52 protein-coding genes and 4 tRNA genes (1 of these 56 running past the window's edge) are annotated in these 56327 nt (G+C 74.3%); 22 read left to right on the forward strand and 34 right to left on the reverse strand.

Annotated features, from left to right (window positions below):
* Positions 1–159: 159 nt before the first annotated feature.
* From ACI79S_RS10145 to ACI79S_RS10165, 5 genes are all read right to left on the reverse strand, one after another.
* Positions 160–810 (reverse strand): hypothetical protein, encoded by a 651-nt coding sequence (locus ACI79S_RS10145; protein ID WP_456593305.1) that lies wholly within the window; start codon positions 808–810, stop codon positions 160–162.
* Complete coding sequence (locus tag ACI79S_RS10150; protein WP_456593306.1) at positions 807–1322, reverse strand: SigE family RNA polymerase sigma factor; 516 nt, start codon at positions 1320–1322, stop codon at positions 807–809. The genes ACI79S_RS10145 and ACI79S_RS10150 overlap by 4 nt, the downstream gene beginning before the upstream one ends.
* Before the next feature lie 186 nt (positions 1323–1508).
* A complete protein-coding gene (locus ACI79S_RS10155) occupies positions 1509–2858 on the reverse strand; it encodes a cytochrome P450 (protein ID WP_456593307.1) in 1350 nt (449 codons plus the stop codon).
* A gap of 91 nt (positions 2859–2949) precedes the next feature.
* Complete coding sequence (locus ACI79S_RS10160) at positions 2950–3114, reverse strand: hypothetical protein (protein ID WP_456589971.1); 165 nt, start codon at positions 3112–3114, stop codon at positions 2950–2952.
* Positions 3115–3189: 75 nt separating this feature from the next.
* The gene (locus ACI79S_RS10165) at positions 3190–3579 is read right to left on the reverse strand and encodes an ATP-binding protein (protein WP_456593308.1); all 390 of its coding nucleotides are present in this window, start codon (positions 3577–3579) and stop codon (positions 3190–3192) included.
* A gap of 211 nt (positions 3580–3790) precedes the next feature.
* Between ACI79S_RS10165 and ACI79S_RS10170 the strand changes: the two genes are divergently transcribed.
* Positions 3791–4159 (forward strand): hypothetical protein, encoded by a 369-nt coding sequence (locus tag ACI79S_RS10170; protein WP_456593309.1) that lies wholly within the window; start codon positions 3791–3793, stop codon positions 4157–4159.
* Between the two features lie 10 nt (positions 4160–4169).
* On the opposite strand, the gene hrpA is transcribed toward ACI79S_RS10170, so the two are convergent.
* Positions 4170–8141: an ATP-dependent RNA helicase HrpA gene (gene hrpA / locus ACI79S_RS10175; RefSeq protein WP_456593310.1), complete on the reverse strand. Its 3972-nt coding sequence runs from the start codon at positions 8139–8141 to the stop codon at positions 4170–4172.
* 199 nt (positions 8142–8340) lie between these two features.
* Here hrpA and ACI79S_RS10180 point away from each other — a divergent pair, with 199 nt between their 5' ends.
* Both ACI79S_RS10180 and ACI79S_RS10185 read left to right on the forward strand, forming a co-directional pair.
* Positions 8341–8886, forward strand: coding sequence for a MarR family winged helix-turn-helix transcriptional regulator (locus tag ACI79S_RS10180; RefSeq protein WP_456593311.1), 546 nt, complete (start codon positions 8341–8343; stop codon positions 8884–8886).
* Positions 8883–10655: an MDR family MFS transporter gene (locus ACI79S_RS10185; RefSeq protein ID WP_456593312.1), complete on the forward strand. Its 1773-nt coding sequence runs from the start codon at positions 8883–8885 to the stop codon at positions 10653–10655. The genes ACI79S_RS10180 and ACI79S_RS10185 overlap by 4 nt, the downstream gene beginning before the upstream one ends.
* 61 nt (positions 10656–10716) lie before the next feature.
* Here ACI79S_RS10185 and ACI79S_RS10190 read toward each other — a convergent pair whose 3' ends face one another.
* Both ACI79S_RS10190 and ACI79S_RS10195 read right to left on the reverse strand, forming a co-directional pair.
* A complete protein-coding gene (locus ACI79S_RS10190) occupies positions 10717–11886 on the reverse strand; it encodes a zinc-dependent alcohol dehydrogenase (RefSeq protein WP_456593313.1) in 1170 nt (389 codons plus the stop codon).
* On the reverse strand, positions 11883–12329 hold the full coding sequence (locus ACI79S_RS10195; RefSeq protein ID WP_456593314.1) for a hypothetical protein: 447 nt from the start codon (positions 12327–12329) through the stop codon (positions 11883–11885). Before ACI79S_RS10195 ends, ACI79S_RS10190 begins: the two co-directional genes overlap by 4 nt.
* Before the next feature lie 117 nt (positions 12330–12446).
* Here ACI79S_RS10195 and ACI79S_RS10200 point away from each other — a divergent pair, with 117 nt between their 5' ends.
* A complete protein-coding gene (locus ACI79S_RS10200; protein ID WP_456593315.1) occupies positions 12447–14240 on the forward strand; it encodes an acyl-CoA dehydrogenase in 1794 nt (597 codons plus the stop codon).
* A 69-nt stretch (positions 14241–14309) separates the two neighbouring features.
* Here ACI79S_RS10200 and ACI79S_RS10205 read toward each other — a convergent pair whose 3' ends face one another.
* Positions 14310–14480 carry a hypothetical protein gene (locus tag ACI79S_RS10205; protein WP_456593316.1) on the reverse strand — a complete coding sequence of 57 codons (171 nt, stop codon included), beginning with the start codon at positions 14478–14480 and terminating at the stop codon, positions 14310–14312.
* Positions 14481–14672: 192 nt separating this feature from the next.
* Between ACI79S_RS10205 and ACI79S_RS10210 the strand changes: the two genes are divergently transcribed.
* Both ACI79S_RS10210 and ACI79S_RS10215 read left to right on the forward strand, forming a co-directional pair.
* Positions 14673–16181: an MFS transporter gene (locus tag ACI79S_RS10210; protein WP_456593317.1), complete on the forward strand. Its 1509-nt coding sequence runs from the start codon at positions 14673–14675 to the stop codon at positions 16179–16181.
* 118 nt (positions 16182–16299) lie between these two features.
* Complete coding sequence (locus ACI79S_RS10215) at positions 16300–17340, forward strand: YihY/virulence factor BrkB family protein (protein WP_456593318.1); 1041 nt, start codon at positions 16300–16302, stop codon at positions 17338–17340.
* 165 nt (positions 17341–17505) lie between these two features.
* Here ACI79S_RS10215 and ACI79S_RS10220 read toward each other — a convergent pair whose 3' ends face one another.
* Positions 17506–18210 (reverse strand): hemerythrin domain-containing protein, encoded by a 705-nt coding sequence (locus ACI79S_RS10220; protein WP_456593319.1) that lies wholly within the window; start codon positions 18208–18210, stop codon positions 17506–17508.
* A 129-nt stretch (positions 18211–18339) separates the two neighbouring features.
* On the opposite strand from ACI79S_RS10220, the gene ACI79S_RS10225 reads away from it, so the two are divergent.
* The 3 genes from ACI79S_RS10225 to phaZ all read left to right on the forward strand — a co-directional run bounded on the left by ACI79S_RS10225 (position 18340) and on the right by phaZ (position 22215).
* Positions 18340–19524, forward strand: a complete 1185-nt coding sequence (locus ACI79S_RS10225; protein ID WP_456593320.1) for an acyl-CoA dehydrogenase family protein — start codon at positions 18340–18342, stop codon at positions 19522–19524.
* Positions 19525–19643: 119 nt separating this feature from the next.
* Positions 19644–21407, forward strand: coding sequence for a PHA/PHB synthase family protein (locus tag ACI79S_RS10230; RefSeq protein WP_456593321.1), 1764 nt, complete (start codon positions 19644–19646; stop codon positions 21405–21407).
* A complete protein-coding gene (gene phaZ, locus ACI79S_RS10235) occupies positions 21391–22215 on the forward strand; it encodes a poly(3-hydroxyalkanoate) depolymerase (protein WP_456593322.1) in 825 nt (274 codons plus the stop codon). Before ACI79S_RS10230 ends, phaZ begins: the two co-directional genes overlap by 17 nt.
* A 9-nt stretch (positions 22216–22224) precedes the next feature.
* Here phaZ and betT read toward each other — a convergent pair whose 3' ends face one another.
* Positions 22225–24222 (reverse strand): choline BCCT transporter BetT, encoded by a 1998-nt coding sequence (gene betT / locus ACI79S_RS10240; protein WP_456593323.1) that lies wholly within the window; start codon positions 24220–24222, stop codon positions 22225–22227.
* Positions 24223–24343: 121 nt separating this feature from the next.
* Positions 24344–27022, reverse strand: a complete 2679-nt coding sequence (locus ACI79S_RS10245) for a putative bifunctional diguanylate cyclase/phosphodiesterase (protein WP_456593324.1) — start codon at positions 27020–27022, stop codon at positions 24344–24346.
* A 163-nt stretch (positions 27023–27185) separates the two neighbouring features.
* Here ACI79S_RS10245 and ACI79S_RS10250 point away from each other — a divergent pair, with 163 nt between their 5' ends.
* The gene (locus tag ACI79S_RS10250; protein ID WP_456593325.1) at positions 27186–27323 is read left to right on the forward strand and encodes a hypothetical protein; all 138 of its coding nucleotides are present in this window, start codon (positions 27186–27188) and stop codon (positions 27321–27323) included.
* 15 nt (positions 27324–27338) lie between these two features.
* Here the strand turns inward: ACI79S_RS10250 and ACI79S_RS10255 are convergent, their stop codons facing one another.
* The 8 genes from ACI79S_RS10255 to ACI79S_RS10290 form a co-directional block, all read right to left on the reverse strand.
* Positions 27339–28217 carry a hypothetical protein gene (locus ACI79S_RS10255; RefSeq protein ID WP_456593326.1) on the reverse strand — a complete coding sequence of 293 codons (879 nt, stop codon included), beginning with the start codon at positions 28215–28217 and terminating at the stop codon, positions 27339–27341.
* Positions 28207–28431, reverse strand: a complete 225-nt coding sequence (locus ACI79S_RS10260) for a hypothetical protein (RefSeq protein ID WP_456593327.1) — start codon at positions 28429–28431, stop codon at positions 28207–28209. Before ACI79S_RS10260 ends, ACI79S_RS10255 begins: the two co-directional genes overlap by 11 nt.
* Positions 28432–28697: 266 nt before the next feature.
* Positions 28698–29264 (reverse strand): dienelactone hydrolase family protein, encoded by a 567-nt coding sequence (locus ACI79S_RS10265; RefSeq protein WP_456593328.1) that lies wholly within the window; start codon positions 29262–29264, stop codon positions 28698–28700.
* A gap of 99 nt (positions 29265–29363) precedes the next feature.
* Positions 29364–29436, reverse strand: a tRNA-Lys gene (locus ACI79S_RS10270).
* A 126-nt stretch (positions 29437–29562) separates the two neighbouring features.
* A complete protein-coding gene (locus tag ACI79S_RS10275) occupies positions 29563–29790 on the reverse strand; it encodes a hypothetical protein (RefSeq protein WP_456593329.1) in 228 nt (75 codons plus the stop codon).
* A gap of 125 nt (positions 29791–29915) precedes the next feature.
* Positions 29916–30989 (reverse strand): DMT family transporter, encoded by a 1074-nt coding sequence (locus ACI79S_RS10280; protein WP_456593330.1) that lies wholly within the window; start codon positions 30987–30989, stop codon positions 29916–29918.
* Positions 30990–31044: 55 nt separating this feature from the next.
* Complete coding sequence (locus ACI79S_RS10285; RefSeq protein WP_456593331.1) at positions 31045–31776, reverse strand: B3/B4 domain-containing protein; 732 nt, start codon at positions 31774–31776, stop codon at positions 31045–31047.
* Positions 31773–32366 (reverse strand): helix-turn-helix domain-containing protein, encoded by a 594-nt coding sequence (locus tag ACI79S_RS10290; RefSeq protein ID WP_456593332.1) that lies wholly within the window; start codon positions 32364–32366, stop codon positions 31773–31775. Before ACI79S_RS10290 ends, ACI79S_RS10285 begins: the two co-directional genes overlap by 4 nt.
* Before the next feature lie 457 nt (positions 32367–32823).
* Between ACI79S_RS10290 and ACI79S_RS10295 the strand changes: the two genes are divergently transcribed.
* A complete protein-coding gene (locus tag ACI79S_RS10295; protein WP_456593333.1) occupies positions 32824–34323 on the forward strand; it encodes a malate:quinone oxidoreductase in 1500 nt (499 codons plus the stop codon).
* A gap of 437 nt (positions 34324–34760) precedes the next feature.
* On the opposite strand, the gene ACI79S_RS10300 is transcribed toward ACI79S_RS10295, so the two are convergent.
* Entirely contained in the window at positions 34761–35609 is an 849-nt protein-coding gene (locus tag ACI79S_RS10300; protein WP_456593334.1) for a hypothetical protein, read from the reverse strand.
* Positions 35610–35642: 33 nt separating this feature from the next.
* Positions 35643–36518 carry a Rieske 2Fe-2S domain-containing protein gene (locus tag ACI79S_RS10305; RefSeq protein ID WP_456593335.1) on the reverse strand — a complete coding sequence of 292 codons (876 nt, stop codon included), beginning with the start codon at positions 36516–36518 and terminating at the stop codon, positions 35643–35645.
* A gap of 191 nt (positions 36519–36709) precedes the next feature.
* Between ACI79S_RS10305 and ACI79S_RS10310 the strand changes: the two genes are divergently transcribed.
* The 6 genes from ACI79S_RS10310 to ACI79S_RS10335 all read left to right on the forward strand — a co-directional run bounded on the left by ACI79S_RS10310 (position 36710) and on the right by ACI79S_RS10335 (position 39575).
* Positions 36710–37195: a GtrA family protein gene (locus tag ACI79S_RS10310; protein WP_456593336.1), complete on the forward strand. Its 486-nt coding sequence runs from the start codon at positions 36710–36712 to the stop codon at positions 37193–37195.
* A gap of 54 nt (positions 37196–37249) precedes the next feature.
* A complete protein-coding gene (locus tag ACI79S_RS10315) occupies positions 37250–38857 on the forward strand; it encodes a metallophosphoesterase family protein (RefSeq protein ID WP_456593337.1) in 1608 nt (535 codons plus the stop codon).
* 23 nt (positions 38858–38880) lie between these two features.
* Positions 38881–39213, forward strand: coding sequence for a hypothetical protein (locus ACI79S_RS10320; protein WP_456593338.1), 333 nt, complete (start codon positions 38881–38883; stop codon positions 39211–39213).
* A 95-nt stretch (positions 39214–39308) separates the two neighbouring features.
* A tRNA-Glu gene (locus tag ACI79S_RS10325) sits at positions 39309–39381 on the forward strand.
* 23 nt (positions 39382–39404) lie between these two features.
* Positions 39405–39478 (forward strand) — tRNA-Asp (locus tag ACI79S_RS10330).
* 23 nt (positions 39479–39501) lie between these two features.
* Positions 39502–39575: transfer RNA gene (locus ACI79S_RS10335), tRNA-Phe, on the forward strand.
* A 48-nt stretch (positions 39576–39623) separates the two neighbouring features.
* Here ACI79S_RS10335 and ACI79S_RS10340 read toward each other — a convergent pair.
* Both ACI79S_RS10340 and ACI79S_RS10345 read right to left on the reverse strand, forming a co-directional pair.
* Entirely contained in the window at positions 39624–40661 is a 1038-nt protein-coding gene (locus tag ACI79S_RS10340; protein ID WP_456593339.1) for a glycosyltransferase, read from the reverse strand.
* A 169-nt stretch (positions 40662–40830) separates the two neighbouring features.
* On the reverse strand, positions 40831–41520 hold the full coding sequence (locus tag ACI79S_RS10345; protein WP_456593340.1) for a phosphodiesterase: 690 nt from the start codon (positions 41518–41520) through the stop codon (positions 40831–40833).
* 219 nt (positions 41521–41739) lie between these two features.
* Between ACI79S_RS10345 and ACI79S_RS10350 the strand changes: the two genes are divergently transcribed.
* Complete coding sequence (locus ACI79S_RS10350; protein ID WP_456593341.1) at positions 41740–41952, forward strand: hypothetical protein; 213 nt, start codon at positions 41740–41742, stop codon at positions 41950–41952.
* Positions 41953–42018: 66 nt separating this feature from the next.
* Here the strand turns inward: ACI79S_RS10350 and mftG are convergent, their stop codons facing one another.
* From mftG to ACI79S_RS10385, 7 genes are all read right to left on the reverse strand, one after another.
* Positions 42019–43548, reverse strand: a complete 1530-nt coding sequence (gene mftG / locus ACI79S_RS10355; protein WP_456593342.1) for a mycofactocin dehydrogenase MftG — start codon at positions 43546–43548, stop codon at positions 42019–42021.
* Positions 43541–44860 (reverse strand): class I adenylate-forming enzyme family protein, encoded by a 1320-nt coding sequence (locus tag ACI79S_RS10360; RefSeq protein WP_456593343.1) that lies wholly within the window; start codon positions 44858–44860, stop codon positions 43541–43543. The genes mftG and ACI79S_RS10360 overlap by 8 nt, the downstream gene beginning before the upstream one ends.
* Positions 44857–45726, reverse strand: coding sequence for an MBL fold metallo-hydrolase (locus ACI79S_RS10365; RefSeq protein ID WP_456593344.1), 870 nt, complete (start codon positions 45724–45726; stop codon positions 44857–44859). The genes ACI79S_RS10360 and ACI79S_RS10365 overlap by 4 nt, the downstream gene beginning before the upstream one ends.
* Positions 45727–45834: 108 nt before the next feature.
* Positions 45835–47217, reverse strand: a complete 1383-nt coding sequence (locus ACI79S_RS10370) for a M23 family metallopeptidase (protein ID WP_456593345.1) — start codon at positions 47215–47217, stop codon at positions 45835–45837.
* A gap of 194 nt (positions 47218–47411) precedes the next feature.
* Positions 47412–48212 (reverse strand): ATP-binding cassette domain-containing protein, encoded by an 801-nt coding sequence (locus tag ACI79S_RS10375; RefSeq protein WP_456593346.1) that lies wholly within the window; start codon positions 48210–48212, stop codon positions 47412–47414.
* On the reverse strand, positions 48209–49159 hold the full coding sequence (locus ACI79S_RS10380; RefSeq protein ID WP_456593347.1) for an ABC transporter permease: 951 nt from the start codon (positions 49157–49159) through the stop codon (positions 48209–48211). The genes ACI79S_RS10375 and ACI79S_RS10380 overlap by 4 nt, the downstream gene beginning before the upstream one ends.
* A gap of 104 nt (positions 49160–49263) precedes the next feature.
* On the reverse strand, positions 49264–50256 hold the full coding sequence (locus ACI79S_RS10385; protein ID WP_456593348.1) for a sugar ABC transporter substrate-binding protein: 993 nt from the start codon (positions 50254–50256) through the stop codon (positions 49264–49266).
* A 150-nt stretch (positions 50257–50406) separates the two neighbouring features.
* On the opposite strand from ACI79S_RS10385, the gene ACI79S_RS10390 reads away from it, so the two are divergent.
* Both ACI79S_RS10390 and ACI79S_RS10395 read left to right on the forward strand, forming a co-directional pair.
* Positions 50407–51471: a Glu/Leu/Phe/Val family dehydrogenase gene (locus ACI79S_RS10390; RefSeq protein ID WP_456593349.1), complete on the forward strand. Its 1065-nt coding sequence runs from the start codon at positions 50407–50409 to the stop codon at positions 51469–51471.
* Positions 51472–51633: 162 nt separating this feature from the next.
* Positions 51634–51858, forward strand: a complete 225-nt coding sequence (locus tag ACI79S_RS10395; protein ID WP_456593350.1) for a DUF3073 domain-containing protein — start codon at positions 51634–51636, stop codon at positions 51856–51858.
* A 153-nt stretch (positions 51859–52011) separates the two neighbouring features.
* Here ACI79S_RS10395 and purM read toward each other — a convergent pair whose 3' ends face one another.
* Both purM and purF read right to left on the reverse strand, forming a co-directional pair.
* Positions 52012–53085, reverse strand: a complete 1074-nt coding sequence (purM, locus tag ACI79S_RS10400; protein ID WP_456593351.1) for a phosphoribosylformylglycinamidine cyclo-ligase — start codon at positions 53083–53085, stop codon at positions 52012–52014.
* A complete protein-coding gene (gene purF / locus ACI79S_RS10405; protein WP_456593352.1) occupies positions 53082–54620 on the reverse strand; it encodes an amidophosphoribosyltransferase in 1539 nt (512 codons plus the stop codon). The genes purM and purF overlap by 4 nt, the downstream gene beginning before the upstream one ends.
* 211 nt (positions 54621–54831) lie before the next feature.
* Here purF and ACI79S_RS10410 point away from each other — a divergent pair, with 211 nt between their 5' ends.
* Positions 54832–55419 (forward strand): DUF5701 family protein, encoded by a 588-nt coding sequence (locus tag ACI79S_RS10410; RefSeq protein WP_456593353.1) that lies wholly within the window; start codon positions 54832–54834, stop codon positions 55417–55419.
* A gap of 69 nt (positions 55420–55488) precedes the next feature.
* Complete coding sequence (locus ACI79S_RS10415; RefSeq protein WP_456593354.1) at positions 55489–55974, forward strand: hypothetical protein; 486 nt, start codon at positions 55489–55491, stop codon at positions 55972–55974.
* 36 nt (positions 55975–56010) lie between these two features.
* On the opposite strand, the gene ACI79S_RS10420 is transcribed toward ACI79S_RS10415, so the two are convergent.
* Positions 56011–56327: the 3' portion of an MBL fold metallo-hydrolase gene (locus ACI79S_RS10420; RefSeq protein WP_456593355.1), read on the reverse strand. It continues 295 nt past the right edge of the window; 317 of the gene's 612 nt are visible here — the last part of the coding sequence; its start codon lies off the right edge, out of view; its stop codon occupies positions 56011–56013.

Here is a 56327-nt window from a genome sequence, read left to right on the forward strand (position 1 = left end):
CCCCCCCCCCCCCCCCCCCCCCCCCCCCCCCCCCCCCCCCCCCCCCCCCCCCCCCCCCCCCCCCCCACCCCGCCCCGCCCCCCCCCCGCCCCCCCCCCCCCCCCCCCCCCCCCCCCCCCCCCCCCCCCCCCCCCCCCCCCCCCCCCCACCACGGATCCCCTAGCTCACGTTGCAGGCGCGCTCCCAGATGGCGTCCGGGATGCCTGAGTCGTCACAGTGGAACTCCCGGTCGAGGTAGGTCCACTGCCCGTCGACGTGGTGGAAGAGGCCGGCCCGTCCGTGGCCGTACTCCTCACCGTCGAAGATCTCGCGGTAGCTGAAGCCGGCCGCTGCCCACGGCCCCGAGCACAGCTCGCCGTCGCCGAGGTGCAGCCGGTACGTCACCTCGCCCGTGTCCGCAGGGAGCGCATCCGCGATCGCGGCCCAGTCGCACACCGGATCGGCATCCGGCGCCGGGGGGACGACGACCTGCTCCGGCGCTGCGGCCGGCTCCGGCGTCTCGGGTGCGGACGGCGTCTCGGGTGCGGACGACGAGGTAGCCGGCGACGGCGGGGCGGGCTCGGGGGTGCCCGACGTGGCGGGCGCGCTCGGCAGGGTGGCCGTCGTACCGCTGGAACTCGTGAGGAACGCCGCGCCGACCGGGATGCCGGCGACGAGGACGGCCACGGCGGCGACGGCGCCCAGCACTCCGGCGCGCTGACGCCGCAGGTGCTGCCGCCGGGAGGCCAGCTGGTCGAGCAGGTCCGCGGGCGGCTCGCCGACCAGGTCGGCGTCGCGGTGGAGGGCGGCGCGCAGGTCCAGGTCGTTCATCGTGCTCCCTCCGGGGTGAGGATGCTGGTGGTGGGCTGGGCGAGCAGGACGCGCAGTCGGGCGAGTCCGCGGCTGGTCTGGCTCTTGACCGAGCCCACCGAGCAGCCCAGGGCCTCGGCCGTCTCGGCCTCGGACAGGCCCTCGTAGCAGCGCAGGACCACGACCGCGCGCATCCGCGGGGACAGCTCCTCGAGCGCCTGCAGCGCCCGGCCTGCTCCGCTCGGGTTCGACGCGCTGGGCCCGGGCTCGGGGAACTGGTCGATGAGCACCTCGTGCACCCTGCGCCGGCGCCGCCAGCTGGTGTGCGTGGTCACGAGAACCCGCCGCACGTAGGCGTAGGCCGCCTCACGGTCGGCCAGCCGGCCCCAGTGTCGCGACGTCTTCAGCAGCGCCGTCTGCAGCAGGTCCTCGGCCTCACCCCGGTCGGACGTCAGCAGGAACGCCACCCGCAGCAGCGCCGGTGACCAGTGCGTGACGAAGTGGGCGAACTCCTCGTCGAACTCCTTGCCCACAGGGGCTCCCCTCTCCGGCTGCCCCCAGCGGGCGCGCGGTCCACCCATAGACACGCCGTCGACGGCCGTGAAGGTTGAGTGGCAGGGCCGAATTCTCGGAGTTCCCCCGTCCGGGGCAGCGGAGGACGCGCGGACGCGGAGGCTCACCGACACCACCGCCGGCGCCGGGATGCTCGTCCCCGGCAGCTAGCGCAGGGTCACCGGGAGGACCTCGAAACCGCGCAGCGTCCGCAGGTCGCGGCGTCGCGGGCGGCCGGCCACCCGCAGCCGCGGGAAGCGCTCGTCGAGGGCCTGCAACCCGATGGCGCCCTCCAGCCGCGCCAGCCCCGCACCCAGGCAGTAGTGGATGCCACCGGAGAAGGCCAGGTGCTCGCGCGCGTTGGCCCGGGTGACGTCGAAGCGCGCCGGATCGGGGAAGACGTCCGGGTCGCGGTTGGCGGCCCCGAGCAGGAGCGTCACCCGGGTGCCGGCGGCCACCCGCCGCCCGGCGAGCTCGACGTCCGCACGCGCCGTCCGGCCGGTCAGCTGCACGGGGCTGTCCAGCCGGAGCACCTCCTCGACGGCGTCGTCCCAGCCCGCGGCGCCGCCGCGGAGGAGCTCCCGCTCGCCGGGGTGCGCGTCGAGGAGCACGACGGCGTTGCCCAGCAGGTTCATCGTGGTCTCGAAGCCGGCGCCGAGCAGGAGCAGCACCGTGGCGTGCAGCTCCCGGTCGGTGAGCGCCTCCTCCGCCGGCAGGGTGACCAGCCGGCTGACCAGGTCGTCGGCCGGGTCGCGGCGCAGCCGCGCGAAGTGCTCCCCGAGGAATCGGTGCATGGCCCGCAGCGCCTTCTCGGCGGCGAGGTACCGGCGCAGCGGCAGGCCGGGGTCCAGGGTCGCGGCGGCCGCTGCACCCCACCGCAGGAAGTCCTCCCGGCGCTCGAGGGGCACGCCCAGCAGGTCCGCGATCACCAGCACCGGCAGCTGCGCGGCGTAGGCCCCGACGAGGTCGACCGTGCCGTCGCGGTGCGCCAGGTCGTCCAGGAGGCGTTCGGCGGTGCGCCGGATGGCCGGCTCGAACGCCGTCGTCGCCCGCGGCGTGAAGGCCCGGCTCACCAGCCGGCGGAACCGGGTGTGGTCGGGCGGGTCGACCACCAGCATGGACGGCGGCTCGGCGACGCCGGCCGCCATGGGATCGTCGCCGAACTCCAGCGCCCAGCGGATCACCCCGGGGGCGGCCGACCGGTCCCAGCCGACGCCGAACCGCTCGCTGCGCAGGACCTCCTGGGCGACGGGGTGCGACGACGTCACCAGACCCAGGCTGCTGCCCGAGAGCGGGCCGCGGGCGCGCAGCTGCTCGTAGAGGTCGTAGGGGTGCTCGCGCAGCGCCGGATCGCGCATCAGCCGGCCGACCAGGTCGCCGCGGCGGGCGCTGCGGGACAGGTAGGCCGCCGGCAGGCCGTGCCGGACGGCCCAGCGCACCGCGGTGCGCACGGGACGGGTCAGCGGCCCGGGCGCCGCGCCCGAGGGTGCCGACCGCGTCTCCGTCGTGGCGCTCATCACCGCAGTCTGTCAGCGCGGACCCGACGGCGGAACGCGGCACCGCCCCCGTCCCGGGAGCGGGACGGGGGCGGTGCGGGACGTCGGGAGGTCAGGCCTCGTCGGTCGGCGCGGGTGCCGCGCCCGGGTCGCCGTCCCAGTCCTTGCCCGCGACGTCGGCGTTCTCCGATGCGCTGTCGGTCTGGCCGGCGACGGTCTCGATCATCTCCTCGTCGGAGACTCCCTCACCGGCGGCGTGGGTGTTCGGCTCGCTCATCGCGCAGTCCCTTCCTTCGGCTGGCTTCCCCTTCGCCGGTCCCCGCTCGGCGAGGGCGGCAAACCAGCGAGTGGCTCACAGCCCGGGCGGACGCAGCTCGAACCACACCCGCTTGCCGTCGGGGTGGTCCTCGCACCCCCACCGGTCGGCGAGGACCTCCACCATCAGCATGCCCCGGCCCCGGGGACGGTCCCGGGAGAGCTGCTGGACCGCCGGACGGACCGGGGAGCAGTCGACGACGGCGAGCCGGAGCCAGTCCTCGGAGAAGGTCGCCTCCACCGTGAGGCACGTGCTGCCGCCCACGTGGTCCACCACGTTGGCCACCAGCTCGGTCACCAGGAGTGCCGCGTCGTCGTGGTCCTGGCGGGCGCCCCACGACCGCAGCAGCTCGCGTACCAGGCGGCGCGCCGCCGGGACGCTGGCGGCGACCGGCGGGAGGTCGAGGCTGGCGCTGAGCGTGGACATGGTGCTTCCGTTCTGCCGGCGGGCGGGGGTCGGCGGGGGCGCCCGGTGTCGGACTCATCGGCAGTCCGGACCCGGAACTCAACTGTGTTGTGCGCAACTGTCCACCCCGGAGGGTCGGGGCGCAACCCCCCTTGCGTACGATTCCGGTTGTGTGCAACCTGTATCCGGCTGGGGTTCACCCGTCCCGTCGACCACGTCCGCGAGGTGCAGCATGAGCAGCCCGGGCTCAGCACCGGACGAGCCCGCCACGCAGGCGCTCGAAGGCCTGATCGCATGCATCGACGCCTCGATCACGGAGCTGCAACGAGCTCGAGCCCGGGCCGACCAGCTACTGGTGGAGCGCCGCGCCGGCCGGCCGTGGCTGGAGCTGGTGACGGAGGAGTCCCGCCCACTGGTGGTCGAGAGCGTCTCCACCGTGCTGGCCTCCCTGGCGACGGCCGGCCACACCTGGCGGTGCGAGGAGGCGGCGGCGCTGCAGCGCGAGAAGGTGAGCATCAACGGGATCGCCGCGCTGTTCGGCGTCACCCGCCAGCGCATCTCGGCGCTGCTGAAGGAGAGCGGCGCCGGCAAGGCGGGGTGAGCCCGGCGGGTTACCCCAGGACCGCGTCGATCGCCTTGTAGATGCGCTGCTCGGAGACCGGGCGCGGTGTGCCGACGTTCTGGGCGAAGAGCCCCACCCGCAGCTCCTCGATCATCCAGCGCACCCGGACGACCGGGTCGTCCGGCGCCCCGGTCGAAGGCACCTGCCGCCGCAGCTGCTCGTACTCGGCCGTCACCGCGGCCACCTGCTGCATCCCCAGCTCGTCGCGCGCCGCGTTCGCCGGCAGCTTCTCGAGCCGGTGCGCCATCGCCGCGAGATACCGGACGACGTCGGGCAGGCGCCGGCGTCCGGTCGCGGCCACGAACCCGCGGTGCAGCAGCCCGGTCATCTGGCGCCGGAGGTCGGCGACCGCCGCGTCGGGCACCCGGCGGCCCGGCGCCGCACCGATCGCCACCGCCACCTCGCGCGCCCGGGTCAGCACGGCCTCGACCCGGCCGACGACGTCGACCGCGAGCGGCTGCAGCTGCGCCTTGGCCGTCGTCACCAGCGCCGCGAACGCCTCCGGTTCCCGCGGGGGCCCACCCGCCGCGGCGATCAGCTCGTCGGCGGCCGCGTCGACGCAGTCGGCCACGAGGTCGGGGATCTCGCCGTCCGGGTTGAACTGCAGGGCCAGCCGGGTGGCCGGCCCCAGACCCTTCACCACCTGCTTGACCGGCGAGCCGGCGACCACGACCAGCAGCCGGCGGGCGCCGCGCCAGGTCAGCCGGCTCGCCTCCGCCTCGGTCGGCACCACGCGGACGCCGACCGTCGCCCCCTCGTCCACCAGCGCGGGGTAGGCGGTGACCACGTGGTCGCCGCGGCGCACCTCCACGGTGCGGGGCAGCTCGCCGAACTGCCAGGACGTGCAGCCGGTCCGCTCGAGGTCCGACGCCGCCCGCGCCAGGCTGGCCCGCGCCTGGGGCGCCACCTGGGCCTTGAGCGCCGCGAGGTCCTTGCCGGTCGCCAGCGGCCGGTGCTGGTCGTCGAGCACGCGGAAGGTGGCGCGCAGGTGGTCGGGCACCTGGTCCGGCTGCCAGGCGTCCGGCGGGATCACCACACCGGCCGCCCGTCGCAGCTCCCGCTCCAGGGCCGGCAGCAGGGGCTCGCCGGGGTCGATCCGGGGCAGGACGGCGCGGACCCGGTCGGGGATCGGGACCAGCGCCCGGCGCTGCTGCTTGGGCAGCGTGCGCAGCAGCGCCGTCACCAGCTCCTCGCGCACGCCCGGCACGGTGAAGGCCAGCGACTCCCCCGACGTGCGCTGGGCCACCGAGTCCAGCACGCCCAGCGGCACGTCGACGGTCACGCCGTCCTCGGCGCTGCCGGGGGCGAACGCGTAGGAGAGCGGCAGCGTGAGCCCCTGCGACAACTCCACGGCGTCGGGGTAGTCCTCCACCCGCACCTGGCCGGCGGCCGCGGCGTTGGTGAGCATCTCCGCCGTGAACGTGAGCAGGTCCGGCCGCTCGTGGCGGGCCCGTTTCCACCACCTGTCGAAGTGCCGGGTGGAGACGACATCGGCCGGGATGCGCGCGTCGTAGAGCTCGAACACCGTCTCGTCGTCGACACCGATGTCCCGGCGGCGGGCGCGTTCCTCCAGCGCGGAGACCTGCTCCATCGCCCGCTGGTTCTCGGCCCAGAAGCGGTGGTGCGTCGTCCACTGCCCCTCGACGAGCGCGTGCCGGATGAACAGCTCCCGGGACACCACCGGGTCGATGGAGCCGTACTGGACGCGCCGGCCCACGACCAGCGGCAGCCCGTAGAGGGTCACCCGCTCGGTGGCGACGACCGAGCCCCGCTTGGCGTCCCACCGCGGCTCGGAGTACTGACGCTTCACCAGGTGGTCGGCGAGCTTCTCGACGGTCTCGGGGTCGATGCGGGCCACCGTGCGGGCGAACAGCCGGCTGGTCTCGACCAGCTCCGCGGCGACGACCCAGCGCGGTGGCTTCTTGGCCAGCGGGGTGCCGGGCGCGATCACGAACTTCGTGTTGCGGGTGCCGAGGTACTCCCGGCCCGGGCGGCCAGGCTTGCCGTCGCGGCCCTTGACCGGCTCGACCTGCATGCCCACGTGGGACAGCAGCCCCGCCAGCAGGGCGGCGTGGATGCCGCGCTCGTCGGGCTCGCTCGCCGGCTCGCCGACCGCCATGCCCAGGCGCCGCGCGGTGCCGCGCAGCTGGCCGTGCAGGTCCTGCCACTCGCGGATGCGGAGGTAGTGCAGGAACTCCCGCTTCACGGTGCGGCGGAACTGGTTCCCGGACAGCGCGTCCTGCTGCTCGCCGAGGTAGCGCCACAGGTTGAGCAGGGCCAGGAAGTCGGAGTTCTCGTCGGCGAACCGGGCGTGCATCTGGTCGGCGGCCTGCTGGTGATCAGCGGGCCGCTCGCGCGGGTCCTGGATCGTCAGGCCGGCCGCGATGACCAGCACCTCGTCGAGGACTCCGCGCCGGTCGCCCTCCACCACCATGCGGGCCATGCGGGGGTCCAGCGGCAGCGCCGCCAGGGCTCGGCCGGTCGCGGTCAGCCTGCCGTGCTCGTCGAGAGCGTGCAGCTCCTCCAGCAGCGCGAGCCCGTCGGCGACGGACCGGCGGTCAGGCGGGTCGATGAACGGGAACTCGGCGACCTCCCCGAGGTCCAGCGCGGCCATCTGGAGCAGCACGGACGCCAGGTTGGTGCGCAAGATCTCGGGATCGGTGAACTCGGGCCGGGCGAGGAAGTCGTCCTCGCTGTAGAGCCGGATCGCGACGCCCGGGCCGAGCCGCCCGCACCGTCCCGAGCGCTGGCGGGCCGACGCCTGGCTGACCGGCTCGATGGGCAGCCGCTGGACCTTCGTGCGATGGCTGTACCGGGAGATGCGCGCGGTCCCCGGGTCGATCACGTAGCGGATACCCGGAACCGTCAGTGACGTCTCGGCGACGTTGGTCGACAGCACGACCCGCCGGCCGGTGTGCGGCTGGAACACCCGGTGCTGCTCGGCGGCCGACAACCGCGAGTAGAGCGGGACGATCTCGGTGTTCGGGAGGGCGCGGTCGGCCAGGGCGTCGGCGGTGTCGCGGATCTCCCGCTCCCCGGCCAGGAAGACCAGGATGTCGCCGGGCCCCTCGGCGACCAGCTCGTCGACGGCGTCGAGGATCGCGCTGACCTGGTCGCGGTCGGGGTCGGCTCCGTCTTCCCCACCCGCCCGGTCGGGGTCCACGACCGGGCGGTAGCGCACCTCCACCGGGTAGGTCCGGCCGCTGACCTCCACCACCGGCGCGTCACCGAAGTGCTTGGCCACCCGCTCGACGTCGATCGTCGCGGAGGTGATGACGACCTTCAGGTCGGGGCGCTTCGGCAGCAGCTGGGCGAGGTAGCCCAGCAGGAAGTCGATGTTGAGGCTCCGCTCGTGCGCCTCGTCGATGATGATCGTGTCGTACTGGCGCAGCAGCCGGTCGTGCGCGATCTCGGCCAGCAGCACGCCGTCGGTCATCAGCTTCACCAGCGTCGAGTCCGACACCTGGTCGGCGAAGCGCATCTTGAACCCGACGACCTCGCCCAGGGGCGTGCCGAGCTCCTCGGCGATCCGCTCGGCCACGCTGCGCGCCGCGATCCGCCGGGGCTGGGTGTGCCCGATGCGGCCCCGCACACCGCGGCCGAGCTCGAGGGCGATCTTGGGCAGCTGGGTGGTCTTGCCCGACCCGGTCTCGCCGGCGACGACGACGACCTGGGCGTCGCGCAGCGCGGCGGCGATGTCCTGGCGTCGTGCGCTGACCGGCAGCTCCTCCGGGTAGCCGATCGCGGGCACGGCGGCCCGGCGCCGAGCGATCCGCTCCTCGGCCGCCGCCACCTCGGCGGCGATGCGCTCCCGCTGCCGCTCGCGCGCGCCCGCGTCCTTCGTCCGGCGCAGCCCGTCCAGCCGGCGGCGCAGCCGATGCTCGTCGGCCAGGGTCAGGTCACCGAGTCGTTCCCGGAGCTCGTCGCGCGGCGCCCGCTGCTCGTGCTGCACATGACTCACGAGGGCGCTCGCGTTCCTCTCGGGCGGGGTGGGTACCGGGGCGCCGTCCCCGGGACGGGCGGCCGCCGTCCAGGATCCCACTGCGGCGCTCCCGGCGGGGCGGTGGCGGGTCACGCGACCGACCGTGCCGCCTGCAACTCGTTGCATGTGCCGCGCAACGGGTTGTATCGTGCATCTAATTCCCCGTCCCTGGAGGCCCATGTCTTCCCTCGCGCGCCCCGGGGCGACCGACCCCGCGGGCGGCCGTCCGCAGGTCGAGCTGCTCTCCGAGCAGATGCCGCGGTTCATGCGGCTGGCCCAGGCCCTGAAGAACCAGGCCCTGAAGAACCAGGTCCCCGCCCCGGAGAACCGCGACCGCGCCGCACTGGTCCTGCTCTTCCCACTCGTGCGCCAAGGTCCGCTGCGCCAGGGGGCCCTGGCCGAGCTGGTGCACGCCGACCCCTCCACCATCAGCCGGCACGTCGCGGCGCTCGTGGAGCAGGGGCTGGTGCGCCGGGTCGCCGACGAGAGCGACGGCCGGGCCAGCCGACTCGTCGTCACCGACGCCGGACGCGCCGCCCTGGATGCGCTGCACAGCGAGCGCACGGCCCACCTGGCGCGGGTGACCGCGCACTGGGACGAGGCCGACCTCGCCACCCTGACCACCCTGTTCGGCCGCCTGCTCGACGACATCGCAGCCGACCTGCCCGGAGCCGCCGAGAGCGCCGCCGCCCCGAGCACCCATCCAGCTGGAGAGAACCGATGAGCCAGACCACCCGGTCCGCCGCGGCAGCCCGCCGCAGCGCCCGTGCGGCCGCCGCCGCCCCGGATGCCGGCGGCACCTTCAGCCACCGCCAGATCGTCACCATCCTGGTCGGCCTCATGGTCGCGATGTTCCTGGCGGCCCTGGACCAGACCGTGGTGGCCACGGCGATCCGCACGATCGCCGACGACCTGCAGGGCTACGACCTGCAGGCCTGGGCGACGACCGCCTTCCTCATCACCTCGACGATCGCCACGCCGCTGTACGGCAAGCTCTCCGACATCTACGGCCGGCGGCCGTTCTACCTGTTCGCGATCACGATCTTCGTGGCCGGCTCGGCGCTGTGCGGCATCGCCGACACGATGTACCAGCTCGCCGCCTACCGGGCGGTCCAGGGCATCGGCGCCGGTGGCCTGATGTCACTGGCGCTGGCGATCATCGGCGACATCGTCCCGCCCCGGCAGCGGTCGCGGTACCAGGGCTACTTCATGGCCGTCTTCGGCACCTCCAGCGTGCTCGGCCCGGTCATCGGCGGCTTCTTCGCCGGCCACGACTCGATCCTCGGCGTCGACGGCTGGCGCTGGATCTTCTGGATCAACGTGCCGCTCGGCGTGCTGGCCTTCGCCGCCGTGTCGCGGGTGCTGCACCTCCCGCACGAGCGTCGCGAGCACCGGATCGACTGGCCCGGCGCCCTGGCGCTGGTCACCTTCCTGGTCCCGCTGCTGGTCGTGGCCGAGCAGGGCCGCACCTGGGGCTGGGGCTCCTCGGCGGCGGCCACCTGCTACGTGATCGGCGCCGTCGGCTTCGTGGTGTTCGTCCTGGCCGAGCGCGCCTACGGGGACGACGCGCTGCTGCCGCTGCGGCTGTTCCGCAACCGGAGCTTCGCCGTCAGCGGCATCGGCAGCGTGGTCATGGGCGCCGGGATGTTCGGCGGCCTGCTGCTGCTGCCGCAGTACCTGCAGATCGTGCAGGGGTCCAGCGCCACGGTGGCGGGGCTGCAGATGATCCCGCTCGTGGGCGGCATCATGGTCGGCGCGATGGGCTCGGGCATCGCCATCTCCAAGACCGGCAGGTACAAGGTCTTCCCGCTCGTCGGCATCGCGCTCATGGTGATCGCGCTGCTGTCGATGTCCTTCCTCGTCGAGGCCGACACCTCCATCTGGTCCCTGGTGCCGTTCATGGTGCTGCTGGGCCTGGGGCTCGGCTTCAACTTCCAGCCGGTGATCCTCGCCGTCCAGAACGCCGTCTCCCCCCGGGAGATGGGCGTGGCCACCTCCTCGGTCACGTTCTTCCGCCAGATGGGCGGCACCATCGGGACGGCGGCCTTCCTGTCGATCCTGTTCACCCGGCTGCCGCGGGACATCGACGCCGCCGTCCAGGACACCGTGCGGGCCAACCCGGAGCTGGCTCCCCGGTTCCAGCAGCTGGATGCCGGCGGCGGGGCAGCGCTGGACGACACCTCCTTCATCCAGGAGCTGCCGGCGGCGCTGGCCGAGCCGTTCAAGGTCGGCTTCGCGAACTCCATCGACCTGGTGTTCCTCATCGCCGCCTGCGTGGTGGCGGTCGGGTTCTTCGTGTTCCTGTTCCTGCCGCAACTCGCGCTGAGCACCAAGTCGGGCATCCAGGCCCGCCAGGGCGAGGCGGCCGGGACGGCGACCAGCGATCCCGGCGACCCCGCGGAGGAGGCCACCGAGGCCGTCGGCGCGGCCGCACCGACATCGGTCCCCCCGCCGGTGGGGCAGCCGGGCGACCGGCCCGACACCCCGCGCTGACGCACCTCGACCCACCGGTGCACGGCTCCTGGTCGCGGTGGTCGCCCGGAGGACGACGGTGTCAGGGCTGGAAGACCGCGCGCACGCAGCCGTCGTCCTTGTCCTTGAACAGCTGGTAGCCCCGGGGCGCCTCGGTGAGCGGCATGACGTGCGTGGCCAGGTGCTCGGTGACCAGCTCGCCGGCCTCCATGCGGCGCAGCAGCTCCGGGATGTACCGCTGGGCGTGCACCTGGGCGCCGCGGATCGTCAGCCCCTTGTTCATGGCCGCACCCAGCGGGAACTTGTCCACCATCGCGGCGAACACGCCCAGGGTGAAGACCGAGCCGCCCTTGCGGCAGGCCATGACCGCCTCGCGGACGGCGGTCGGCCGGTCGGTCTGCAGCCGCAGCTGCTGCTTGACCTGGTCGTAGATCCCGGGCGCACCAGGGGCGTGCGCCTCCATGCCGACGGCCTCGATGCACACGTCCGGGCCCCGGCCACCGGTGCGCTCGCGCAGCTCCGCGACGACGTCCGTGGTCGTGTAGTCCACGGCCTCGGCCCCGACGTGCTCGCGCACCTGCGCCAGCCGCTCGGGCACCCGGTCGACCACCACGACCTGCTCGGCGCCGAGCAGCATCGCCGCGCGGGCGGCCATCTGGCCCACTCCCCCGGCACCCCAGACCGCGACGACGTCGCCGGGCTGCGTGCCGGCCAGGTCGGCGCCCATCCAGCCCGTCGAGGCGGCGTCGGAGGCGAACAGCGCCCGGGTGTCCGAGATCGCCTCCGGGACGACGAACGTGCCGACGTCGGCGTAGGGCACGCGCATGTACTCGGCGTGGCTGCCGGCGAAGCCGCCCATCGCGTGGGAGTAGCCGAAGCAGCCGCCGGGGCTCTGGCCCCACAGCCCCTCGGTGATGCCCGGGTTCGGGTTGCCGTTGTCGCAGAGGGAGTAGAGCTCCTGCCGGCAGTACCAGCAGCTGCCACAGGCGGCGAACGGCGCGACGACGACGCGGTCGCCGACCTTCCGGTGCTTCACGGCCTTGCCGACCTCGACGACGTCGCCGATGAACTCGTGGCCCAGCACGTCGCCGGCCCGCATGAACGGGATGTACCCGCCGAGCAGGTGCAGGTCGGAGCCGCAGGTGACGCTCTGCCGGATCCTGAGGATGACGTCGTGGTCGTTGAGGAGCTGCGGCTCGGGGACGTCCTCGACCGCGATCTCGTTCACGCCCGTCCAGGTCGCCGCCTTCACAGCACGCCCTCCTTGCCGGCACGCGCGGTCATGCCCTCCAGCGCCGCCCCCTGCGGGGTGGGTTTCCGGACGCCGTGCGGCTGCGGGTCCACGCGCAGCACCTCACCGGCCTCCAGCAGCTGCTTGGCCTCCCGCAGCGCAGCCCTCAGCTCGCCGATCTCCGCCTCCGACGGGGTGCCGCGGAAGCGCGCGGAGAGCTCCGTGCCCCGATCTCCCGGCGCGGGCCCGGTGCGCACCTCGATGCGGTCCCCGAGCCGGTCCAGCGGCGGGGGCAGCGCACCGACCTCCTCGGCGGTGCGGAGCACGGTGACCGCCCGCCACCTGCGGGCGGCGGTGGCCGGGTCGTCGGTGACCGACGCCTGGCCGACGCCGGGCAGGCGGACGTGCTGCAGGGAGCTCAGCAGCGCACCCCCCGCGCGGCTGACGATGGCGGGTAGCTCCACGGCGTGCTCCTCGGGTCGGCTGCGGGCGCTCCCGCCCTACCCGCGCCGCGCCGCCGGGCAACCGGCCTAGTGTGAACTGGTTCGCACCCGTCGCCGTCCCCGCGCCTGGAGATCCCCGTGCCGTCGTCGCTGATCCTGTCCCGCCGTGACCTGGACTTCCTGCTGAACGAGTGGCTCGACGTCGAGTCGCTCACCAAGCGAGCCCGGTTCACCGAGCACTCGCGCGAGACCTTCGACGCGGTGCTGGACCTCGCCGAGCAGATCGCCACCGACCACTTCGCCCCGCACAACCGCACGGCCGACGAGAACGAGCCACGGTTCGTCGACGGCAAGGTCGAGCTGATCCCGGAGGTCGCCGAGGCGCTGCAGGTCTTCGCCGAGGCGGGGCTGATGGCCGGCGAGTTCGACGAGGAGTTCGGCGGCATGCAGCTGCCGCACGTGGTGGGGCAGGCCGTCTTCGCGTGGTTCAAGGCGGCCAACGTCGGCACGTCGGCCTACCCGTTCCTCACCATGGGCAACGCGCGCCTGCTGCTGGCCCACGGCAGCCGGGAGCAGATCGACACCTACGTGGCCCCGGAGATCGAGGGCCGCTGGTTCGGCACCATGGCGCTGTCCGAGCCGCAGGCGGGCTCCTCGCTGGCCGACATCACCACCCGGGCGATCCCGCAGGACGACGGCACCTACCGGCTCACCGGCAACAAGATGTGGATCTCCGGCGGCGACCACGAGCTGACCGAGAACATCGTCCACCTCGTGCTGGCCAAGATCCCCGGCGGCCCGCCCGGGGTGAAGGGCATCTCGCTGTTCATCGTGCCGAAGTTCCTGGTGAACGAGGACGGCTCGCTGGGCGAGCGCAACGACGTCGTCCTCGCCGGGCTCAACCACAAGATGGGCTACCGGGGGACGACGAACACGCTGCTCAACTTCGGCGAGGGCGTGCACACGCCGGGCGGGCAGGCCGGCGCCGTCGGCTACCTGGTGGGTGAGCCGCACAAGGGCCTCACCTACATGTTCCACATGATGAACGAGGCCCGGATCGGCGTCGGGATGGGCGCGACCGTGCTCGGCTACACCGGCTACCTGCACGCGCTGGAGTACGCACGCAGCCGCACGCAGGGGCGGCCGGCGGGCGCGAAGGACCCGGCCTCGCCCATGGTGCCGATCATCGAGCACCCCGACGTCCGCCGGATGTTGCTGGCCGCGAAGTCCTACGCCGAGGGCGGCCTGGCCCTGGGCCTGTACTGCGCGCGCCTGGTCGACGAGGAGCAGACCGCGGAGACCCAGGAGGAGCGGGAGCGGGCGCACCTGCTCCTCGACATGCTCACCCCGATCGCCAAGGCGTGGCCCTCGCAGTGGGGGCTGGCCGCCAACGACCTGGCCATCCAGGTGCACGGTGGTTACGGCTACACCCGCGACTACCCGGTGGAGCAGTTCTACCGGGACAACCGGCTCAACCCGATCCACGAGGGCACCCAGGGCATCCAGTCCCTCGACCTGCTCGGCCGCAAGGTCGTCATGCAGGGCGGGGCGGGGCTGGCCCTGCTGGGCGAGACGATCGCCGCGACGACGGCCCGCGCCGCCGGGACGCAGTGGGCCGGCTTCGCCGCCGATCTCGACGCCGCGGTCGCGCGGATGGGATCGGTGACCGCCACGCTCTGGGGCACGGGCGACCCCGACCTGGCCCTGGCCAACTCCCACGTCTACCTGGAGGCCGCCGGCCACGTCGTGGTGGCGTGGCTGTGGCTGGAGCAGGTGCTGGCCGCCGAGTCGGGCAGCACCGACTTCCACGAGGGCAAGCGCGCCGCGGCCCGCTACTTCTGGCGCTGGGAGCTGCCCCGGACGCGCGCCTGGTTCGACCTGCTGGAGTCGCTGGACCGCACGGTGCTGGACGCCCGCGACGCCTGGTTCTGAGGAACGACGACGGCGCCCCGCCGCTCCGGACGGAGTGGCGGGGCGCCGTCGTTGCTGCGCGGTGCGGGGTCAGGCTCGCGCGGCCCCCACGGGCTCGGAGCCGGAGCGCCGGGTGTTCGCGGCACCGCGGGCCGCTCGCTGCTCCTGCTCGTACCGGGCGGTGGACTGGGTGCCCATGGCGATGACCAGGGCCGTCAGGACGAAGAACCCCAGCAGGGTCACGGCCGGCCACAACATCATCAGATCGCTCTCCTCGCAGAACTCGCGGATGCCACCACCGGGTCAGGGGCGGCGGCACGTCGTCGGGGCTCACTGTCCCCCGTTCGACGCCGTCTCAATCGTCCGTTCCAGGAGTTCACCTGAGGGGGTGTGATCCGATGCACAACCGTGACGCGCGCCGAGCGGGGAACCGCGCCGTGGTTGCATCGCAGGGTGTCCGAACCCACAGCAGCTCCGGCGTCCGGCACCGGTTCCGGCACCCGTCCGGTGGCGCTGGTCGTGGCCCTCTCCCTGGGCGTCACCACGCTCTCGCTGCTGCAGAGCCTGGTCGTGCCGGCGCTGGGGCGGATCGAGGAGCAGCTCGGGGTCTCACCCGGAGCCGCCGGCTGGGTGCTGACCGCCAACCTGCTCGCCGCCGCCGTCCTGACCCCGGTGCTCGGCCGGCTCGGCGACCTGAAGGGCGAGCGCCCCGTCATCCTAGGCATCCTGGTCGTGGTCGTGCTGGGCACCCTGCTGATCGTCCTGACGGAGTCGCTGCCGCCCCTGCTGGCCGGCCGGGTGCTGCAGGGGGCGTCCTACGGGCTGTTCCCCTTGTCGATCAGCGTCCTGCGACGGGAGCTCCCCGAGGCCCGGCTGAGCGTGGCGATGTCGGTGGTCAGCAGCACGCTCGCGGTGGGCGGCGTCGTCGGCCTGGTCGCCACCGGGCTGATCACCGGTGACGACGGCGACTACCGGAACGCCTTCTGGCTGGGGCTGGGCATCGCCCTGGTCGCCCTGCTCCTCGCCGCCTGGCTGCTCCCGCGCCGCCGGGTCTCGGTCCGCGGCCGGGTCGACTGGTGGGGCGCCCTGTTGCTGGGTCTCGGACTGGTGCTCCTGCTGCTGCCCCTCTCCCAGGGGCACGCCTGGGGCTGGGGCTCACCGGGCACGCTGGGCTGCCTCGCCGGCTCGGGCGTCGTCCTGACCGCATGGGTGGCGCTGCAGCGGCGGACCGCCGAACCGCTCGTGCGCCCGGCCATGCTCGCCGACCGGCGCACCCTCGTCCCGAACGTGGCCGGTCTCATGAGCGGGATCGCGCTGTTCGCCTCCTTCCTCGCCGTGCTGCAGTACGTGCAGGCCGACCCGGAGGTCACCGGGTACGGCTTCGACGCGAGCGTGCTGGAGGCCGCGGTGGTCTACCTGCTGCCCGGCGGGATGGTCGGCATCCTGCTCGCGCCCTTCGCGGGCCGGGTCGTCGGCCGCCTGGGTGGGCTGCCCACGCTGACCGCGGGCGCCTCGTGCGGGGTGGCCGGCTTCGCGCTCCTCGCCGGGGCGCGCGGCGAGCCGTGGCTGGTGATCGTCGCCGGCCTGCTCACCCAGGTCTCGGTCACCGTGGCCTACGCGGCACTGCCCGCGCTCGTCGTCGACGCGGTCCGGGAGGACGAGACCGGGGTGGCGAACGCGGTGAACTCGATCGCCCGCTCGGTCGGGCAGGCGCTGGGCAGCACGCTCGCCGTCACGCTGATCGCGGGCAGCATCGACGCCGCCACCGGGATGCCGCGGGCCATCGCCTTCACGCTGGTCGCGCTCATCGGGGTGGGCGCCTCGGTCGTGGTCGTGCTCGTCGCGCTGCTCGGGATGCTCGCCGACCGGCGCGGTGGGCGGCGAGGCCGCGATCCGCTGGCGGAGGTGGAGCAGGCCACCGCCGGTGCGGGCGAGTGGTCACCGGTGTCCGGGGTGCGCTGATCCCCCGTGGCCGCGACGGGAGCGGTGTGGCCGGACCGTTACCGGCGCGTCCGGCATGGAACGGGTTCGTCCGGGGCATCGACAGGCGCGACCGCCCGCGTCCCAGGAGGACTTCTTCATGGCCCGACCCACCGGCTCGTCCAGCCGCACCAAGGCTGAGACGCGCTTCACCGACAACCGCGCCGGCGGCGATCCCGCGCCGCAGGACGACAACATCAGCGGCACGCGGGCCGATTACGCGCCCACCGGCGCCGACCCCAAGCCCACGACGGGCGGCACGTTCAAGCGCGCGGCCAAGGAGTTCAGCGAGGACAACCTCACCGACTGGGCCGCCGCGCTGACCTACTACGGGGTCCTGGCGCTCTTCCCCGCGCTGGCCGCCCTGGCGGCCGTCGTGGGTCTGTTCACCACCCCGCAGCAGCTCACCGACGCGCTGACGCAGGTCGTCCCGCAGTCCGCGGCCGAGACCATCCGGCCGGCCATCGAGGACATCGCCGGCAACACCGCGCCCCTGGGCTTCGCTCTCGTGCTCGGTCTCCTCGGTTCGCTGTGGACGGCCTCCGGTTACGTCGGCGCCTTCACCCGCGCGGCGAACGTCGTCTACGAGACGCGGGAAGGCCGCAAGGTCTGGAAGCTCAAGCCGCTGCAGATCCTGATCACCCTGGTCGGCGTCCTCTTCGCCGCGGTGCTCGTCGCCATGCTCGTGCTCAGCGGCCCGGTGGTCGACGCGGTCGGCCAGGCGATCGGCCTGGGCGACACCGTCCTGACCGTCTGGAGCTGGGCCAAGTGGCCGGTCATGCTGGTCATCCTGGCGCTGATGATCGCGGTGCTCTACTACTCGACGCCGAACGCCAAGCTGCGCGGCTTCAAGTTCATCAGCCCCGGGGCCGGCATCGCCATCCTGGTGGCGGTCGTCGCGTCGGCCGCGTTCGCCTTCTACGTGGCGAACTTCGGCAGCTACAACGCCACCTACGGCGCGCTCGCCGGCGTGGTGATCTTCCTGATCTGGTTCTGGCTGATCAACGTCTCGCTGCTGTTCGGCATCGAGCTCGACGCCGAGATGGAGCGCACCAAGGAGCTGAAGGAGGGCGTGCCGCGGGCGGAGAAGGAGATCCAGCTCGACGCCCGGGACGAGCCCGACGACAAGCAGACCACGTAAGCGCAGCACGCACGGACGACGGCGCCCCCTCCCGGTCCGGGAGAGGGCGCCGTCGGCGTTCCCGGGGGCGCTCGTCCTCGCCGTACCGCAGCCGAATCGCGGTGGACGGCGAGGACGGCAGCCGTACCGCGAGGCCGGGGCGCGGGCGCGACCGCGGCGCGCGGCTCAGCGGCTGGTCGGCGGCCCGTCGCCGCGCCGGGCCAGGGGCACGCGCTCCACCACGCCGGCGACGGCGGCCAGGCCCTGGCTCACCGCCCGCCCGACGGGGGCGAACCGGTCCGGCACACGGCGCACCCCGGCGTCGACGACGTCGCGGGTGCGGTCGATGAGCGACAGCGGCAGCCCGGACAGCGCGTTCCCCGGTGGGCGCCGGGAGACGGTGGGGTGCGGGCGGGTGGGCGAGATCCGCCGCATCACCGCCCAGCGCCGGCCCAGGGCGTGCAGCTCCTCGACGCTGAGCGCCTCCTGCAGCCGCGGGAACATCACGTCCTCCTCGTCGCGCACGTCCTCGCGGAGCACCTCCACCAGCCGCCGCAGCCGCGCCGGGCGCTCGGGGTGGTCCAGGCCGTCGCGCTCCAGCGCGCTGACCAGCTCGTTGACCTCCTGGTGCTCCTCCTCCACCTGCCGCGTGAGGGCGTCGCCGTCGGGCAGCACCCGGCGGATCACCGGCCAGAGGACGGTCTCCTCGGCGAAGGCGTGGCTGAACACGAGCCGGTCGATGCGGGTGAGCACCTCCTCCTGGGCGGCGCCGGTGGTGCCGTCGAGCTCGTGCAGCAGCCGGTCGAGCTCCGCGTGGTCGCGGCGCTGGCGGACGAGCACGCTGCCCGGCCCGCCCAGCTCCTCGACGGTCTGGTCGGCGATGGAACGCATCAGGGGACTCCTCCGGTCGGTCGGTCGCCCGGTGTCCTGCCCCCGGCGGGCCCGCGGCACGCCTGGTTGCCACCACGACCCCCGGGTAGGTGGGGACGACCGTTCCCGATCCAGGAGGCCCGAGCCCCGATGAGCAGCGACCCGTCGACGATCACCTCCGACTTCTACGACCTCGAGGCGCTGCTCGACGACGACGACCGGGCGCTGCTGCACCGGGTGCGGACCTTCATGGACGAGCAGGTCACGCCGGTCATCAACGAGTACTGGACCCGCGCGGAGTTCCCCCGCCAGCTGATCCCGGCGATGGCCGAGCTCGGCATCGCCGGCACCTCCATCCAGGGCTACGGCTGCCCGGGGCGCTCCTCGCTCGTCGACGGGATGGTCGCCATGGAGCTGTCGAAGGGCGACCCCTCGATCTCCACCTTCATGGGTGTGCACGGGGGGCTGGCGATGGGCTCGATCTACCTCTGCGGCTCGGAGGAGCAGAAGGAGCGCTGGCTGCCGGCGATGGCCCGCATGGAGCTCATCGGCGCCTTCGGGCTGACCGAGCCCGACCACGGCTCCGACGTCGCCCGCGGGCTGCGCACGACCGCGCGCCGGGACGGCGACTCCTGGGTCCTCGACGGCGAGAAGAAGTGGATCGGCAACGCCAGCTTCGCCGACCTGGTCATCATCTGGGCGCGCGACGTCGACACCGACCGCGTGCTGGGCTTCGTCGTCGAGCAGGGGACGCCGGGCTTCACCGCCGTCGACCTCCAGGACAAGATCGCGCTCCGCGCCGTGCAGAACGCGCACATCACCCTGGACGGCGTCCGGGTGCCCGAGGCGAACCGGTTGCAGGAGGCGCACAGCTTCCGCGAGACCGCCGACGTGCTGCGGATGACCCGCGCCGGCGTCGCCTGGTCGGCCGTGGGCTGCTCCCGCGGGGCCTACGAGCACGCCCTGCGCTACGCCCTGGGGCGGGAGCAGTTCGGCCAGCCGATCGTGGAGTTCCAGCTCGTGCAGGACCTGCTGGTGCGGATGCTGGGCAACATCACCGCCTCGGGGGCGATGTGCGCCCGGCTGTCGCAGCTGCAGATGGCGGGCACCATGACCGACGAGCACGCGTCGCTGGCCAAGGCGTTCTGCACCATGCGCATGCGGGAGACCGTCGGCTGGGCCCGCGAGCTCATGGGCGGGAACGGGATCCTGCTGGAGAACCACGTCGGCCGGTACGTCGCCGACGCCGAGGCGATCTACTCCTACGAGGGCACCCGCGAGGTGAACACGCTGATCGTCGGTCGCGGCGTCACGGGGTCCAGCGCGATCGTCTGACGGGCGGCGCACGGCCTGCCGGGCACCGGGCGCTGTGGTTGAGTGGTCGGGGTCACACACTGTGCCCCCGGGGACGGCGACGCCGGCGTCCCCGGGGGAAGCGCGCGAAGGGAATCGCCATGGCCCAGCCCGCGACCGAACCGAACCGGACGGCCTCGACGCCGACCGCCGGTCGCCCCGAGAGCGACCCCGCCGCCGGAACCCCCGAGCAGGCCGCCGAGGCCGCGACGGGCCTGGACATGGTCCTGGTCGATGCCGCTCGCGGACCGCTGCGCCGGCTGGTCCCGCCGGCCGGCACCGCGTTGCGCTTCGGCTCGGCGCTGGCCCGCAAGCCCGACGTGGTGGCCCGCCGCGGCGGAGAACTGGCCCGTGAGCTCGGCAAGGTCGTGCTCGGCCGCTCGGAGCTCGCGCCCGGGAAGAAGGACAAGCGGTTCGCCGACCCTGCGTGGAGCGGCAACCCGCTGCTCCGGCGGGCCATGCAGGTCCACCTGGCGACGGCGCGGGTGGCCTGGGAGCTGATCGAGGACGCCGACCTCGACTGGCAGGACGACGAACGGATCCGGTTCACCGCGACGAACCTGGTCGACGCGCTGGCCCCCAGCAACGTGCCGGTGCTCAACCCGCTGGCCCTCAAGGCGGTCATCGACACCGGCGGCAAGAACGCCGTCGAGGGCGTGCGGCGGATGGTCAAGGACCTGGCGAACCCGCCTCGGGTGCCGTCGATGGTCGAGCCCGACGCCTTCACCGTCGGGGAGGACCTCGCGGTCACGCCGGGGGCCGTGGTGTTCCGCACCGAGGTCTTCGAGCTGATCCAGTACCGGCCGACGACGGAGCGCGTGCGCGCGGTGCCGCTGGTGATCGTCCCGCCGACGATCAACAAGTACTACATCACCGACCTGGCGCCGGGCCGCAGCATCGTGGAGCACTACCTGGCCGGTGGCCAGCAGGTGTTCATGATCGTGTGGCGCAACCCCGACGAGCGGCACGCCGACTGGGGCCTGGACACCTACGGCCAGGCGGTGCTGGACGCGATGGACGCCGTCGAGCGGATCACCGGCCAGGAGCAGGCGAGCGTCCAGGCCTTCTGCTCCGGCGGGATCATCACCGCGATGGCGCTGGCGCACCTGGCCGCCACCGGCCGGCAGGACCGCATCCGCTCGGCCAGCTACGCCGTCACCGTCCTCGACTGGGAACGCGCCGGCACCATGTCCGCGCTCATGGACCCGGAGGCCGTGCAGGCCGCCATCGAGCGCTCGCGACGGAAGGGCTACCTCGACGGCGCCCAGCTGGCCGAGGTGTTCGCCTGGCTGCGCCCCAACGACCTGATCTGGAACTACTGGGTGAACAACTACCTGCAGGGCAAGCCGCCGCCGAACTTCGACATCCTCTTCTGGAACGCCGACACCACCCGGATGAGCGCGGCCCTGCACCGCGACTTCATCGAGGTGGCGCTGGGCAACGCCCTGACCGAGCCGGGCCGGGCGAGCATGCTCGGCTCGCCGGTCGACCTGTCGGCGGTCACCGTCGACTCCTACGTCACGGCGGGCATCGCCGATCACCTCTGCCCGTGGCAGGCCTGCTACCGGACCACCCAGCTCGTCGGCGGGGAGAGCCGGTTCGTGCTCTCCACCAGCGGCCACATCGCCTCGCTGGTGAACCCGCCGGGCAACCCGAAGTCGACCTTCCAGGTGGCGGGCGCGACGCCGCCGGACCCGCAGGAGTGGCTGCGGCAGGCCGAGACGGTGCAGGGCTCCTGGTGGCCGGACTACGTGGCGTGGCTCGGCGAGCGTTCGGGCGAGGAGGTGCCCGCACCGGCCGAGCTGGGCGGGAACGGCCTCGAGGTGCTGGCCCAGGCCCCGGGCACCTATGTCTTCGACGAGTAGCCGGGAGGTCGTCCGCAGCCTGACCGTCGGGGGCCGGACCCTGCGGACGGCGGTGCGGCCCGGTACGGACGACGACGTGCCGCCGCTGCTGCTGATGAACGGCATCGGCGCCAGCCTGGAGGTGCTGCAGCCCTTCGTCGACGCGCTCGACCCCCGGCGCACCGTCATCCGCTTCGACGTGCCGGGCGTGGGCGGCTCACCGCCGCCCGTCGTCCCCTACCTGCTCTCCACGCTGAGCCCCGTGGTCGCCGGGCTGCTGGACCGGCTGGGCCACCACCGGCCGGTGGACGTCCTCGGGCTGTCCTGGGGCGGGGGGCTGGCCCAGCACTTCGCGGTGCAGCACCGGCGGCGCTGCCGGCGGCTGGTGCTGGCCGCGACGGCGACCGGCTCCCTCATGGTGCCGGCCAGCCCCGTCGTGCTGGCCCGCATGCTGACCCCGCGGCGGCACCGCGACCCGGAGTACGCCCGCGAGATCGCCGGCCTCATCTACGGCGGGACCATGCGCACCGAGCCCGAGCGGGCCGCAGCGGCTCTGCACACGCACACCCGGGTCGGCCCGAAGCGCGGCTACTACTACCAGCTCGCCTCGAGCACCGGCTGGAGCAGCCTGCCGTTCCTGCGGCTGATCCGGCAGCCGACGCTCGTGGTCGCAGGGGACGACGACCCGATCATCCCGGTGGTGAACGCGCGGGTGATGGCCCGGCTGATCCCCCGGGCGCAGCTGCACGTGTACCGCGGCGGGCACATCGCGCTGGTCACCGAGGCCGACGAGCTGGCCCCGGTGATCGAGTCGTTCCTCGACGGCTGACCGGCCGGCTCAGCCGCGGGCGGCCCCGGCGGCGTGCTGCTCGAACCGGTCCATGACGTCGTCGATCAGCTGGGCGTGGGTGTAGTTCATGACGTCGTAGCCGCCCGCCTTCTCCCGGTTGCCCAGCTCCACCTGGACGTCGAGCTGCGAGGCGCCCGGGTCCGACGACGGCCGGGCACCGTCCCCGCGGCGCGGCGGGCGGCTGGGCCGGATGCGGTACCGGAACGGCGCGCCGTCGTCGGTCTGCGCCGTGAGCTCGACGCAGGGCGCGCCGGAGTCGTCGACGGCCCAGTGCGTGTCCGATGCGACGTCCCGGGCGCGCAGCTCGGCCGCGGCCTCCGCCAGAGCCGGCCGCGCCGTCTCGTGGAGGTACTGGTCGACCCGCTCCCGGCCGGTCGGGCCGGGCGCCCGGCGCCGTCGCAACCGGGCACGCCGCCGCGCGGCCGGCCTGCCGGTGGGCGCGATCCGGTGGCGGCTGACGGCGCGGTCGGCCTCGCTGCGCAGCGCGCGGTGCAGCCCGAACATCACCGCGATCATCACGAACGCGAAGGGGAGGCCCATGATGATGGTCGCGTTCTGGAGCGCGGGCACACCGCCCACCAGCAGCATCGCGGCGGTGAGCACGCCGGTCACGACCGCCCAGACGATCCGGACGCCGGCGGCCGCGTCGTCCTGCGGCCGGCGCAGCCGCGAGGACAGGTTGGCCATCACCAGCGCACCCGAGTCCGCGGACGTCACGTAGAACAGCAGACCGACGATGGTCGCGATCGAGGCGATGAAGGGGAAGGCCGGGTAGTCCGCCAGGAGGGTGTAGAAACCCCGCTCCGGGATGTTCATCGCCGTCTCCCCGAACGCCGCGTCCCCCTGCCGGATGCGGTCGATGGCGCTGTTCCCGAAGATCGACACCCACATGAGGATGTAGCTGAAGGGCAGCAGGAGCGTCCCGGCGACGAACTGGCGGATCGTCCGGCCCCGCGAGATGCGGGCGAGGAAGAGCCCGACGAAGGACGCCCAGGCGATCCACCACGCCCAGAAGAACAGCGTCCAGCCGTTCAGCCATGCGTCCGGGCGGTCGTAGGCGAAGGTCTCCAGGGTCAGGCCGGGGAAGCTGCTCACGAAGTCCCCGACGTTCTGGACCAGCCCGTTGAGCAGGAACGCGGTGTTGCCGGTGACGAGGATGAATCCGGCCAGCCCCAGGGCGAGGACGACGTTGAGCTGGGAGAGCCGCTTGATGCCCCGGTCGACGCCGCTCACCGCGGACACCGTCGCCACGCCCACGGCCAGGGCGATCAGCCCCAGCTGCGCGGCCCGGCCCTCGGGGATGCCGAACAGCACCGACAACCCGTAGTTCAGCTGCACCACGCCGATGCCGAGCGACGTGGCGACGCCGAAGATCGTGCCGAGGACCGCCGCGACGTCCACGGCATCGCCCAGCGAGCCGTGCACGCGCCGGCCGAAGATCGGGTACAGCACCGAGCGGATGGCCAGCGGCATGTTCATGCGGTAGGCGAAGTAGGCCAGCGCCATCCCCATCAGCGCGTACATGCCCCAGCCGTTGATGCCGTAGTGGAACAGCGTCCACACGGTCGCCTCGCGGGCGGCCTCCACCGTCTCGCCCTCCCCCACCGGCGGGGCCAGGTACTGCGTGACCGGCTCGGCGACGGCGAAGAACATCAGGTCGGTGCCGATGCCGGCGGCGAAGAGCATCGACGCCCAGGCGAAGGTGCTGAACCGCGGGGTGGAGTGCTCGGGGCCGAGCTTGACCTTTCCGTACCGGGAGAAGGCGATGGCCAGGACGAAGACGAGCACGGCGGTGGCGAAGGCGATGTAGAACCAGCCGAACCACTCGGAGGTCCAGCCGACCAGGGAGCCGATGGTCTCCGCGGCCGACGTCGGGGTCGCCGTCGCCCAGAGGGCGATGGCGAGGACGCCCGCCACCGAGCCGTAGAAGACCCGCCGCTTGAGCCCGGACCCCGCGTCGGGGGACAGGGTGTCGGGCTCGCTCATGGCCGCTTCCCCCGCCCGCTCGCCGCGAGGTGCGCTGCCGACGTCTTCGATGTGCCGCTCACCGGCCGGATGGTGGCACACCCCACGGCGTGCGGCAGCGCACGGCGGACTTCACCCCGCCTCAGGTGCTGGGGATCGCCGTCTCCTCCTTGCGGCGCAGCAGCGCGCCGGCCTCGGCCGCGGGCAGCGGCCGGGACAGCAGGTAGCCCTGCGCCCGGTCGCAGGCCTGTGCCCGGAGCCGCGCCATCTGCGCGTCCTCCTCGACGCCCTCGGCGACGACGGTCAGGCCGAACGTGTGCGCCGCGCGGATCATCAGGGCGACCAGTTCGAGGTGGGCGGGCTCCCCCGACGCCACGAAGCTCCGGTCGATCTTGAGCGTGTCCACGGGCATGTTCCGCAGCTGCCCGATCGAGGTGTACCCGGTGCCGAAGTCGTCGATGGCGATGCCGACGCCCATGGCCCGCAGCTCGGTCAGGTGGTCGTACGCGGCCGGGTCGTCCACCAGCACGGTCTCGGTGACCTCGAGGACCAGCAGCCGCGCCGGCAGCCCCGAGGTGGCGAGCGCGTCGGCGACGTCGGTGACCACCCGGCGGTCGGCGAGGTGCCGACCGGAGATGTTCACCGCGACGGTGGGCTCGGGCCGGCCCGGAGCCACCGGGAACTCCACCCGCCACTGCGCCAGCTGGCGGGTCGCCTCCTGGAGCACGAAGCGGTCGATGTCCCCGACGAGGCGGGACCGCTCGGCGACCGGGATGAACTGGTCCGGCGGGACCGGGCCGACGCCCGGCCGGTCCCAGCGGACCAGCGCCTCGTACCCGGTCAGCCGGTCGGACGCCAGGTCCATGACCGGCTGGTAGACCAGGTGCATCTCGCCGCTGACCAGGCCGTGGCGGATGGCCGTCTCGAGCTCGGCCTGCTCGTTCAGCTGCAGCCGGAGCGTCTCGTCGAAGATCTCCGCCCGGCCCCGGCCGTGCGCCTTGGCCCGGTACGCAGCGGTGTCGGCCTCCGCGAAGAGCACGTCGGCGTCGGTGCCGCCGTCGCGGCTGATCGCCACGCCGACGCTGGCGCCGACGCCGACCGCCAGCGCCCCCACCGGGATCGGCTCGCTGACCGAGGCGATGAGCCGCTCGGCGAGGTCGATCAGGTCGTGCTCGGCGTGCACCGGCTCGACCAGGACGACGAACTCGTCGCCGCCCAGGCGGCAGACGACGTCGCCCGGCCGCACGGCCGCCCGGAGCCGGCCGGCCACCTCGCGCAGCACCGCGTCACCGGCCGCGTGGCCGTGCCCGTCGTTGACGGCCTTGAAGCCGTCCAGGTCGATGAAGAGGAGACCGGTCATCTCCCCGGACCGCCGGCCGCGGTGCAGGGCCGAGGTCACGAGGGTCAGGGCCTGCGCACGGTTGGGCAGCTCGGTCAGCGGGTCGTGCGTGGCCTGGTGCGCGAGGGCGAACTGCAGCTCCTCGCGCTGGCGCACCGACGTGACGATCGCCTTGACCGAGGCGTGGACGACCTCGCCGAGGGGGCCGGGCAGGGGCTCGTCCAGGAGCGCGTCGTCGAGGTCGCCGCGCGCCACGGCCTGCGCCTGGTCCTGGATCCGGCGCAGGCCGGCGACGGCCGAGCCGAGCGCTGCCGAGACCGTCCGGACCTCCCGCGGCCCGGCGACCTCCACCTCGACCAGCGACCCCTCGCTGATCTCGGTCGCCTGGGCGGCGAGCAGGCGGAGCGCCCGCGTGACGCTGCGGCCGAGGAAGAAGGCGCCGAGCAGGGAGACGACGAGCAGGCCGGCCCCCATGAGCAGGACGACCTGGAACCGGTCGTTGGCGCGCTCGCGGTCCGCGGCCACGAGCTGCCGCGCCTCGTCGACCGCCGTCTCGACCAGGTCGGCCAGCATCACGCTGCGGTCCTGGCTCTGGAACAGGACGGTGACCAGATCGCTGAGCGGCATGTCGGCGCGGCCGGCGTCGGCCAGGCCCTGCGCGAGCAGGCCGTCCAGCTGGATGACGACGTCGGAGGTGCGGACCTCGTCCCAGGCGTCCCGCAGGCCCTGGCCCGAGAGGGTCGCCATCCGGCGCTGGGCGTCCAGGTAGTCCAGCCACTGGGTCTCCCAGGCGGTGCGGGAGCCGATCAGGTCGTCGCCACCTTCGGCGAGCAACGAGCCGATGAACAGGGGCATCTGCCGGCCGGCGGCCTGCGCCAGCTGCGCCACGGTCTGGACGTCGCGGATGGCCCGCAGCGTGTCCTCGGGGACGCCCTCGGAGGTCGCCGCCGCGGCGGCTGCCGCCTGCGCGTTCGTGAGGTCGTTGGAGACCCGCAGGAACCGGAGGTGCAGCGCCTCGATGTCCAGCCGGCCCGCCTGGTCGGCCCGGCGCAGCTCCGCCAGGTCGTCCGCGGCGCGCGCCGCGGCCGCCGCGCCGACCGATCCCGCCGGCACCCGGGCCAGGGCCTGGTCGGTGACGGCTCGCGCACGGGCCGCCTCGTCGATCGCGGACTGCCGCTGGGCACGCAGGAAGAAGTCGGGCAGCCCGAGGGCCGCCGCGGCCGCCGGATCACCGATGACCGACAGCGACAGGACGGGGATCATCTCCTGCTCCACGCCGCTGCGCGCGGCGTCGAGCAGGGCCAGTGCGCGCACGGCCACCTCGGCCCGCTCGGCGCTGTCGGCCTCGGCCGCGCGCGCCTGGGCCGCCGCCACCGTCAGCACGGCGACGCCGATCACCGGCAGCAGCACGAGGGCGGTCAGGTACCGCCACAGCGGCACGCCGCGGCGTCGCCCGCGATCCACGTCCTGGTGTGTGCGCACGCTGCTCCTATCGGGTCGTGATGCACGGCACTTGAGATCGGTCCCCACCCGTCCAGGTGAGGTGACGCGGGCAGGAGGGCACAGGCGGTTCACAGCCGCCCACCGGGAAACCGTCAGACCTGCCGGGGATGCTCACGGCACGCCCCGACCCCCGAGGAGATCCGTGATCGAGCTGGCCCCCCGTCCCGCCCGCCCGGAGGCCGCGCGCCTGCCGTCGGCCGGCGCCCGCCTGCCGGCCCGCTTGCGCAAGCGCGCCGTGCTCGTGGTGCCGCCGGTTCCGGGGGCCGATCGCGGGCAGTGAGCCCGCGCGCGCCGGTCAGCGGAGCGGTGCCGTCACCAGGTGGCACCCGGGGGAGCCGAAGTCCTCCACCTGGAAGCCCATCAGCCGCAGCACGGTGCCGACGGCGGTGGTCATCGACCGCTGCACGGCGGCCTCCATCGCGCCGCCACGGGCCTGGTGGAGGCTCATCCGGTCGTGCTGGCGCCAGGTCACGAGGACGCCGGCCGCGTCCGGGTGCGGCGTCAGGCAGACCCCGCCCACGGCGTGCCCCACCCCTTCCCGGCCCTCGCAGTCGTGCAGGGGCAGACCGGCCTCGAGCAGCGCGGCGGTGACGTCGACGGCCAACGTGGTCAGCACGTCGTCGTCGTCGATCATGAACGGATCCCAGTCCTCCGGGAGCAGGTCGAGCTGGTCCCCGAGATCGGCCAGCCAGTCGCGCTCCTCCGCCGACTGCCGCCGGACCACCCCGCCGTCCGCCCGCCGTCCGCCGTGGACGATCCGCGTGCTGTCGGTCAGGTCCCCGGCGAGGCGCGCCCACTCGGCGTCGATCGAGTCGGCGAACGGCCCGGCCACCGCCGCACCGCCGTGCTCGTCGACCAGCCACCAGCCGGTCGCCGCCGAGCCGTCGGGGAGGTTCCGCCCGGCCGGGTGTGTGGCCAGGCCGACGGCCGCCCGCTCCGTCTCGGGATGCTGGGCCGCACCGCCGACGGTCTCGACGCCGGCGTCGTCAGCGGACGCACGGCCGGCGCCCTGGCCGGCGAGCTGCGGCGTGTGGACGGCCGCACGGTGCGCCCGCACGGCGTTGCGCTCGAACTCGTACCGGGCGGTGGAGCTCGCAGCAAGGACGACGACGAGCGCGATCAGCCCGCCGCACCCCAGCAGCGGCGCGGCGATGGCCAGCAGCTCACCAGGCACGCCAGGCCCCCTGCGGCCCCTCGCCCCAGGACGCCGCGCGGTGCGTCCACTCCTGCACGCGGGCTGCCCACCCGGGGTGCGGCGGGCGCACCACCGGTGGCGCGGGGGCCGGCTCCTCCACCATCAGCTCTCTCAGCAGGTCCAGACCCGGGTCGCCGGCGACCTCGCGCAGAGGGAGGGACGGCGTGCGGACAGGTGATGCGGTGGCGTGCACAGGGGCTCCTCGCAGGTGGTGCTCCGCGGCTGGGAAGCACCGCGGATGACCCGAAGGCTAGGGACGACTGGGCCCCGCGAAGGCCGCTTCGAGCGGTTCCGGACCTGGCCCGTGGCCGTTTCGTTGCGCAGCGGTGCCCGGGCGGGCGGTGACCCCTCGCCCGGAGCGCCGACCTGTCGACAAGCCAACCCTTCACGAGCGTGGCGGGGGTCGACGGCCGGGTCGGTCATCCCGCCGCGGACCCGCCGCGCCGGCGTGTCGCGGGGCTATCGCAGGCCGGCGAGGAAAGCCCGCACACGCTGCACCAGCAGGGCGTCGGCACCCGGGTCGTGGTCGGGCAGGCTGCGGTCGCTGAACAGGTGCCGGTCGCCCGGGTAGAGGAACAGCTGCGCACCGTCGATCGCGTCGGCGAGATCCCGCGCGACGTCGACGTCCCCCCACTCATCGGCGTCCATCACGTGGAACTGCACCGGCACGTTCGGGGGCCAGCCGTCGGCGAACTCACCGAGCGGCACGGCGGCGTGCATCAGCACCGCGCCGGCAGCACCCTGGCGGGTCTGCGCCAGCAGCTGCGCCGGCATGACCCCGAGGGACCAGCCGCCGTAGACCAGCCGCTCGGGCAGCTCCGCGACAGCCGCGCGGCCCCGCTCCAGCAGCGTGCCGAAGCCGAGCTCCTGGGCGTGCGCGACGCCGTTCTCGAGGGTGTCGAACGTGCGTCCCCCGTACAGGTCGGGCGTGTGGACGACGTGCCCGTCCGCGCGCAGCTCGTCGGCGAACGCGAGGCACCCGGGCGTCAGCCCCTGCGCGTGGTGGAACAGCACCAGCTCGGCCATGGCGGCACGCTAACCGCCGGGAGTGACCGGTGGGCGCCCGTCGACGGCGGGCCCCTCGCGGCGGGCGCCGTCTCGTGGCGTCGCGCCGGCGGACGGTCGTGGGCCCCGTGGGGATCGAACCCACAACCCGCGGATTAAAAGTCCGCTGCTCTGCCAGTTGAGCTAGAGGCCCGGTGGGTGCAGAGATCCCCCCACACAACTCACCACACAACGCGTGAGACATCTGGGGCCGTCTGCGGCCCTGTGCGAGGCTACCGCTCGGCCTGCGGCGCCTCGGGGCTCGTCGTCCCCGCGTGCGCTACTCGGCGACCTCGAGCGGCTCCACGCCGAGGTCAACAGCGATCTCGCCGAACTGCTTGAGGATGGCGGCCATCTCCTCCTGGATCTCGAAGATGAGCACCTCCGGTGCCAGCATGCTGTCCGGGTCCTCGAGGGAGTCGTCCTTGAGCCAGGCGATGTCGAGGTTCACCTTCGCCCGGGCGATCAGCTCCTCGTAGCTGAACCGCCGGAACCGTTGGGACTCCACCCGCTCGTCCCGGGCACCGGGCCGGTAGGCGGCGACGAACTCGTCCAGATGTGCCCGGGAGGGGACCTGTTGCGGTCAGGCGTCCCGCCCACCCCAGAGCGACCGTGCGAGCTCGCCGATGCCCGTCAATCGGGGTGCGCGGATTCCGGCGGTCGTTTCGTCGGTCCGGGCAAGGACACCTGCGAGGCGTCGCCGCTCCCGCGAAGGGCAGCCTGTTCCGCCGAAGGACACTCCCAGCCATGCGCGTGCCGATCCGGCCGTCGTGCCGACTCTCGGTCGACGTCGTCTCGGTGACGGCGGGGGCCCCGAGTCCGGGGCTTGAGCTCGCTGACGAGCACGCCGGCGACGATGAAGGCGGCGCCGACGATGGCGAGGCCGGGCAGTCGTTCGCCGGCGAGGCGCCCGATGATGCCGCCCCACACCGGCTCGCCGGCGTAGATGACCGTGGCCCGGGTCGGGGACACTGACCGCTGGGCCCAGTTCATGGTGATCTGGATGAGGCAGCTGGCGGCGCCGAGACCGATCGCAGCGGCGAGCCAGAGCCAGGAGAGGGACGGGACGGCCTCGCCGACGACGGGCATCATCGCTACCGACAGGGCGCCGCCGACGAGCAGCTGTACGACGGTGATCCGGCCGAGGTCGACGGTGCCGGCGAACAGGCCGATGAGGACGATCTCCGCGGCGATGGCGACGGTGCTGACCAGCGTCAGGAGCTCTCCGGTGCTCAGCGTCAGCCCCGCCGAGGCGGGGTCGGCCAGCAGGACCAGCCCGGTGAAGGCGAGCGCCACCCCGGCCCAGGCGGCGGGCTTGGGCGCGCGGCGGAACACCGCCCACTGCAGCAGCGGCACGAGCGGGACGTAGAGCGCGGTGAGGAACGCCGAGGTGCTGCTGGGGATCGTCTGCAGCCCGATGGTCTGCAGTGCGTAGCCGCCGAAGATCGTCACTCCGATCGCAGCGCCGGCACCCAGCTCCCGCCGGGTCAGCCCGGTCAGCGTCCGGCGGAAGACGACCAGGCTGATCGCGCCGGCGGCGAGGAAGCGTAGGCCGACGAAGAGCAGCGGCCCGCCGTGCTGCATGGCGAGGTGGACGATGAGGAACGTCGCGCCCCACACGGCGGTGACGGCGATCAGCGCCATCTCCTGCCGGCTGAACCGGACACCCCAGCGGGGACGGCGCCTGGTGTCCAGCGTTGCGCTCACCCGTCGGCCGGCCAGGCGCGCGACGGGTGATCGTGGGCGTCGTCCCGGGGGTGGATCAGCACGGTGCACCTCCGTCGGCGCGGGTGAGCAGCCGGCGGTGGAAGGTGGCGTCCGGGCTGAAGGTGAGCAGGCCCTCAGTGAGCGCGTCGGCTGCGGCGTGTGCGTCGTCATCGGTGAGCGGGTCGAGCACGTCGAGGATGAAGACGGCACTGGTGGTGGCGGTGGTGATGCCGGTGCGGGTGCACTGGCGCCAGTTCCAGCGGCGGCAGGTGACGCCGACGTCGTCGCGCCAGACGACCTCGCCGACCTCCGGGTGCTCGACGACCGCCTCGCCGCCGGCGATGGTGTCGAAGGCCTCGGTGCCGTCGGCGCGGACCAGCCGCGGCGGGCTGGCGTAGGCGGCGCGGTCCTCCCCACCGAAGGGCAGCATGGAGGAGATGGAGACGGCGTTGTAGACGTCGGTGATCCGGTCGATGCGCGGCAGGCCGCCGGGGTCGAGCCGGCGCATCAGGGCCTCGACGCTGGGCCGGGTGCGCTGCGGTTTGGCGCCGAAGGCCCGGTAGGCCTCCCGCCACGAGGCGAGGTGCGGCAGCTCCTCGGGCTTGCGCCCGTCGAGCCGCTTACGCGTGGTCGCCTCGGCGGCGGCGAGGACCTGCTCGCTCAGTTCATCGCTGGGGCCGCCCTGCAGGCCCTCGGCGGTTAGCAGCACCACGCGGTAGTCCGGCCGCAGCGCGAACACGGCGTCGTCGACGGTGGCGGCGGCGAGCCACTGCTGGGGGTCGGTCATGAATGGCTCCCGGTGACGTGGGGCTGGAACACGGTGAGGGCGAAGCGGGCGGGGCCGGCGGCGTCGGCGGGGGTGGCGTAGCCGTGGGCGACGTCGCCGGCGAAGGCCGCGGAGTCGCCCACGGTCAGCCGCTCGGTCCGGTCACCGACGCGCAGGTCGACCGCGCCCTCCAGGACGAGCAGCAGTTCCCGGGTGCCGGCGCTGTGCGCCTCGCTGGTGTTCGCATCGCCCGGCTGCATCGACCAGTCCCACAGCTCGACGACGTCGGGCGGCTGGGTGCCGGCGACCAGGACCGCCTGCCCGCCGTGGTCCCCGTGCCACAGCACCGGGGCCCGCCCGGCCGCGGTCACGGTCAGGGTGTGCGGGCGCTCGACGTCGACTAGGACGGGCAGCCCGACACCGAGGGCGTCGCTGATCCGCAGCAGCGTGGCGATGCTCGGGTTGCCCTCGCCGTGCTCGATGGTGATCACCATGCGGCGGCTGACCCCGGAGCGGTCGGCCAGCTCATCAAGGGTCCAGCCGCGGGCGGTCCGGTGCTGCCGAACCCGCTGCCCGATCACCTCGTTGACTGCGACCACTTCCGCCGTCATCTGTGCCGCCTCCCTTGCGTGGTCCCCACCGCACTCATCTACGCTGCCTCCTACAGTGCAACATAGTGCATTAGGAGGTGCGGCGATGGGTCTGCAGGGCACCGGAACGGCCTGGTGGACCGTTCGGCTGCCGAGCGAAAGCGCAGGTAAGAGGAGTCTTCTGCAGGCACCAGAGGCCTGCGGGAGCGCGCGGCGACGGGCCGGCGACACCCGGCGGAAGGCTACCGCCGGCGGGGCTCCCGCCCCTTCCTCACGGGCGGCGGCGGGCGGACCGGAACCGCTGCGTCGGCCCGCGCATCACCCCCGGCGGCACCGGTCATAACCTTGAGAGGCCGCACCCACGAAGCGTGGTGACATACCTCATACGCCCGCGATCGCATGCAGCGGCCGAATCCGGCCGACGATCGTTGAGGAGGCGCTGCGGCGCCGGGCCGAGCACACAGCCAGAGAGGCAGACGTGACTTCCGAGCGCAGCGTTCCCGACAGCGCGAACCCCGACGTCGTACTCGTCGGCGGCGGCATCATGAGCGCGACCCTCGCGCAGCTGCTGCAGGTCGTCGCCCCCGAGTGGAGCGTCGCGGTCTTCGAGTCGGGCAGCGCCGTCGCGCGCGAGAGCTCGGGCCCCTGGAACAACGCCGGCACCGGGCACGCCGCCCTCTGCGAGCTGAACTACACCCCCGCGGGCCCCGATGGCCGGGTCGACCCGAGCAAGGCCATCACGATCAACGAGCAGTTCCAGGTGTCGCGCCAGTTCTGGTCGCACCTGGTCCGCGCCGGCATGACGGGCTCCCCCAAGGAGTTCATCTCGCCCGTTCCCCACCTGAGCTTCGTCACCGGCGAGCAGGGCCGCACCTACATGCGCAACCGCTACGCCGCCCTGAGCGCCCAGCCGCTGTTCGAGGGGATGGAGTACACCGAGAGCCCGGCGGAGATGGCCGACTGGCTGCCGCTGATGATGGAGGGGCGCGACCCGGAGCAGATCGTGGCCGCCACCCGCTCGGTCGCCGGCACCGACGTCAACTTCGGTGCCCTCACCCGCCTCATGCTCGACGACGCCGCCACCCGCGGGGTGAACGTCCACGTCAACCAGCGGGTGGACGCCCTCGAGAAGGAGAGCGACGGCCGCTGGAAGGTGACCGTCCGCGACACCGAGACCGGCGACCGCGTGACGATGCGCGCGAGCTTCGTCTTCGTCGGCGCCGGGGGCGGCGCCCTGCCCCTCCTGCAGAAGGCCGGCATCCCCGAGATCCGCGGCTTCGGCGGCTTCCCGGTCAGCGGGATGTTCCTGCGCTCCCGGTCCCCCGAGCTGGTCGGCCGCCACCAGGCGAAGGTCTACGGCCAGGCCGCCGTCGGCGCCCCGCCGATGTCCGTGCCGCACCTGGACCTCCGGCTGATCGACGGCGAGTACTCGCTGCTGTTCGGGCCCTACGCCGGCTTCTCCCCCAAGTTCCTCAAGGCCGGGTCGATGTTCGACCTGCCGAAGAGCGTCAAGCCGAACAACCTCGGCTCCATGCTCGGCGTGGCCCGCACCGAGATGGCGCTGACGAAGTACCTGATCGGCGAGCTGATGCAGAGCCGGTCGGCCCGGCACCGCACCCTGCAGGAGTTCGTGCCCACCGCCGAGAAGGGCGACTGGGACATGGTCACCGCCGGCCAGCGGGTGCAGGTCATCAAGCAGGACCCGAAGTCGGGCAAGGGCGTGCTGCAGTTCGGCACCGAGCTCATCGTCGGCGGGGACGGCAGCATCGCCGGCCTGCTCGGCGCCTCGCCCGGCGCCTCGACCGCCGTCTCGGCGATGCTGACCCTCCTGGAGCGGTGCTTCCCCCAGCGCATCGACGCCTGGCGCCCGCTGCTGCAGACGGCGATCCCCTCGTACGGCCACTCGCTGAACGACGAGCCGGCGCTGCTGGCCCAGGTGCGCGCGGAGACCAGGCAGACGCTGGAGCTCAACGGCTGATCAGCGGCAGCCCGCTCGACACCACGGCCACGCCCGGGTGACCGGTCTGCACAGGACGGGTCACCCGGGCGTCGTCGTCACAGCACGCCCAGCACCAGGAGCAGCAGGAGCGTCAGCAGCGCCGACACGAGCAGCGAGCCGAGGCAGCCGAGACGGCTGGAGAACAGGAAGAACATCCCTGGGAGGTGCCCGCGCACCCGGAAGCCACACCTCTGTGCAGTGGGTCACCGCTCTTCGGTACGGTCCACCCGTTCAGGGGATCGCGGTCGACCCCGGCGGTTACGTACCGTCATCACCGTTCCGGTCGGGGAACGCGACTCCGCGCCCCCGGCCGCCGCATCCTCCGCCCCGCGCTCCGGCGCCGGGCGGGTACGACCCCGGCCCGGCTGACCCGTTCCCCCCGGGGCGGCCGGGCCGGCTTCTTCTCCCCCGCGGTCTCAGCCGCGCCGGCACACCTGCCGGACCAGCTCGCCCAGGGCCGCACGCAACTCCTCGTCGACGGGGAGGTCGACCACCAGTTCCGGTCGTCCGCCGATCCGCACCCCCACGGGGAAGAGGTGCGGTTGCTTGGCCTCGGCCAGCACGTGCGCATCGCACGTGGCCACGGTGATGGTGAGCTCCCCCTCCGCGGCGCCGCTCCCCGCGGGCAGCTCGAGCGGGACCTCCGCCGCGACGTCGAACTGGACGTTGCCGCCCACCCGCTCCACGAGGACCCGCGCGTCGGCCGCGCGCCGGGCCAGCGTCAGGCGGGCGGTGATCCGATCGGGCCCGGCCCGCGGCCCGCTCACCCCGAGCTCCACCGCGTCGGCCACCGCACGGGCCCCGCACTCCTCCTCGTGGGCCCGGTCGAGCGCCGCCCCGTCCAGCGCCACCCGCACCTGTTCCACCGTGCCGTCGGGCCGCAACAGCGCCAGCCGGGCCGTCGCGGGCCCGCCGCCGGCCGGGCACACCGCCTCGCCGTAGGGGGTCGGCAGGTCGGTGACGCGCCCGGGCACGAACGCGGCGCTCACCTGGGTGGGCGGGAGCGGCGCGAAACCCGGCGCGTCCAGCGCCACCGCGGTCACCGTGTACGGCGCGCCGCCGGTGTGGGTGACCCGCACCTGGATCCGCCCGCCGACGGCCTCGTCGGTGCGCAGGCGGACCGCTTCGGCCGCGACGCCGGGCACCGCCGCCACCCGCGGGGCCGCGGCGGTCGACGGCGGTGGCTCCGCCTGCCGAACGGCCGGCTGCGTACCGCAGGCGGTCGCCGCGAGGAGCACCCCCAGCCCGACGGCCGTCCGCCTCATGGCGCCGCAGCGCAGGGCGGCGCGGCTGCTGTGTCAGCGGTGCCGGCTGGGCACCCGGGCCATGACCCGGCCGGCGTCCATGCGCACCTCGAGCTTCTCCTGCGGGTTGGCCGCCGGCCCGCGGCGGGGCTCGCCGCTGTCCAGGTCGAACGCGGAGCCGTGCCACGGACACACCAGGCACTCGCTGCCGCGCACGGTCTCCACCGCGCCCTCGTCCAGCGGACCGGACAGGTGGGAGCAGGCCCCGACGAAGACGTCGACCCGCGCGCCGCGGCGGACGACGGCCAGCGGCACCGACATGCTGCCGCCCTTCCCGGTGCGCAGCGCCGGCCGCCCCTCGGGCAGGTCGTCGAGCGGTCCCAGGTCGACCCAGTCGGTGGTCAGCGCCCGGACGGCGGTGGCCGCGTGCGAAGCGCCCGAGGACTGCGCGTAGGACATGTGCCCGCCGATGGCCGCCGAGCTCCCCGCCAGGCCCAGTCCCGCGTACGCCAGCGCCCGGCCCAGCACGCCCCTGCCCTGGGAGCGCGCCACCAGCGAGCCGGCGTAGAGCCCCAGCGCCGCGGTGTTCATCACCGCGTGCAGCGCTCCGAGCCGGCGCACGCCGGCGCCCTGCTCCGACCAGTCCGCCGCTCCCGACAGGGCCGCCGGCACGGCCGCGGCCACCCCGGTGCCGATCAGCACCGTGGCGGCCGGCCGCAGCGGCGGAACGGCGTCCAGCAGTCCGGCCGACACCCAGCTACCCACCGGCACCTGCACCAGCACCGGGTGCAGCGGATGCCCCAGCCAGGTGCCGTGCAGGACGTCCTTGACCGCGCTCGGCATGCCGAGCACGGCACGCCGCGCGGGCTCGATGGCCTTGTCGAACGCCGACACGTCCGCGATGCGGTCCAGGAAGCCCATGAGACTCATGGGCGCCCCCTACCCGCGCGGACCCGGCTCGACGCACGGCACCCCGACGACTGCGCACGGGCCCTCACAGGTGACAGTGAGCAAGGACACGGGTGAGTCTCAGGCCCGCCAGGCATGTTCAGAGGTGACAGGGGTTCTGCCGAAGAGAATCCTTGTCCTGTTCACCTGCGACCCACCGGAGGACCTCCCCCGTGACCTGCCCGTCCCTGCTCCGCCGCGGCCACGCCGCCGACGCCGTCGGCGACCTGTCGCACATGACGGTGCAGGGCCTGCACGGGGACGCCACCTCGGCGCAGTTCCTGCGCTTCGTGCTGGTCGGCGCGGTCACCACCGTTGTCTACGCGGTGCTGTTCGTGGCGGGGCACGGCTGGGGCTACCTGCCGGCCCACCTCGTGGCGACGGCGGTCTCCACGGTGCTGGCCAACGAACTGCACCGCCGGCGCACGTTCCACGCCGACCAGCGGGTGCACTGGTTCACCGCCCAGTGGGAGGCCGGCGGCGTCACCGTCCTGGGCCTGCTCGCCACCAGCACCGCCCTGGGCCTGCTGGATGCCCTCACCGACGGCACCCACCCCGTCCTGCAGATCGCCACGGTCGCCGGCGTGACGGCCTTCATCGGCCTCATGCGGTTCATCGCGCTGCGCTGGATCTTCCGCCCCGCACCCGCCCGGATGTGAGCGCAGCGCCGCGCCGGTCTGAAGGCCGACCCGGACATCGCTAGCGTGATCCGGGTGAGCGAGCCCACCGCGTCGACGTCTCCCTGGCCCGGCCGCGCCCGGGTGGCCGGCCGCTGGGCCGGACGGGTGGTCATCGCGCTCATCGGTGCCCTCGTCGCCGTCCTGCTGTTCGCCCAGGTCTCCGCCCCCATCGGGCCGTTCGACGCCACGCTCGCCTTCCGCCCCGCCTCCGGCGGGGCGGAGGTCGCCGTCCCGCCGCTGGGCTCCCTCGCGGTCGACGCCTACGACGGCCCGCTCCGGCTGGAGATCTCGCTGCAGAGCGTCGACCAGGCCCGCGCGCAGGCGCTGGCGACCGACCCGGTGCGGCTGGCCGGCGTCGTGGACCGGGTGACCGAGAACCTGCAGTCCGCCGTGGTCCGGCTGGTCTGGGTGACCGTGCTGGTCGCGCTCGCCGGAGCCGCGCTCACCTCCTGGGTCGTGCTGCGCCGACGCCGGGAGCCGCTCATCGCCGTCGGCATCACCGCGGCGCTGCTGGCCGGCACGGGAGCCCTCGGCGCCGCCACGTGGCGACCCGAGGCTCTGTCCCAGCCGACGTACACCGGGCTGCTGGTGAACGCCAACAGCCTGATCGGCAACGCCCAGGACATCGTCGCCCGGTTCGACGCCTACCGGGCGTCCCTGGAGGACCTGGTGGCCAACGTGGGCACCCTCTACGCGACGTTGTCCGCGCTGCCCACCCCGAGCGGCACCGGCGACTCCGTGGTCCTCCTGCACGTGTCCGACATCCACCTCAACCCCTCGGGTTTCGACCTGGTCCGGCAGGTCGCGGAGAAGTTCGACGTCGACGGCATCCTCGACACCGGCGACCTCACCGACTGGGGCAGCGAGCCCGAGAACCGGCTGATCACCGCGGTCGGCGACCTCGATGTGCCCTACGTCTACATCCGCGGCAACCACGACTCGGCCACCACGGCGAGCATCCTCGCCGCCCAGCCCAACGTGACCGTCCTGGACGACTCGGACGTGAGCGTCGCCGGCATCCGGATCGTGGGCACGCCCGACCCCCGCTTCACCCCCGACAAGAGCACCGGCGACGACGACGCGGGGGCCGACGTCCTCGAGCTGTCCGGCGAGGAGCTGGCGGACTACACCCGGACGCTGACCGAGGAGCCCGCCATCGCGATGGTCCACGACCCGAAGCAGGCGCCGCCGCTCGACGGCCTCGTGCCGCTGGTGCTCGCCGGGCACACGCACAACCGGGTGGTCGAGGAGCTCTCCGACGAGACCCTGCTGATGGTGCAGGGTTCGACCGGCGGTGCAGGTCTGCGCGCGCTGGAGGGCGAGTACCCGGAGCCGCTCGCCTGCACCGTGCTCTACCTCGACCCGGCGACCGGCGCGCTGCAGGCCTACGACGACATCACGCTCGGCGGGCTGGGGTCCACGGAGGTGACGGTGGAGCGCACCATCGTCGCGGAGGGACCTTCGGCCGACGAGGCCCAGCTCCCGGGCGGCGGGGTGGCGCCCCCGGCCGTCGGCGGGGTGGAGCCCCCGGTGGTCGGGGAAGTGGAGCCCCCCGTCGTCGAGCCGGGGGCGGGCGGTGGCGTGGTCCTGCCGCCAGCGCCGGGCGGCGCCCCGCTCGCGCCGGCCTCCCCGCCGGGATGAGCGCCGGGCCCTACGCTCCCGGCATGACGTCGACGACCCGCGTCGCCCGGCTCGCCACAGGGGTGCTCGCCGGCGGCCTCTCGCTCGCCGCGGTCACCGGTTGCAGCCTCTCCTCCCAGAACGTCTCGTGCTCCGGGGGCACGTGCACGGCGACCCTCTCCGGCGACGGCGCGGAGGCCGAGATCCTCGGCACCACGCTGGCGTTCGACAGCGTGCAGGACGGCCGGGCCACGCTGACCGTCGGTGGGACCACCGTGTCCTGCGCCGAGGGCGAGAGCGTCTCCGCCGGCCCGCTGGAGCTCGCCTGCTCCAGCGTCACCGACGACTCGGTGGAGCTGCGGGCCACCGTCGGCTGAGCCGGGTCGTCCGGCGCGCCGACCCCCTCGGGGGACCCCGCCTCGGGCGGGGCTCGGGAGCCATGTATTGTTCTCGCTGCCCCCGGCGAACACGAGCCCCCATCGTCTAGCGGTCCAGGACGCCGCCCTTTCAAGGCGGTAGCACGGGTTCGAACCCCGTTGGGGGCACGCAGCACCAGCACCACCAGCAAGGCCCTGTAGCGCAGTTGGTTAGCGCGCCGCCCTGTCACGGCGGAGGTCGCGGGTTCGAGTCCCGTCAGGGTCGCTCTCCGGTGAGGTCACCGGAAGGGGCAGGTAGCTCAGTCGGTACGAGCGCTCGCCTGAAAAGCGAGAGGTCGGCGGTTCGACCCCGCCCCTGCCCACACTCTTCTCACCGCGCGGGCCCGGCAGCTGCCGGGCCCGTCGTCGTCTCACGCCCAGCTGCGGTCGGCCACCACCTGGGCGTAGACCTCGCCGTGCACCTCGCGCACGGCGGCGCGCTGGTCCTCCCGCCAGCCCCGCTCGGCCGGCCGCGGCATGGGCCGGATCAGCGCCGCGCCGATCGCGGCGGTCAGCGACACCGGGTCCAGGCCCGTGCGCTCGTCGTTGGCGTAGGGCACGACGTCCGACCACTGGTCGGCGAACCACCCGCAGCTCGGCGCCACCACCCGGGTGCCGACGTCGCGGCAGATCTCGACGTCGGCCGAGTGCGTGCCGCACCGCTCGGGCAGCACCGCGGCGTGCAGCTGCTGCAGCTGGGCGGGCCACTCCCCGTCGCGGTACCGGACGAGCTCCAGCTCGCCCGCGTCGGCGAGGGCGACGATCCCGGGATCCAGGGCCGGCGCCTCCGCCTCGTCGACGAGGACCCGCAGCCGGCCACCGCCCGAGAGAGCGCCCGAGAGAGCCGCGCGGACCAGCCCCACGGGGTCGGGCACCGCGCTGGACGCCGGCCCCACCCGCACGCCGACCAGGCCCCGCTCGGCGCCCAGCTCCGGGTCGGGGACGGCGATGGACGGGTGTGCCACGACGATCGCCGTACGCCCGTACCGCTCGGCGATCTCGTCGGCCGCCCCCGGGGTGAGGGTGAGCACCACCTCGGCCGTGGCGAGCACCGCGGCGAGGTGGCCGTCGGTCTCCGCGGGCGAGGGGCGCTGCGGATCGCGCAGCTGGTGGACCGTGACGATGAGCGGGATGCCGAGCCGCTGCAGCTCCTCGGCCCACGCCTCGAGCTCGGTCGCGCCCAGGTAGCCGTGGACGGCGTGCAGGTGGACGACGTCGACCTCACCGGCATGGGCGGCCAGGTGGGCGAGATCCAGCCACGGGCTGGGTGCGGCGGGGGCGCCGACCCGGATCGCCCCCTCGGGGAGCACGGCGTCCACGTAGGGGTCGGTGTGCGGGATGGACACCACCCGGATGCCGGCCCCCGGCGTCGGGGACAGCCCCGGGAGCGGGGGTTCTGCGTGCGTCACGCGCGGGTGCGTCTCCTCGTGCGGTGGAGCCTCACGACAGCACGACGGTGCCGCTCGACGTCCTCAGCGCCCGGCGACGTCCTTGCGCCCGGTCCGGTTCTGCTTACCCCACTCCTCCCCCGGGCAACCGGTGATCAACTCCATCGGGTGAGTCGGCATGCCCGGCGTGTCACCAGTCGGTGCGGCCGATCTCGCGCGCGGTGGCGTACGCCGGCTCGCGGAAGCGGGCGAGCGGGCCGTCGGCCGCCAGCCCCGGCGGCGGGTTCCGGACCGCGTCGAAGCGCAGGTCCGTGTCCAGCGAGCCGAGCCGGCCGGTGACCCGCACGGTGGCGAAGGGGCGCCAGTCCTCCGCGCCGCGGGCGGCCGCCAGGGTGAAGACGACGTCGCCGGAGGAGGCGGCCGCGGCCAGCGGGGCGGGGTCGGAGGGCAGGGAGGACGCCTGCGGGAGGGCGGCCAGCCGCACCGGCCCGACGGCCGATCGGTAGGCCATGATCGAGCCGTAGGTCGCCGCCGCGTCCGTCCGGAGCACCGGCAGCCGCCGCGTCAGCCGGCCGCGCCCGGTGGTCGAGAGCAGCAGGTCCACCGGAGCGCCGTCCGCACCGGTCAGCCGGATCGCCAGCCCCAGGACGTCGGGCAGCGGGGGCGGGAGCCCGGCGCCCCGTGACATCCGGACGACGACCTCGTCGGTACCTGCGCCGTCGAGCCACGGGACCCCGAACGGCGGCCTCGCCCCCTGCCGGTCCAGCACCCCGGCCAGCACCGCGCCACGCGGGTGCATCGGGCGGCCGTGCCGCCAGCGCGCCACGGCGCCCAGCGGCACCGCGACCACCTGCCCCGCAGCTGTCACCAGATCCGGCACGACATCCTCCGCTCGACCGACGGCGCCTGCCCTACCCGCCGTCGACCGCCGGGCAACCGGCGACGGCAGACCGGCGAATCCGGGTGCTCACCTGGGCGGACCGTGCTGGGGCGCCTGGGGCGCGACTGGAGAACGCAGGTGAAGTCTGCGCACCTGCCGGCCGATCTTCGGGCACTTCTGCCCGGTGACACCGGAGCATCAACCGCCTACGTTGTGTACATGCTCTCCACGCTCCTGGTCCTCGGCGGTGTACTGGTCGGCCTCGTCGTGCTGCTGGCCGCGATCGTGAGCCTGAGCGCCCGCCCGGCCACCACCAGCCGCGGGCCGCAGAGCGGACCCCGCACCCCGGCCTGGGTGTCCGACGCCGGGCGGCCGCACCCCGACGCCTGGTCGGCCCCGACCACCACCAGCGAGATGCCCGCCATCCGCTGACCCCGGAGCCCGGGTCCCGGCGGCTGCACCCTTCGCGCCGCCGGGACCCGCGCCGGGCCGCACGGCTCAGCGCCCGGCCATCAGCTCCGCGGCCCGCTCCCCGACCAGCACGGCGGTGGCGGCCGGGCCGCGGCTGGGCACCTGCGGCAGCACCGACGTGTCCGCCACCCGGAGCCCCTCGACCCCGCGCACCCGCAGCCGCTGGTCGACCACCGCCCCCGGATCGCTGTCCGGCCCCATGCGCGCGGTCCCCGACAGGTGGACGGCGGTCGTCAGACGGGCGCGGATCCACGCGTCCAGCGCGACGTCGTCGGTGAGCACCGAGCCGGTCGGCTCGCCGGCGGGCACGCCCACCACGGTCAGGGCGCGGGTCCGCAGCAGCTCCGCCGCCATCCGCACCCCTTCCCGCATCCGGCGGCGGTCGGCCTCCTCCGCCAGGTGCCCGTACTCCACGACCGGGAGAGCCGCCGGGTCACGCCCGTCGAGGACCAGCCGCCCACGGCCGACCGTCCGCTGGAGCCCCACGCCGAGCTCGACCACCTCGCCCTCCGGCGCGGCGCGCCCCGTCATCACCTGCGCGAACGGTGCCAGCCACGGCAGCAGCTCCAGGTCGCCCGGCGCCTCCGCACCGGTGGATGACCCGTGCAGGACCCCGTGCAGCGGCGACGTGCCGGGCGGAGCCGCGCTGCCCGGCACGGGCCGGAAGGGCAGGTAGACCAGCGGGTGGTCCGAGCACCGCTGCCCCACCCCCGGAGCCTCGACCAGCAGGTCGATGCCGGCGGCCCGCAGCACGTCCGGTGGACCGATCCCCGAGAGCAGCAGCAGGTGCGCCGACCCCACCGCCCCGGCGGCCAGCACCACCTCCTCGGCACGCACCTCGCCGGCGGTCGTGCGAACCCCCACCGCACGGCCCTGCTCGACCAGCACCCGCTGCACCCGGACGCCGCCACGCACGGTGAGGCCGGGGTGCCCGCGGCGCGGGGCCAGGTAGGCCGCCGCGGTGCTGATCCGGACGCCGTCGACGACGTTGCGCGGCAGCGGCCCGTAGCCGGGTGCCCCACCGGCGTTCTTGTCCGGCTCGGCCGGGACCCCCAGCTCCTCCGCCGCGGCGGCGAACGCCGCGGCGAGGGGCGGGCCGCTCCGCGGGCGCGTCACCGGCACCGGCCCGTCGGCCCCGTGGCCGGGGCGGTCGCCGAACTCGCGGTCGCTCTCCAGCCGGCACAGCGCCGGGAGCAGCAGTTCCCACGCCCACAGGTCGTTGCCCGCAGCGGCCCAGCCGGCCGCGTCGGCCGGGGTCGGGCGCACGAAGTACCCGGCGTTGACCGCGCTGGAGCCCCCGGACACCCGGCCGCGAGGCACCCGCACGGGCCGCCCCCCGGGGAGCACCCCGGGCAGGTCCCAGTTGGCCGGGTGCCCGCTCACCGCGGCGCGCAGGCTGCCGGCGTCGCGGAGCTCGGGCGGGACGCGCGCGGGATCGGGGTGGTGCGCCCCCGCTTCGAGCAGCAGCACCCGCCGGCCGGCGTCGGCCAGCCGGGCGGCCAGCGGGCACCCGGACGTGCCGGCACCGACGACGACGACGTCCCAGTGCTCAGCCACCGGCCAGGCCCAGCACCCCCGGCAGGTCCAGCCGGCGCACCTTGCCGGTCGAGGTGCGGGGCAGATCCGCCAGCGCGTGCAGCGACTTGGGGCGCTTGGCCGGCGCCAGCCGCTCCCGGGCCCAGGCGGCCAGCGCGCCGGCGTCCGCCTCGCCGACGTAGGCAGCCACCACCCGCTGCCCCCACTCGGGGTCGGGGATGCCGAACACCGCGCTCTCCACGACGCCGGGATGGGCGTCGAGGACCGCCTCCACCTCCGCCGGGTAGACGTTCACCCCACCCGAGATGACCAGGTCCTCCCGCCGGCCGTCCAGCCAGACGGTGCCGTCGTCGTCGACCCTGCCCAGGTCGCCGACGGTGACCCGCTCCCCCCGCCAGGCCGCAGCCGTCTTCTCGGGCGCCCGCCAGTACTCGAAGCGGGCCCAGCGGGGCACCGCGCACCAGAGCTGGCCGCGCTCGTCGGTCTCCAGCCGCCGCCCCGGGCGGGCCCGCCCCACGCTGCCGGGGTGGGCCAGCCAGTCCTCGGGCGAGCAGACGGTGAACTGCGCCTCGGTGGAGCCGTAGAACTCCCACACGCTGCCCGTCGGCAGCGCCGCGAGGACGGCGCGCTTGAGCGGCTCGGGGCACGGCGCGCCGGCGTGCACCAGCCGGCGGAACGACGACCAGTCGACGTCGTCCCGGGCGAGCAACCGCTGCAGGTGGGTGGGCACGCAGAACGCTGTCGTCGGCCGGCGGGTGGAGATCGCCCGTGCGGCGCGGGCGGCGTCGAAGGGGCCGGGCAGCAGCACCTCTCCGCCGGCCAGCAGGGTGTGGATCGCGAACCGCAGCGGCGCGCTGTGGTGCAGCGGCGAGAGGACGAGGTGCCGGTCCCCCGGACCGAAGCCCCACAGCTCGATCTCCTCGCCGGCCAGGGCGCGGGCGTCGTCGGCGGCCAGGACGCCGGACCACACGCCCTTGCGCCGGCCGGTGGTGCCGGATGTGTAGTGCATGGGACGCGCCAGGGGCACCGGGGCCAGCGTGGCCTCCGCGTCGCCGAGCAACCGCGCCGGGTCCGCCCCGACGTCCAGCGCGGGGTCGGCGTCGACGGCCAGTGCCGCGCGCTCCTCGGCCGGCAGCGCCGGGTCGAGCACCACGGGCACGACGCCGGTGCGCAGGGCGCCGAGGACGACGGCGAGCAGCGCCGGTGAGGAGGTCGCCGACACGAGCACGCGGTCGCCCTCCCGCACCCCGGCGGCAGCGAGCGCGGCTGCGGCGCGCCGCTGGTCGCGCTCGGCGGCGGCGGCGGTGACCACGGCGATCCCCGCCCCGCTCATGCCGGGCGCACCCCTCCGTCGTCGCCCAGCACGACGCGGCCGTCGGCGGCGAGCTTGGCGAGGGTGGCCCGGGTGGACTGCGCCGCGGCCGGCCAGACCTCGCGGGGCACGTCGGCGTAGATGGCCGCGACCAGCTCGTCGACGCTGCCGGCGCCACCGGCCAGCGCGTCGAGCAGCTGCTGCTCGCGGTGGGCCCGGTGTGCCAGGTAGTACTCCAGGACCGCACCGGGATCGGTGGTCAGCTCCGGGCCGTGGCCGCAGTAGAGGGCGCTGGGCCCCAGGTCGTGCACCCGCCGCAACGACTCCAGGTACGCCACCACGTCGCCCTCGGGGTGGGTGACGACCGAGGTGCCCCGCCCCAGCACGTGGTCGCCCACCAGGACCGCCCCGGACTCCAGGCGGAAGGCCAGGTGGTCAGCGGTGTGGCCGGGCGTACCGACGACGTCGATCGCCGTCCCGGCCAGGGTGAGCCGCTCCCCCGGTGCGAGGACCCGTCCGCCGGGACCCGCGACGTCGCCCGAAGCCGCGGCGACGGGGGCGCCGAGGCGGGCACCCCACGGTCGCGCCGCCTCGGCGTGGTCCCCGTGGTGGTGGGTGACCAGGACGGCGACGCAGCGCGCCTGCCGCGCGGCGAGCGCGGCCTCCACGGCGGCCAGGTGCGCGGCGTCGTCCGGGCCCGGGTCGACCAGGACCGCCTGCCCGCTGCGCGGGTCCCCCACCACGTAGGTGTTCGTACCGTCGAGGGTCATCGGCGAGGGGTTGGGCGCCAGCACCCGGGTGACCAACGGCTCCAGCTGGGCCGTGCGCGGCAGCGTGCCGGGGGCGGGGAGGCCCCACGAGGCGCGGGGATCGGTCGGGAGGGCCACCCCCGGCACGCTAGTGCGCCGCCGCCGGGACGCGCACCCGGTCACCCCTCCGCCCATGCGCCGCCCCCTCCTCCGCGCCGGGGTGCTCCCTGCACGACCGGGCCGTGGTCAGCCGCCGCAGCCGCCGACGTAGACCCCCCGGGCGTTGAGCCACGGCACCGGGTCCACGTGACCGCTGTACATCCGCCCGCTGGGGTGGACCTCGAAGTGCAGGTGCGGCCCGGTGGACTGCCCGCGGTTGCCGACCTCGGCGATGCGCTCCCCGGCCGACACCCGCTCGCCGGCGGACACGAAGTACCGGTTGACGTGGCCGTACACGGTGACCGCGCCGTCGTCGCCCTCGATGTAGACGGCGTAGCCGAAGCCGGTGGCGGTGCCGGCGCGCCGGACGACACCGCTGGTGACCGCGTACACGTTCGTCCCGATCGGGGCGGCGATGTCCACGCCCCCGTGCAGGGCGCCCCAGCGCCAGCCGTAGCAGCTGGAGACCCGGCCCGACGTCGGCTTGACGTAGCCGGAGCCGCTGACCGCGCCGCCACCGCCACCGTCACCGCTGCTGCCACCGCCGCTGCTGCCGCCGCCGGCGTTGGCGCGGTTGCGGGCCGCCTCCGCCTCGGCCTCGCGGGCGGCGCGCTCGGCGGCCTCCCGGGCCGCGGCCTCCTCGGCCGCCTTCTGGGCCACCCACTGGTCGTGGGCGTTGCGCGCCCCCTGCAGCTCGAGGAGGTGGATCTGGGCGGCCTGCAGCTGCTGCTCGTAGGCCGCCTTCTGCGCCTCGACCTCGGCGTACGCCGCCTGCTGGGTGGCGAGCTGGGCGTCGGCCGCCTCCTTGGCGGCCTCTGCGCTGTCCTCCGCGGCCGCGCGCTGGTCGCGGGTCGCCCGCGCGGTCGAGTCGGCGTTGGCCTGCCGGACCCGGGCCACCTCGAACTGGCCCAGGACGTCGAGCTGGTTGGCCGCCACGTAGTCGAGCATCGCGGCGCGCTGGATCAGCTCACCGGGCCCCTCCGAGTCCAGCAGCGCGGCGGAGCTGGTGAGGCTCCCGCCGTTCATGTAGCTGTCGCGGGAGAACGCGGCGATCCGCCGCCCCGCCGCGGCGACGGCCTCGTCGGCGGCCCGGAGCTCGGCGGCAGCCCGCTCGGCGGCCTCCTGGGCGAGCTGCAGCTCCTCCACGGCCGCCTCGTAGGCGGTGCCGGCGGCCTCGGCCAGGACGCCGACGCGCTCCAGCTCGGCCTCGGCGGTGGCGACGAGGGCGCGGATGCGGCCCACCTCCGCGGCGGCCGCGTCCTGCTCGCTCCTGGCCGCACCGAGCTGGCCGTCGGTCGGGTTGGGCGGCGGCGGCGGCACCGCGACGGCGGGCGTGCCGGTGAGCACGAGCGTCGCACCGGCGACGGCTCCGATCAGGGCCGTGCGGAACGGGCGGGGAGAGCGGCCCGCGACGGGCCGGCGGCTGCCGGCCCGTGGAGTCGCCGGTCCGGTCGGACGGCGCTGGGACATGTGCTCGCTCCCTGGGGAAGAGGGTGGGCGGTGTGGCCCGCGAACGGTCGCACTATCACCCCGAGTCACAAAGGCAACACGCGGCACTTCCGCCGCGCCGCGACGAGAACGCTCGGTGACCGCATCGTCGCGATCGGTATGTCGACATGGCCGACGGCGTCCCCGGCTCCCGTCGGGCGGTCCCCGCGGCCGGCTCAGCCGGCTGGGCGCTCCAGCTCGTGGGACAGCGCGTCCAGCTCCGCCCCACCGGCCATCAGCCGGGTCAGCTCCTCGCGGCTGATCCCGGCCTTCGTGAACTCGCCCATGCTGCGCCCCCGGTTGAGCACCAGGAACCGGTCACCCACCGGGTAGGCGTGGTGCGGGTTGTGCGTGATCAGCACGACGCCGACCCCGCGGTCCCGCGCCTGCGCCACGTAGCGCAGCACGACCCCTGCCTGCTTGACCCCCAGCGCCGAGGTCGGCTCGTCGAGGATGAGCACCCGCGCCCCGAAGTGCACGGCCCGGGCGATCGCCACCGACTGGCGCTCCCCGCCGGAGAGGGTGCCCACCGGCTGGTCGGGATCGCGGATGTCGATCCCCATCGCCGCCAGCTCCCGGCGGGTCGTCTCCTTGGCCCGGGCGACGTCGAAGCGGCGGAACGGTCCCCACCCACGGGTGGGCTCGGCGCCGAGGAAGAAGTTCCGCCAGATCGACATCAGCGGGATCATCGCCAGGTCCTGGTAGACGGTCGCGATGCCGGCGTCCAGCGCCTCACGGGGCGCACCGAAGGCCACCGGCCGCCCGTCGAGCAGGACCGCGCCGCGGTCGGCCCGATGCACCCCCGACAGGACCTTGATCAGCGTCGACTTCCCGGCGCCGTTGTCCCCCAGGACGCAGGTGACCTCCCCGGCTCGCACGGTCGCGCTGATCCCGTCGAGCGCGATGACCGAGCCGTAGTCCTTGCCGACGTCGCGCAGCTCGAGCAGCGGTGGGGTGGGCGTCGCTGCGGAGCTCATCGCCGGGCCGCCTCGGCGTAGCGCCGCACCAGCCGGTTGGCGAGCACCGCGAGCAGCAGCATCGCGCCCAGGAAGAAGTAGAACCAGTCGGCGTCCCAGCGCAGGTAGGGGATGCCCAGCAGGGTCATGCCGAAGATCAGCGCCCCGAGGGCGGCGCCGACGGCCGAGCCGAAGCCGCCGGTGAGCAGGCACCCCCCGATCACCGCGGCCACGATGTAGATCAGCTCCTGGCCGATGCCGGTGTTGGCCTGCACCGAGGTCAGCCGGACGGCGAGGGTGGTGCCGACGAACCACGCCGCGGCCGCCGTCGTCATGAACAGGGTGATCGTGGTGCGGCGGGCGGGCACGCCGACGTTGCGGGCGGCCACGTCGTCGCCGCCGGTGGCGAAGACCCAGTTGCCGAAGCGGGTGCGCAGCAGCACCCACGTCGCCAGCGCGGTGAACAGCAGCCACCAGAGCACCGCCACCCGCACGTCGGCGCCCAGGATCTGGACGCGCGAGGCGAAGACCCACTCGGCCACGGCGTACCCGGGCGCGTCGTCGATGCCCCCGACGGTCACCGTGCCGGTGAACAGCTTGGTCAGCCCCAGGTTCAGCCCCTGGAGCATCAGGAAGGTGCCGAGCGTGACGATGAAGCTCGGCAACCCGGTGCGGGTGACCAGCCAGCCGTTGAAGAAGCCGATCGCCAGCGCCAGCACGAGCGCCACCCCGATGGCCACCCATATGTTCTGGCCGAGCTCGGTGGCCACGATCCCCACGGTCAGCGCGGTCGTCCCCGTCATCACGCCGGCGGAGAGGTCGAAGTGCCCGCCGATCATGAGCAGCGCGACCGCGACCGCCATGATCCCCAGCGTCGACGCCGGGTCGAGCCAGTTGGCGATGCCCCGGGGCGACCGGAACACCTCGGACTGGACCGCGAAGAAGGTGAACACCGCGACGGCGCCCACCAGCGCACCCAGCTCCGGCTTCGCCAGCAGCCGGCGGAACGGCCCCGGCGCGGCCAGCCGCTCGTCGACCCGCTCCTCGGCCGGAGCGGACGCCTCCCTGGTGCTCAGCGGGTGCCCTCCGAGGCCAGGTCGGCGATCTCGTCGACGTTGTCGGCGTCCACGAAGCCGGGGCCGGTGAGCACGGCCTGCCCACCGCCGACGGTGTTCAGGTTCTCCGCGTACAGCTTGAGCATCACGATCGGCAGGTAGCCCTGCTCGTACTGCTGCTGGTCGACGGCGAAGGCGATGTCGCCGTCCTGGATGCCGCTGATGACGTCCTCGTTGAGGTCGAACGTGGCCACCAACGCCTCCGACCCGGCGTCCGCGGCGGCCTCCACCGCGACGGGGGCGAGCGCGGAGTTCAACGTGAGGACCGCGTCGATCCCCGGGTCGGCCTGCAGCTGCGATGCGATCGTCGACTGCGCGCCGGTGAGGTCGTTGATGTCCACCTGCACCACGGTGAAGTCCCCGGGCGCCGAGCCGCCGCCGGCGAAGCCCTGGGAGGCGCCCGAGCAGCGCTGGTCCAGCCCGATGTTGCCTGCCTCGTGGATGACGCAGAGCACGCTCGTGGCGCCTTCCTCGGCCAGCCGCCGGCCGGCTCCCTGGCCCGCGACCAGCTCGTCCTGGCCGACGTGGCCGATGGCGCCGAACTCGGCCGACCGGTCGCCACCGGAGTTGATGGTGACGACGGGGATCCCGGCCTCGACCGCACCCTCGACCGACTCCTGCAGTGCGTCCGGGTTCGCCATGGAGACGACGATGCCGTCCACGTCCTGGTTCACCGCGGCGTCGATCAGCTGCGCCTGGCGCTGCGGGTCGCCGTCGCTCTGGTAGTCGACGTCTATCCCGAGGTCCTCCCCGGCGGCCTCGGCGCCGTTCTGCACCACGTCCCAGAACGCGTCGCCGGCAGAACCGTGCGTGATGACCGAGAAGCTGAGGTCGCCGCCGTCCGCACCGCCCGTGGCGCTCTCGCCACCACCGCCGCCCTCGGTGGTGCACGCGGAGAGGAGCAGGGGTGCGGCAACGGCGAGAGCCAGCAGTCGCTTCGGTGCGGCCATCGGGAGTCCTCCTGTGCTCGCGGGGTGCGCGCCCGCGCGTCGTGTCCGCCCAGGATCATGCCCCGCCCGCCTGCCGCCGGTGCCGCCGGAGGCACCGACCGGCCACTTCGCACCGACCGGGCGACGCCCGGTCGGCCTAGGCTCGGCGTCGTGGACGTGCTGGCATCCGGTCATGAGCAGGTCGTCTTTTGCAGCGATCCCGGTTCGGGGTTGCGCGCGATCATCGCGATCCACTCCACGGCCCTCGGGCCGGCGCTCGGAGGCACCCGCTTCTACCCCTACCCGAGCGAGGACGCGGCGGTGGCCGACGTGCTGCGGCTGTCGGCCGCCATGTCGTACAAGAACAGCCTGGCCGGCCTGGACCTCGGCGGCGGCAAGGCCGTGATCATCGGCGATCCGCGCGCCGACAAGAGCGAGGCGCTGCTGCGGGCCTACGGCCGGTTCGTGGAGTCCCTGGGCGGGCGCTACCTCACCGCCTGCGACGTCGGCACGTACAACGCCGACCTGGACGTCGTGGCGCGGGAGACCCGGTACGCGCACGGCCGCTCGGAGGCCTACGGCGGGTGCGGCGACTCCTCCGTCCTCACCGCCTACGGCGTCTTCCAGGGCATGCGGGCCGCCGCCCAGCACTGCTGGGGCACCCCCGCGCTGGGCGGGCGGACCGTGGCCGTCGCCGGCGTCGGCAAGGTCGGCTCCTGGCTGGTGGACCACCTCGTGCAGGACGGCGCCGACGTCGTGGTCACCGACGTCGACCCCGGCGCCGTCGAGCGGGTGCGGGCCCGGCACCCCCAGGTGCGGGCCGTCGCCGACACCGCCACCCTCGTGCGCACGCCGCACGACGTCTACGCGCCCTGCGCGCTGGGCGGGGCGCTGGACGAGGAGACGGTGGAGGCGCTGCCGGGCCGGATCGTCTGCGGCGGGGCGAACAACCAGCTGGGCAGCCCCGGGGCGGCCGAGCGGCTCCGCGCGCGGGGCGTCCTCTACGCGCCCGACTTCCTGGTCAACGCCGGCGGGGTGATCCAGGTGGAGGACGAGCGGCACGGCTTCTCGTTCGACCGCGCGCGGGCCAAGGCCTCGGGCATCTTCGACGTCGCGCTGCGGGTGTTCGCGCTCGCCGACGCCGAGGGCATCTCCCCCGCCGTGGCCGCCGACCGGCTGGCCGAGGAGCGGATGCGCTCGGTCGGCCGGCTCGGCACGATCCGGCTCCCGCGCTGACCGGCGGACGGCGCGCGCACCTCCCGAGGGGGAGGGCGTGTGCCCGTCGCCGATCCGTGTCGTAATGTTGTCCGAGACATAGTCACTCAGTCGGGGTCGCCATGCGGGCCGCATCAGCCGCTTGGCTGGGCCTCCGCACTCCGTAATGAGGGGGTCGAGCCGATGGGGCGCGGCCGAGCGAAGGCCAAGCAGACACGCGTGGCCCGTGAGCTCAAGTACAGCTCACCCAACACCGACCTCACCGCGCTGCAGCGCGAGCTGGCCGGTTCGTCGTCGTCCTACACCGCGCCCAGCGCGGCGAAGGACGATGACGAGGACGAGGACGACGAGTACGCCGACCGCTGGGCGGACGACGACTCGGACGACGACTGGGCGGCCAGCCGCTGACCGGCGGTTCGGGCACCTGATCCGTCGACACCACGACACCGCGGCCCCTCGGGGCAGCGGTGTCGTGGCGTCGGCTCCGTGTCGGGGCCGCGGCGTCGTACCCGTGCCGTGCAACGCGTCGTCGACCCCCTCCGGCTCCGGAGGGGGTCCCGCTCAGCGGTAGGTGCCGACGAGCTCCGCCACGGGCGCCTGCTCCGTCTGTTCGCGCACGGTTCCGGCGACCCACGCGGGGATGCCCCGGGCGGTGAGCAGTGCGACCGCGGCGTCCGCCTGCTCCGGCGCGACCGCGGCGACCATGCCGACGCCGCAGTTGAAGGCGCGCTCGGACTCCGCCCGCGGCACGCCGTGCTCCTCCATCAACCGGACCGCGGCCGGCAGCGCCCAGGTACCGCGGTCGAGAACCGCCCGCAGCCCCGGCGGCACCACCCGCGCGGTGTTCCCGGCCAGCCCGCCGCCGGTGATGTGCGCGAAGGCGTGCACCGCCTCCACGCCGAGCTCCTCGACCAGCGCCAGGCAGTCGCGGGCGTAGATGCGGGTGGGCTCGAGCAGCTCGTCGCCCAGCGGCCGGTCGAGGCCCGCGGGGGTGGCGCTGAGGTCGAGCCCCGCCGCCGAGACCACGCGGCGCACCAGCGAGTAGCCGTTGGAGTGGAAGCCGGACGAGGCCATCGCGACGACCGCGTCGCCGCTGCGCACCCGCTCCGGGCCGAGGACGGCGTCGGCCTCCACGACCCCGACGGCGGTGGCCGCCAGGTCGTACTCGTCGGCGTCCATGAGGTCGCCGTGCTCGGCGGTCTCGCCGCCGACCAGCGCGGCGCCGGCCTGGGTGCACCCGGCCGCGATGCCGGTGACGATCGCGGCGATCCGCTCGGGCACGACCTTCCCGCAGGCCACGTAGTCCTGCAGGAACAGCGGCTCGGCACCGCAGGCGACCAGGTCGTCGACGACCATCGCCACCAGGTCGATGCCCACCGTGTCGTGCCGGTCCAGCTGCCGGGCCAGGGCGATCTTCGTCCCGACGCCGTCGGTCGAGGACGCCAGCAGCGGCCGCCGGTACTTCTGCACGTCCAGGGCGAACAGGCCGGCGAAGCCGCCGAGCCCGCCGACCACCTCCGGCCGGTTGGTCCGCTCGACGGCGGCCTTCATGAGGGTGACGGCACGTTCGCCGGCGTCGATGTCGACGCCGGAGGCGGCGTAGGTGAACTGCCCGGCGTCGCTCCCGCGGCTCACGGCCGCCTCAGCGCGTCCTCGGCGCCACCGGGCACCGCGGCGCTGCCGGCCTGCTGACCGGTCCAGCCGCTCACCGCACGCTGGCCGATCCCCTCGAGGACGTGCTTGCCCAGCACCTCCGGAGCGCCCAGCGGGATCGGGTACTCACCGGTGAAGCAGGCGGTGCACAGCCGGTTGACCGGCTGCTCCGTGGCCGCGATCAGCCCCTGCTCGGAGACGTAGCCGAGCGAGTCGGCGTTGACCGACGCCCGCACCCCCTCGATGTCCAGACCGTTGGCGATCAGCTCGGCCCGGCTGGCGAAGTCGATGCCGTAGAAGCAGGGCCACTTGACCGGCGGCGACGCGATGCGGACGTGCACCTCGACCGCGCCGGCCTCGCGCAGCATCCGGACCAGTGCGCGCTGCGTGTTGCCGCGCACGATCGAGTCGTCGACGACGACGAGGCGCTTGCCGCGGATGACGTCGCGCAGCGGGTTGAGCTTCAGCCGGATGCCCAGCTGCCGGATGGTCTGGCTGGGCTGGATGAACGTGCGGCCCACGTAGGAGTTCTTGACCAGGCCCAGCCCGTAGGGGATGCCCGATGCCTCGGCGTAGCCGACCGCCGCCGGGGTGCCCGACTCGGGCACCGGGATGACGAGGTCGGCGTCGGCCGGGTGCTCCTTCGCCAGCCGGCGCCCGATCTCCACGCGCGCCGCGTGCACGCTGCGTCCGGAGATCGTGGTGTCGGGTCGCGCCAGGTAGACGTACTCGAAGACGCAGCCCTTGGGCTCCGCCGGGGCGAAGTGCTGGCTGCGCAGGCCGTTCTCGTCGATGGCGATCAGCTCGCCGGGCTCGACCTCGCGCACCACGGAGGCACCGACGATGTCGAGCGCGGCGGTCTCGCTGGCCACGACCCAGCCGCGCTCGAGCCGGCCGAGCACGAGCGGGCGCACGCCCTGCGGGTCGCGCGCGGCGTAGAGCGTGTCCTCGTCCATGAAGGTGATGGAGAAGGCGCCCCGCAGCTGCGGCAGCACCTCCATCGCCGCCGCCTCGACCGAGACGTCCTGGTACGAGGCGATGAGCGCGGTGACCAGGTCCGAGTCGTTGGTGGCCACGAAGGCTCCCGGGACACCGGCGTCGGCCGCCTTGCTGGCGAGCTCGGCGGTGTTGACCAGGTTCCCATTGTGGCAGAGCGCCAGGCCGGTGCCCGCCTCGGTGGTGCGGAACGTCGGCTGCGCGTTCTCCCACGTGGAGGCCCCGGTCGTCGAGTACCGGGTGTGACCGACGGCCAGGTGGCCGCGGAGGCTGCCGAGGGTCGGCTCGTCGAAGACCTGGCTGACCAGCCCGAGGTCCTTGTAGACGACGACCGAGGCGCCGTCGGACACCGCGATCCCCGCCGCCTCCTGACCGCGGTGCTGGAGCGCGTACAGACCGAAATAGGTCAGCTTCGCGACCTCCTCCCCCGGCGCCCAGACACCGAAGACGCCGCAGGCGTCCTGAGGTCCGGGGAACTGGGGATCGAGGTCGTGCGTCAGCCGTCCATCACCGCGAGGCACGGGGTCGAGCGTACCGGCGCCCGCCACCGAACCGAGAGCCGAGCGGGTGGGCCGCGTCACCCCACGGGCGTGTCGCCGCTGGTCGAGGGGCCGGCGGGCGGGAACCAGGTATCCGGGCAGCGCGTTGTCGGACGGTTCCCACCGGCCCCGGAGGTCCGTCCGTGCCCACGCTCCTCGCCCCTCTCCCCCGGCCGCGGCCCAGGCCGAGCGGTTGATCACCCTCGGCGTACCCGAGATCGCCGGCGTGACCGCGGCCGAGCTGCGCGCCGCGGCCGGCGGACTGGCCCACGGCGCCCTGCTGGTGGTGCACCCCGATCGGGCACCGGTGTCGGGGCTCGCCCCGCTCATGACGCTGGCCGGCAAGCCCGGCTTCGTCGTCGCGGACATGACCGACCTCGACGCCTTCGCACCCGTCGAGTCGGTCGAGCTGCCCGCCACCCCGGTCTACGCCGTGAGCGGGGTCGAGCGCGGCGACCAGTGGCGAGACCGGAGCCCGGACGAGGCACTGTCGGCCATCCTGGGTGCCGGCCGGACGCCGCTCACGCTCGGCGAGGGCGTCCACTGGCTGCTCCAGTGCCCGGAGGCCCTGGCCCGCAACGCCTGCTTCATGACGATCGGCTCCCGGCTGCGCAGGGCCGACGGCCGCCTCGACTCCCGCACGCCGGCGCTGTGGATCAGCAACGGCACCGGGCGCGACGGCCGCGATCGGCGGGGAGCACCCAAGGTCGGCTGGTGCTGGGCCGGCAACCGGCACACCTGGCTCGGCTTCGCCTCCGCACAGCGGCGCGTCGCGGCCTGACGGGAACCCCAGGGGGGTCCCGCACGTTTCCCCACCGGCCGCGTCCCCCACCGCCGGAGGAGGAAGACGATGGCGAACGACCGACCCGACCCGGGCGACTTCCTGGCGATGGCGCAGCGGATGCTGCGCGATCTGCTCGGCGATGCGCGGAGCACCGACGACCCGTGGTCGGAGGCGACGCGCCGGATGCGCGAGTCCTCCGCCCGCGATTCCGGAAGCGCACAGCGGCATCGCGAGCCCAGCCCCAGGGAGCAGCGCGAGAACCTGACGTTCGCCTTGGCCACGCGCGCGGTGGAGGCCCTCGAGGACCTCGCACTCGACGTGGCGGCGATCCGGCAGAACCTCGAGCGGACGAGCCCGCAGCCCCGCAAGGGTCGGCCCGAGGCCAAGGGCGGTTCCGGGACCGAGGGCGGGTCCCAGGACAAGGACGGGCCCGGGGCCAAGGACGGGTCCCAGGCCAAGGACGGGTCCCAGGCCAAGGACGGGTCCCAGGCCAAGAGCGGGTCCGGCAGCAAGCGTCGGCGTCCGGCGGGGGACGACACCACCGGTAGGTGAGCGGGCGGCGTCGTCCCCCGGAACCAGGGGCGTCGTTCAGCCGACGGTGCGGAGCTCCGCGGCGATGGTGGTGTCGTCGCCGTGCCCGGTCCGCACGACGGTGTCGCCGTGGAGGGTGAACAGCTCCGAGCGGATCGAGTGCTCGATCGTCGGGCGGTCGCTGAACGAGCGTCCGGTGGCTCCCGGACCGCCGCAGAACAGCGTGTCACCGGTGAAGACCGTGTTCAGGTCCGGCGCGTGCAGGCAGGTGCTCCCCGGCGAGTGACCCGGGGTGTGCAACGCGGTGAGCGTGGCGCCGGCCACCGTGAAGCGCGTGCCGGCCAGGAGGTCGCGGTCGGGCGCGCTGTCGGGGT

This window comes from Blastococcus sp. SYSU DS1024, from assembly GCF_054050795.1.

What these genes read in the sequence shown, in the direction of transcription:
- ACI79S_RS10170 (WP_456593309.1), top strand. Translation starts at nt 3,791, where the DNA reads ATGAGCAGCCCGGGCTCAGCACCGGACGAGCCCGCCACGCAGGCGCTC.
- ACI79S_RS10305 (WP_456593335.1), bottom strand. Translation starts at nt 36,518, where the DNA reads ATGAGTCTCATGGGCTTCCTGGACCGCATCGCGGACGTGTCGGCGTTC.
- ACI79S_RS10290 (WP_456593332.1), bottom strand. Translation starts at nt 32,366, where the DNA reads ATGACGGCGGAAGTGGTCGCAGTCAACGAGGTGATCGGGCAGCGGGTT.
- ACI79S_RS10395 (WP_456593350.1), top strand. Translation starts at nt 51,634, where the DNA reads ATGGGGCGCGGCCGAGCGAAGGCCAAGCAGACACGCGTGGCCCGTGAG.
- betT (WP_456593323.1), bottom strand. Translation starts at nt 24,222, where the DNA reads ATGAGCGAGCCCGACACCCTGTCCCCCGACGCGGGGTCCGGGCTCAAG.
- ACI79S_RS10320 (WP_456593338.1), top strand. Translation starts at nt 38,881, where the DNA reads ATGACGTCGACGACCCGCGTCGCCCGGCTCGCCACAGGGGTGCTCGCC.
- phaZ (WP_456593322.1), top strand. Translation starts at nt 21,391, where the DNA reads ATGTCTTCGACGAGTAGCCGGGAGGTCGTCCGCAGCCTGACCGTCGGG.
- ACI79S_RS10300 (WP_456593334.1), bottom strand. Translation starts at nt 35,609, where the DNA reads ATGAGGCGGACGGCCGTCGGGCTGGGGGTGCTCCTCGCGGCGACCGCC.
- ACI79S_RS10220 (WP_456593319.1), bottom strand. Translation starts at nt 18,210, where the DNA reads ATGCGTTCCATCGCCGACCAGACCGTCGAGGAGCTGGGCGGGCCGGGC.
- ACI79S_RS10385 (WP_456593348.1), bottom strand. Translation starts at nt 50,256, where the DNA reads ATGGCCGCACCGAAGCGACTGCTGGCTCTCGCCGTTGCCGCACCCCTG.
- ACI79S_RS10375 (WP_456593346.1), bottom strand. Translation starts at nt 48,212, where the DNA reads ATGAGCTCCGCAGCGACGCCCACCCCACCGCTGCTCGAGCTGCGCGAC.
- ACI79S_RS10205 (WP_456593316.1), bottom strand. Translation starts at nt 14,480, where the DNA reads ATGATGTTGTGGCCGGCCGTGACCCTGCTGGGGTTCTTCGTCCTGACG.
- ACI79S_RS10370 (WP_456593345.1), bottom strand. Translation starts at nt 47,217, where the DNA reads ATGTCCCAGCGCCGTCCGACCGGACCGGCGACTCCACGGGCCGGCAGC.
- ACI79S_RS10350 (WP_456593341.1), top strand. Translation starts at nt 41,740, where the DNA reads ATGCTCTCCACGCTCCTGGTCCTCGGCGGTGTACTGGTCGGCCTCGTC.
- ACI79S_RS10265 (WP_456593328.1), bottom strand. Translation starts at nt 29,264, where the DNA reads ATGGCCGAGCTGGTGCTGTTCCACCACGCGCAGGGGCTGACGCCCGGG.
- ACI79S_RS10180 (WP_456593311.1), top strand. Translation starts at nt 8,341, where the DNA reads ATGTCTTCCCTCGCGCGCCCCGGGGCGACCGACCCCGCGGGCGGCCGT.
- ACI79S_RS10160 (WP_456589971.1), bottom strand. Translation starts at nt 3,114, where the DNA reads ATGAGCGAGCCGAACACCCACGCCGCCGGTGAGGGAGTCTCCGACGAG.
- ACI79S_RS10230 (WP_456593321.1), top strand. Translation starts at nt 19,644, where the DNA reads ATGGCCCAGCCCGCGACCGAACCGAACCGGACGGCCTCGACGCCGACC.
- ACI79S_RS10285 (WP_456593331.1), bottom strand. Translation starts at nt 31,776, where the DNA reads ATGACCGACCCCCAGCAGTGGCTCGCCGCCGCCACCGTCGACGACGCC.
- ACI79S_RS10360 (WP_456593343.1), bottom strand. Translation starts at nt 44,860, where the DNA reads ATGAGCGGGGCGGGGATCGCCGTGGTCACCGCCGCCGCCGCCGAGCGC.
- ACI79S_RS10185 (WP_456593312.1), top strand. Translation starts at nt 8,883, where the DNA reads ATGAGCCAGACCACCCGGTCCGCCGCGGCAGCCCGCCGCAGCGCCCGT.
- ACI79S_RS10225 (WP_456593320.1), top strand. Translation starts at nt 18,340, where the DNA reads ATGAGCAGCGACCCGTCGACGATCACCTCCGACTTCTACGACCTCGAG.
- ACI79S_RS10155 (WP_456593307.1), bottom strand. Translation starts at nt 2,858, where the DNA reads ATGAGCGCCACGACGGAGACGCGGTCGGCACCCTCGGGCGCGGCGCCC.
- ACI79S_RS10145 (WP_456593305.1), bottom strand. Translation starts at nt 810, where the DNA reads ATGAACGACCTGGACCTGCGCGCCGCCCTCCACCGCGACGCCGACCTG.
- ACI79S_RS10165 (WP_456593308.1), bottom strand. Translation starts at nt 3,579, where the DNA reads ATGTCCACGCTCAGCGCCAGCCTCGACCTCCCGCCGGTCGCCGCCAGC.
- ACI79S_RS10215 (WP_456593318.1), top strand. Translation starts at nt 16,300, where the DNA reads ATGGCCCGACCCACCGGCTCGTCCAGCCGCACCAAGGCTGAGACGCGC.
- ACI79S_RS10415 (WP_456593354.1), top strand. Translation starts at nt 55,489, where the DNA reads ATGGCGAACGACCGACCCGACCCGGGCGACTTCCTGGCGATGGCGCAG.